This is a genomic window from Priestia sp. JV24, from assembly GCF_025910025.1.
Taxonomy (GTDB): domain Bacteria; phylum Bacillota; class Bacilli; order Bacillales; family Bacillaceae_H; genus Priestia; species Priestia megaterium.
This window is the reverse complement of the sequence record NZ_JAPCIN010000015.1, coordinates 344888-401822: the sequence shown is the minus strand read 5'-3', so window position 1 is coordinate 401822 and position 56935 is coordinate 344888. Positions and strand designations below refer to the sequence as shown.

Annotated in this window: 62 protein-coding genes, 1 pseudogene and 1 riboswitch (2 of these 64 cut by a window edge); of the genes and pseudogenes, 19 read left to right on the top strand and 44 right to left on the bottom strand. The window is 37.9% G+C overall.

What is annotated here, in order from left to right; all coding sequences use genetic code 11:
• The 6 genes from OK414_RS11400 to OK414_RS11375 all read right to left on the bottom strand — a co-directional run.
• A protein-coding gene (locus OK414_RS11400; RefSeq protein WP_263045601.1) for a DUF2339 domain-containing protein crosses the window boundary here: on the bottom strand, positions 1-219 show its 5' end (the start). Its footprint begins 1434 nt before the window's first position; 219 of the gene's 1653 nt are visible here — the first part of the coding sequence; its start codon is at positions 217-219; its stop codon lies beyond the left edge, outside the window.
• 173 nt (positions 220-392) lie between these two features.
• Complete coding sequence (locus tag OK414_RS11395; RefSeq protein ID WP_013056931.1) at positions 393-629, bottom strand: hypothetical protein; 237 nt, start codon at positions 627-629, stop codon at positions 393-395.
• Positions 630-728: 99 nt separating this feature from the next.
• Positions 729-1172 carry a hypothetical protein gene (locus OK414_RS11390; protein WP_016764009.1) on the bottom strand — a complete coding sequence of 148 codons (444 nt, stop codon included), beginning with the start codon at positions 1170-1172 and terminating at the stop codon, positions 729-731.
• Positions 1173-1323: 151 nt separating this feature from the next.
• Positions 1324-2352, bottom strand: a complete 1029-nt coding sequence (gene splB, locus OK414_RS11385) for a spore photoproduct lyase (protein WP_025752275.1) — start codon at positions 2350-2352, stop codon at positions 1324-1326.
• Between the two features lie 111 nt (positions 2353-2463).
• On the bottom strand, positions 2464-2712 hold the full coding sequence (locus tag OK414_RS11380) for a transcriptional regulator SplA domain-containing protein (RefSeq protein ID WP_016764006.1): 249 nt from the start codon (positions 2710-2712) through the stop codon (positions 2464-2466).
• 85 nt (positions 2713-2797) lie between these two features.
• Positions 2798-3757 carry a LacI family DNA-binding transcriptional regulator gene (locus tag OK414_RS11375; RefSeq protein WP_205662824.1) on the bottom strand — a complete coding sequence of 320 codons (960 nt, stop codon included), beginning with the start codon at positions 3755-3757 and terminating at the stop codon, positions 2798-2800.
• A gap of 124 nt (positions 3758-3881) precedes the next feature.
• On the opposite strand from OK414_RS11375, the gene OK414_RS11370 reads away from it, so the two are divergent.
• On the top strand, positions 3882-4010 hold the full coding sequence (locus OK414_RS11370) for a hypothetical protein (RefSeq protein WP_263045600.1): 129 nt from the start codon (positions 3882-3884) through the stop codon (positions 4008-4010).
• A 39-nt stretch (positions 4011-4049) separates the two neighbouring features.
• Here the strand turns inward: OK414_RS11370 and OK414_RS11365 are convergent, their stop codons facing one another.
• The 3 genes from OK414_RS11365 to OK414_RS11355 form a co-directional block, all read right to left on the bottom strand.
• Positions 4050-5360: a Na+/H+ antiporter NhaC family protein gene (locus tag OK414_RS11365; RefSeq protein ID WP_016764004.1), complete on the bottom strand. Its 1311-nt coding sequence runs from the start codon at positions 5358-5360 to the stop codon at positions 4050-4052.
• An 85-nt stretch (positions 5361-5445) separates the two neighbouring features.
• A riboswitch (SAM riboswitch) is annotated at positions 5446-5552 on the bottom strand.
• Between the two features lie 101 nt (positions 5553-5653).
• Positions 5654-6421, bottom strand: a complete 768-nt coding sequence (locus tag OK414_RS11360) for an ABC transporter permease (RefSeq protein ID WP_016764003.1) — start codon at positions 6419-6421, stop codon at positions 5654-5656.
• Positions 6414-7325, bottom strand: coding sequence for an ABC transporter ATP-binding protein (locus OK414_RS11355; RefSeq protein ID WP_034652306.1), 912 nt, complete (start codon positions 7323-7325; stop codon positions 6414-6416). Before OK414_RS11355 ends, OK414_RS11360 begins: the two co-directional genes overlap by 8 nt.
• A gap of 170 nt (positions 7326-7495) precedes the next feature.
• On the opposite strand from OK414_RS11355, the gene OK414_RS11350 reads away from it, so the two are divergent.
• Complete coding sequence (locus OK414_RS11350; RefSeq protein WP_025752263.1) at positions 7496-7936, top strand: YtoQ family protein; 441 nt, start codon at positions 7496-7498, stop codon at positions 7934-7936.
• Between the two features lie 161 nt (positions 7937-8097).
• On the opposite strand, the gene OK414_RS11345 is transcribed toward OK414_RS11350, so the two are convergent.
• Genes OK414_RS11345 through OK414_RS11335 form a run of 3 tightly spaced genes read right to left on the bottom strand, consistent with a single transcriptional unit; the run spans position 8098 to position 12004 of the window.
• Positions 8098-9309, bottom strand: coding sequence for a Ger(x)C family spore germination protein (locus tag OK414_RS11345; protein WP_034652312.1), 1212 nt, complete (start codon positions 9307-9309; stop codon positions 8098-8100).
• Positions 9293-10393, bottom strand: coding sequence for a spore germination protein (locus OK414_RS11340; RefSeq protein WP_034655170.1), 1101 nt, complete (start codon positions 10391-10393; stop codon positions 9293-9295). Before OK414_RS11340 ends, OK414_RS11345 begins: the two co-directional genes overlap by 17 nt.
• 33 nt (positions 10394-10426) lie before the next feature.
• Positions 10427-12004 (bottom strand): spore germination protein, encoded by a 1578-nt coding sequence (locus OK414_RS11335; protein ID WP_263045599.1) that lies wholly within the window; start codon positions 12002-12004, stop codon positions 10427-10429.
• A 506-nt stretch (positions 12005-12510) separates the two neighbouring features.
• On the opposite strand from OK414_RS11335, the gene OK414_RS11330 reads away from it, so the two are divergent.
• The gene (locus OK414_RS11330; protein WP_013083037.1) at positions 12511-14130 is read left to right on the top strand and encodes an ABC-F family ATP-binding cassette domain-containing protein; all 1620 of its coding nucleotides are present in this window, start codon (positions 12511-12513) and stop codon (positions 14128-14130) included.
• Between the two features lie 36 nt (positions 14131-14166).
• Here OK414_RS11330 and OK414_RS11325 read toward each other — a convergent pair whose 3' ends face one another.
• The 5 genes from OK414_RS11325 to OK414_RS11305 form a co-directional block, all read right to left on the bottom strand.
• Positions 14167-15051 (bottom strand): DMT family transporter, encoded by an 885-nt coding sequence (locus OK414_RS11325; RefSeq protein ID WP_263045598.1) that lies wholly within the window; start codon positions 15049-15051, stop codon positions 14167-14169.
• Positions 15052-15115: 64 nt separating this feature from the next.
• Positions 15116-15832, bottom strand: a complete 717-nt coding sequence (locus OK414_RS11320; protein ID WP_013083035.1) for a helix-turn-helix transcriptional regulator — start codon at positions 15830-15832, stop codon at positions 15116-15118.
• Between the two features lie 27 nt (positions 15833-15859).
• Positions 15860-16489 (bottom strand): alpha/beta family hydrolase, encoded by a 630-nt coding sequence (locus OK414_RS11315; protein WP_034652320.1) that lies wholly within the window; start codon positions 16487-16489, stop codon positions 15860-15862.
• Positions 16490-16549: 60 nt separating this feature from the next.
• Positions 16550-17560, bottom strand: a complete 1011-nt coding sequence (locus OK414_RS11310; RefSeq protein ID WP_205662822.1) for an LLM class flavin-dependent oxidoreductase — start codon at positions 17558-17560, stop codon at positions 16550-16552.
• Between the two features lie 130 nt (positions 17561-17690).
• On the bottom strand, positions 17691-18908 hold the full coding sequence (locus tag OK414_RS11305) for an MFS transporter (protein ID WP_013083032.1): 1218 nt from the start codon (positions 18906-18908) through the stop codon (positions 17691-17693).
• A gap of 141 nt (positions 18909-19049) precedes the next feature.
• Between OK414_RS11305 and OK414_RS11300 the strand changes: the two genes are divergently transcribed.
• Positions 19050-19331, top strand: coding sequence for an acylphosphatase (locus tag OK414_RS11300; protein WP_013083031.1), 282 nt, complete (start codon positions 19050-19052; stop codon positions 19329-19331).
• Positions 19332-19413: 82 nt separating this feature from the next.
• Complete coding sequence (locus OK414_RS11295; RefSeq protein WP_013056911.1) at positions 19414-20190, top strand: 3-hydroxybutyrate dehydrogenase; 777 nt, start codon at positions 19414-19416, stop codon at positions 20188-20190.
• 37 nt (positions 20191-20227) lie between these two features.
• Here OK414_RS11295 and OK414_RS11290 read toward each other — a convergent pair whose 3' ends face one another.
• The 8 genes from OK414_RS11290 to OK414_RS11250 all read right to left on the bottom strand — a co-directional run bounded on the left by OK414_RS11290 (position 20228) and on the right by OK414_RS11250 (position 29055).
• Complete coding sequence (locus OK414_RS11290; protein WP_317620595.1) at positions 20228-22639, bottom strand: S8 family serine peptidase; 2412 nt, start codon at positions 22637-22639, stop codon at positions 20228-20230.
• Positions 22640-23377: 738 nt separating this feature from the next.
• Entirely contained in the window at positions 23378-23815 is a 438-nt protein-coding gene (locus OK414_RS11280; protein WP_013056909.1) for a S1 domain-containing RNA-binding protein, read from the bottom strand.
• 181 nt (positions 23816-23996) lie between these two features.
• Complete coding sequence (gene nadE / locus OK414_RS11275) at positions 23997-24818, bottom strand: ammonia-dependent NAD(+) synthetase (RefSeq protein ID WP_047931577.1); 822 nt, start codon at positions 24816-24818, stop codon at positions 23997-23999.
• A gap of 34 nt (positions 24819-24852) precedes the next feature.
• On the bottom strand, positions 24853-25533 hold the full coding sequence (gene nadD, locus OK414_RS11270; RefSeq protein WP_025752246.1) for a nicotinate (nicotinamide) nucleotide adenylyltransferase: 681 nt from the start codon (positions 25531-25533) through the stop codon (positions 24853-24855).
• Between the two features lie 15 nt (positions 25534-25548).
• A complete protein-coding gene (locus tag OK414_RS11265; RefSeq protein WP_034652448.1) occupies positions 25549-27018 on the bottom strand; it encodes a nicotinate phosphoribosyltransferase in 1470 nt (489 codons plus the stop codon).
• A gap of 23 nt (positions 27019-27041) precedes the next feature.
• Positions 27042-27590, bottom strand: coding sequence for a cysteine hydrolase family protein (locus OK414_RS11260; protein ID WP_013083026.1), 549 nt, complete (start codon positions 27588-27590; stop codon positions 27042-27044).
• Positions 27591-27661: 71 nt separating this feature from the next.
• The gene (locus tag OK414_RS11255) at positions 27662-28438 is read right to left on the bottom strand and encodes an NUDIX domain-containing protein (RefSeq protein WP_034652452.1); all 777 of its coding nucleotides are present in this window, start codon (positions 28436-28438) and stop codon (positions 27662-27664) included.
• Positions 28439-28659: 221 nt separating this feature from the next.
• Positions 28660-29055 carry a hypothetical protein gene (locus OK414_RS11250; protein WP_034652455.1) on the bottom strand — a complete coding sequence of 132 codons (396 nt, stop codon included), beginning with the start codon at positions 29053-29055 and terminating at the stop codon, positions 28660-28662.
• A gap of 331 nt (positions 29056-29386) precedes the next feature.
• Between OK414_RS11250 and OK414_RS11245 the strand changes: the two genes are divergently transcribed.
• Positions 29387-30475, top strand: a complete 1089-nt coding sequence (locus OK414_RS11245; protein WP_034652458.1) for an FAD-dependent monooxygenase — start codon at positions 29387-29389, stop codon at positions 30473-30475.
• 104 nt (positions 30476-30579) lie between these two features.
• Here the strand turns inward: OK414_RS11245 and OK414_RS11240 are convergent, their stop codons facing one another.
• Together OK414_RS11240 and OK414_RS11235 are read right to left on the bottom strand one after the other, a co-directional pair.
• Positions 30580-30915: a helix-turn-helix domain-containing protein gene (locus OK414_RS11240; RefSeq protein WP_013056901.1), complete on the bottom strand. Its 336-nt coding sequence runs from the start codon at positions 30913-30915 to the stop codon at positions 30580-30582.
• A gap of 182 nt (positions 30916-31097) precedes the next feature.
• Positions 31098-31223, bottom strand: a complete 126-nt coding sequence (locus OK414_RS11235; RefSeq protein ID WP_075420012.1) for an anti-repressor SinI family protein — start codon at positions 31221-31223, stop codon at positions 31098-31100.
• A 214-nt stretch (positions 31224-31437) separates the two neighbouring features.
• Between OK414_RS11235 and OK414_RS11230 the strand changes: the two genes are divergently transcribed.
• From OK414_RS11230 to OK414_RS11220, 3 genes are all read left to right on the top strand, one after another.
• Entirely contained in the window at positions 31438-31755 is a 318-nt protein-coding gene (locus tag OK414_RS11230; RefSeq protein WP_234943513.1) for a hypothetical protein, read from the top strand.
• 15 nt (positions 31756-31770) lie between these two features.
• The gene (locus OK414_RS11225) at positions 31771-32241 is read left to right on the top strand and encodes a DinB family protein (protein ID WP_034652464.1); all 471 of its coding nucleotides are present in this window, start codon (positions 31771-31773) and stop codon (positions 32239-32241) included.
• A 152-nt stretch (positions 32242-32393) separates the two neighbouring features.
• The gene (locus tag OK414_RS11220; RefSeq protein ID WP_263045597.1) at positions 32394-33179 is read left to right on the top strand and encodes a nucleotidyltransferase domain-containing protein; all 786 of its coding nucleotides are present in this window, start codon (positions 32394-32396) and stop codon (positions 33177-33179) included.
• 67 nt (positions 33180-33246) lie between these two features.
• Here the strand turns inward: OK414_RS11220 and OK414_RS11215 are convergent, their stop codons facing one another.
• Positions 33247-33444: a hypothetical protein gene (locus OK414_RS11215; protein WP_013083020.1), complete on the bottom strand. Its 198-nt coding sequence runs from the start codon at positions 33442-33444 to the stop codon at positions 33247-33249.
• 234 nt (positions 33445-33678) lie between these two features.
• Between OK414_RS11215 and OK414_RS11210 the strand changes: the two are divergent.
• A pseudogene (locus OK414_RS11210) lies at positions 33679-34307 on the top strand (MFS transporter); the annotation flags it as partial.
• Positions 34308-34377: 70 nt separating this feature from the next.
• Here OK414_RS11210 and OK414_RS11205 read toward each other — a convergent pair.
• The 4 genes from OK414_RS11205 to OK414_RS11190 form a co-directional block, all read right to left on the bottom strand.
• The gene (locus OK414_RS11205) at positions 34378-35220 is read right to left on the bottom strand and encodes a hypothetical protein (RefSeq protein WP_034652470.1); all 843 of its coding nucleotides are present in this window, start codon (positions 35218-35220) and stop codon (positions 34378-34380) included.
• 469 nt (positions 35221-35689) lie between these two features.
• Complete coding sequence (locus OK414_RS11200; protein ID WP_013083017.1) at positions 35690-35887, bottom strand: hypothetical protein; 198 nt, start codon at positions 35885-35887, stop codon at positions 35690-35692.
• Positions 35888-36002: 115 nt separating this feature from the next.
• Complete coding sequence (gene fosB / locus OK414_RS11195; protein ID WP_034652472.1) at positions 36003-36431, bottom strand: metallothiol transferase FosB; 429 nt, start codon at positions 36429-36431, stop codon at positions 36003-36005.
• Between the two features lie 67 nt (positions 36432-36498).
• Positions 36499-37110 (bottom strand): LysE/ArgO family amino acid transporter, encoded by a 612-nt coding sequence (locus OK414_RS11190; protein WP_034652475.1) that lies wholly within the window; start codon positions 37108-37110, stop codon positions 36499-36501.
• A 103-nt stretch (positions 37111-37213) separates the two neighbouring features.
• Here OK414_RS11190 and OK414_RS11185 point away from each other — a divergent pair, with 103 nt between their 5' ends.
• Entirely contained in the window at positions 37214-38656 is a 1443-nt protein-coding gene (locus OK414_RS11185; RefSeq protein ID WP_034652478.1) for a PLP-dependent aminotransferase family protein, read from the top strand.
• Here the strand turns inward: OK414_RS11185 and OK414_RS11180 are convergent.
• The 4 genes from OK414_RS11180 to OK414_RS11165 all read right to left on the bottom strand — a co-directional run bounded on the left by OK414_RS11180 (position 38647) and on the right by OK414_RS11165 (position 42075).
• Positions 38647-39723 (bottom strand): sensor histidine kinase, encoded by a 1077-nt coding sequence (locus OK414_RS11180; RefSeq protein WP_034652481.1) that lies wholly within the window; start codon positions 39721-39723, stop codon positions 38647-38649. The genes OK414_RS11185 and OK414_RS11180 overlap by 10 nt on opposite strands.
• Entirely contained in the window at positions 39720-40400 is a 681-nt protein-coding gene (locus OK414_RS11175; protein WP_263045596.1) for a response regulator transcription factor, read from the bottom strand. Before OK414_RS11175 ends, OK414_RS11180 begins: the two co-directional genes overlap by 4 nt.
• An 11-nt stretch (positions 40401-40411) precedes the next feature.
• Positions 40412-40975: a class I SAM-dependent methyltransferase gene (locus OK414_RS11170; protein WP_171777293.1), complete on the bottom strand. Its 564-nt coding sequence runs from the start codon at positions 40973-40975 to the stop codon at positions 40412-40414.
• Positions 40976-41355: 380 nt separating this feature from the next.
• Entirely contained in the window at positions 41356-42075 is a 720-nt protein-coding gene (locus tag OK414_RS11165; RefSeq protein ID WP_034652487.1) for an SDR family NAD(P)-dependent oxidoreductase, read from the bottom strand.
• Positions 42076-42272: 197 nt separating this feature from the next.
• On the opposite strand from OK414_RS11165, the gene OK414_RS11160 reads away from it, so the two are divergent.
• Positions 42273-42899, top strand: a complete 627-nt coding sequence (locus tag OK414_RS11160) for an FMN-dependent NADH-azoreductase (RefSeq protein ID WP_013083009.1) — start codon at positions 42273-42275, stop codon at positions 42897-42899.
• 358 nt (positions 42900-43257) lie between these two features.
• Here OK414_RS11160 and OK414_RS11155 read toward each other — a convergent pair whose 3' ends face one another.
• Positions 43258-44025 (bottom strand): TrmB family transcriptional regulator, encoded by a 768-nt coding sequence (locus tag OK414_RS11155; protein ID WP_263045595.1) that lies wholly within the window; start codon positions 44023-44025, stop codon positions 43258-43260.
• A 122-nt stretch (positions 44026-44147) separates the two neighbouring features.
• On the opposite strand from OK414_RS11155, the gene OK414_RS11150 reads away from it, so the two are divergent.
• The 3 genes from OK414_RS11150 to OK414_RS11140 all read left to right on the top strand — a co-directional run bounded on the left by OK414_RS11150 (position 44148) and on the right by OK414_RS11140 (position 46788).
• Positions 44148-44921: a sulfite exporter TauE/SafE family protein gene (locus OK414_RS11150; protein WP_013083007.1), complete on the top strand. Its 774-nt coding sequence runs from the start codon at positions 44148-44150 to the stop codon at positions 44919-44921.
• A gap of 164 nt (positions 44922-45085) precedes the next feature.
• The gene (locus tag OK414_RS11145) at positions 45086-45751 is read left to right on the top strand and encodes a hypothetical protein (protein WP_234943512.1); all 666 of its coding nucleotides are present in this window, start codon (positions 45086-45088) and stop codon (positions 45749-45751) included.
• Positions 45752-45897: 146 nt separating this feature from the next.
• Entirely contained in the window at positions 45898-46788 is an 891-nt protein-coding gene (locus OK414_RS11140; protein WP_034652494.1) for a PhzF family phenazine biosynthesis isomerase, read from the top strand.
• Between the two features lie 39 nt (positions 46789-46827).
• Here OK414_RS11140 and OK414_RS11135 read toward each other — a convergent pair whose 3' ends face one another.
• From OK414_RS11135 to OK414_RS11125, 3 genes are all read right to left on the bottom strand, one after another.
• Positions 46828-47106: a hypothetical protein gene (locus OK414_RS11135; RefSeq protein WP_223260155.1), complete on the bottom strand. Its 279-nt coding sequence runs from the start codon at positions 47104-47106 to the stop codon at positions 46828-46830.
• 113 nt (positions 47107-47219) lie between these two features.
• Positions 47220-48722 carry an NAD(P)H-hydrate dehydratase gene (locus OK414_RS11130; RefSeq protein ID WP_263045594.1) on the bottom strand — a complete coding sequence of 501 codons (1503 nt, stop codon included), beginning with the start codon at positions 48720-48722 and terminating at the stop codon, positions 47220-47222.
• 11 nt (positions 48723-48733) lie between these two features.
• Positions 48734-49774, bottom strand: a complete 1041-nt coding sequence (locus OK414_RS11125) for a C45 family autoproteolytic acyltransferase/hydolase (RefSeq protein ID WP_034652498.1) — start codon at positions 49772-49774, stop codon at positions 48734-48736.
• Between the two features lie 142 nt (positions 49775-49916).
• Between OK414_RS11125 and OK414_RS11120 the strand changes: the two genes are divergently transcribed.
• The 3 genes from OK414_RS11120 to OK414_RS11110 all read left to right on the top strand — a co-directional run bounded on the left by OK414_RS11120 (position 49917) and on the right by OK414_RS11110 (position 52964).
• The gene (locus tag OK414_RS11120; RefSeq protein ID WP_016763969.1) at positions 49917-51794 is read left to right on the top strand and encodes a prenyltransferase/squalene oxidase repeat-containing protein; all 1878 of its coding nucleotides are present in this window, start codon (positions 49917-49919) and stop codon (positions 51792-51794) included.
• Between the two features lie 331 nt (positions 51795-52125).
• Positions 52126-52668 carry a GNAT family N-acetyltransferase gene (locus tag OK414_RS11115; protein WP_034652502.1) on the top strand — a complete coding sequence of 181 codons (543 nt, stop codon included), beginning with the start codon at positions 52126-52128 and terminating at the stop codon, positions 52666-52668.
• Between the two features lie 101 nt (positions 52669-52769).
• A complete protein-coding gene (locus OK414_RS11110) occupies positions 52770-52964 on the top strand; it encodes a hypothetical protein (RefSeq protein ID WP_034652505.1) in 195 nt (64 codons plus the stop codon).
• 1 nt (position 52965) lies between these two features.
• Here OK414_RS11110 and OK414_RS11105 read toward each other — a convergent pair whose 3' ends face one another.
• The 4 genes from OK414_RS11105 to OK414_RS11090 form a co-directional block, all read right to left on the bottom strand.
• Complete coding sequence (locus OK414_RS11105) at positions 52966-53757, bottom strand: ABC transporter ATP-binding protein (protein WP_016763966.1); 792 nt, start codon at positions 53755-53757, stop codon at positions 52966-52968.
• Positions 53758-53775: 18 nt separating this feature from the next.
• Positions 53776-54258, bottom strand: a complete 483-nt coding sequence (locus OK414_RS11100) for a GNAT family N-acetyltransferase (RefSeq protein WP_034652506.1) — start codon at positions 54256-54258, stop codon at positions 53776-53778.
• A gap of 158 nt (positions 54259-54416) precedes the next feature.
• The gene (locus OK414_RS11095) at positions 54417-54893 is read right to left on the bottom strand and encodes a site-2 protease family protein (RefSeq protein ID WP_013082995.1); all 477 of its coding nucleotides are present in this window, start codon (positions 54891-54893) and stop codon (positions 54417-54419) included.
• 146 nt (positions 54894-55039) lie between these two features.
• Positions 55040-55867, bottom strand: coding sequence for an AraC family transcriptional regulator (locus OK414_RS11090; RefSeq protein ID WP_034652508.1), 828 nt, complete (start codon positions 55865-55867; stop codon positions 55040-55042).
• Positions 55868-55996: 129 nt separating this feature from the next.
• Between OK414_RS11090 and OK414_RS11085 the strand changes: the two genes are divergently transcribed.
• Positions 55997-56935: the start of a glycoside hydrolase family 2 TIM barrel-domain containing protein gene (locus tag OK414_RS11085; RefSeq protein WP_263045593.1), read on the top strand. The gene runs 2166 nt beyond the window's last position; the window shows 939 of its 3105 coding nt (coding positions 1-939); the start codon lies at positions 55997-55999; the stop codon falls past the right edge of the window.

Genomic DNA, 56935 nt, shown 5'->3' with positions numbered 1-56935 from the left:
AAAAAGAACTTTTTCCCAATCAACAGGCTCTTCTATTGCCTGTGAGCTTTTAGCTGCTGTTGGAGCAGGACGTTTAGTCGTCTCCTGGCGCTGCTTGGGAGGAGCGTGAACTGCTGGTCTTGGAGAATTTGTTTTATATACGAGCGACTTTAGCTTGGCTACGTCTTCTTCTAAACTGCTTATTTTTCGTTCAAGTTCTTCTATTCTTTCTTTTTCCATTTTCTCTCACCCTTTCTCTTTAAAGTATTTGTGATGTTTATATGTATATCTAACAGAACTTAACTATTATACCATTAAAAGGGATATCACTTAGAAACATTCTATTTTTAGCAAAAAAAAATACAGCGCCCTTTTCAAAAGAAAAGTTCGTTGTATAGGAGGTGCTGCATTTTTTATGTCACTTTCTCGCTGTATGTACTATGAAATCCCGCTTCGATGTGGGCTACTTGAAAACTATGGTGACCAATTAAATATTTAACAATATCCACACGGTCAATTTTACCGGGCTTATTGTTCATTGCTTCTCGCACCATAGATTGAAATGTTTCTTTGCAAAACTTCTTTTCATGAAGCAGAATCGTTTCACAATACTCTTCATGGTCTCCCTCTGAAATACGATAATAATGCATTTCTTTCACCCCTTTTTAATGTTATATCTATTACATACCCCAAATATTGCTATTTTAACAAATTAATTTTATTATTCTTTATTTTCCCATGTATATGGTTTATAGGGCAACGTTTCGAAACTCGTCGTTATAAATGCTAATTTGAAGCCGCTGAGAAAAACGTTCTTGTTCGATATATGTTTCAGGCATTAATCCAACAGGATATACCTTAGGGTTTTCGCCACTTCCTAATATGTATACATACATCTTTCCTTCGCTTGTATATCGAACCTTCGTCGAAATGCCCCCTTGCCCTTGAAGAGGCGCATACACAGCTCTTACATTATCTCTTATTTCTTGTACAAATCCATGCAGTTCAATATCTGAATCATAATAATGGTTTGCTTCATACAAGCCGTAAATACGAGACTTATCGATATCACATAATATGTTCCAAAATTCAGATAAATCTTCTTGAAACAACACTTGAATAAAATTTCGTGCAGCTTCTTGCTGTTCGCTTGTTAATTCTTTTGTTAGCGCAAACTCTTCATTTTTTAACATCTCAGTCACCTCCCTTATGTATGTAATACGACAAGAGATACAAATAACCTCTTTTTTCAGCTTATTAGCAACCAATTTATTTTTTACGTTAAAAATTAAAAAGCTATCTCGACTAAGATGTCAAAATAACTTTTCAATTACTGTAGAATAATTACGTAAAGTACTCGATTTTTGCATTTGGAAAATACTGATCAATGTAATATTCCAACGTCTCTCTTAATTCTTGTTCTTCATCTTTTGCGTATACATACTTTCCAATTCCGTAACGCCCCCACTTGTAGCGGCGCTCTTCTTCATTCATCTCAAGCTTTGTTTTCGGATAGTTTTTCTCAATCACCCGTTTGGCTGGCTTGGTAAAGCGATGCTGAATCATTTCAAATGTAATATCATCTCTTGACTCTTCAGGTATAGAAGCATCAAGCTTTTCAAACAACTGACGATACCCTTCCTGCCAACCTTCATGAATGTAAATAGGCGCCACAATAAAGCCAAGTGGATATCCGGCTTTTGCAACTTTATTAGCAGCCTCAATCCGGTAATCAAGAGGGGATGTACCGGGTTCAAAGTTTTTTATAACATAATCCGCGTTTATGCTAAAGCGAAAGCGCGTGCGGCCATTATGCTTAGCATCCAATAAATGATCCACGTGATGAAACTTAGTCACAAAGCGCAGTTGACCTAGTTCACTTTCCCCAAAATATTCAATCGCGCGCTTTAATGAATGTGTTAAATGGTCAATTCCTACGATATCAGATGTACAAGCCGCTTCAAATCGCGTTATTTGAGGGGCTCTTTCCTGCATATATTGCTCTGCTTGACCTAATATTTCTTCAACATTCACGTACGTGCGAATATATGGTTTGCTTCCCATTGTTGTCTGTAAATAACAATAGTGACAGTGCCCCATACACCCTGTTGCAAATGGTATTGCATATTCAGCTGACGGTTTAGATGTATCAAATTTCAATGTTTTACGCACGCCAACTACTAAAGTCGACTTGGCATTGCGGTATTTTTGCAAATCATTTTTTCCCGGTATATTACGGACTTGATTATGAGAAGTTGTTTGACGAATCTCAATTCCCATCTTCTCAAATTTTTCTTTTAATTGAACACCAAGCGGGTACTCCATTGCCCCTGGCTCAATATATACTAATTGAGGTACAAAAGGTTTTATCATCATGTACACTTCCTTTTTTCTAATACTAATAGCGTTTGAAAAATAAAAAGACTCTATCCTTGGTAATTATTTTTCAAACAAAAAAGACTCTCTGTTTAAGAGAGCCTTGCGTCAGTCATATTGTTCATAATCAAATATCTTATTATACATTTTTTCAGCTTCTTCATACGTTGAATACACGGCATCATCTTCAGCTAACAAATGATAAGACTCATGTAAAAACAGCGCCTTTTCACCTTTATTTTCAGGATGTTCAACAATTTCAGCCTGATTAATATTCGCAACGTTTGCCGTATGAGGATTTCGGTAAATAACAAATACTTGATCTCCCACCTGATATTCTTTTTTCTCCACGATCATCATCCTTTTCTTCTTTCTTTACTCGTATGATGTCCGCTTTTGCTCATTTTATCCGGTAAAAACACCTCATGGCATCATCAAGAATTCATACGCTTTTACGCTCAATAAACCGAAAAGGGAGCTCAATTTTCTGAGGAACCTTGCTTCTCACTAATGTAAAAAGCGTTTCTCCCATTTCCTTAAGAGGAAGTTCGATCGTTGTTATTTGTAAATAAGAAGAAAGCGGATGATTATCAAAACCAATGATAGCTAATTCACCAGGAACTGAAATACCCGCTTGTTCGCACTGAGCTTTTATTCCGATAGCGACTTGATCGTTTGTTACTAAAAGCGCCTGAGGCCGATTTTTCATCTGCACTAGTTTTTCAACCACTTTTTCACCATCTGTCACGTTCAAACAGCCTTGAAAAACCCATTCCGGATGATAAGGCTGATTTATTCTTTCTACATATTCTTTGTATGCTTGTTGCCGCTGTTGACTATTCGTACCCGTCATTCTTCCAATACAGTAGCCAATATCCGTATATCCTTTTTCTTTTAAATACAGGAGCGCCTGCTTAAAAGCTGCATAATGATCAACGTATACGGAGCGAATAGAACGATTCTGTACGTTTTCGCACACGGCTATCGGACCGTACTGCTGATAATATTCAATCGTGCTCCAGCTGCTTGCTCTAGAACAAATAATCACTCCATCAACTTGCTTTGTTTTTAGCATATGAAGCGCTTCTTCTTCTTTTTTCACATCATAGTTCGTCTGACAAATAACAAGCTGATACTGCTTTTCTAACGCCTGAGATGCCACTCCTTCTAAAAGCAGACTAAAATACGGATGATTAATAAAAGGCAAGACGACGGCAATCATATTTGTTTTCCCTTTTGATAAGTGAACGGCATTAATGTTTTGTTCATAATTAAGTTCGTGAATAACCTGCTCTACCAGCCGGCGTTTTTCTTCTTTTACATACGGATGATGATTTAGCACCCGGGATACAGTCGAAACAGATACACCAGCTTTTTTTGCGATATCTCGGATATTTGTCATGTTTTCACCTTTTTCTCTTGCGCTGAAACGCGTTTCATACTTTATTCTCATTATAAAGTGAAACAGCAAGAAGCTAAACCCGTTACCATCGTGTTTTTACTCATTTACGTAAGGAGGTCATTTCATGGGTATTTTATTATTCATTTTATTATGCGGAATTGAAATTGGAGGAGCGGCTTATGCACTTAAGCAGAACGAGACGCTTTGGAAGGAGTTAGATGATGAAAAGCCGACTGATTTTTTAAAACAGTAAAAAACCCTTAAAAAGAACATTCTTTTTAAGGGTTTGATATTACGCAGCTTCTTTAGATGACTTTGACTTTTTATTTAAACGAGGAAATCCAATTACAATTGCAATGATCCCGCAAACCGCTGTTAACATTGGGTAGAATGTAAATGGAATAATCTCAATCGGTGAAACTTTAGCAAATCCTGCTGCGAGAAGCATTTGTGCGCCGTAAGGGATAAGCCCTTGAACGCTGCATGAAAACAAGTCAAGCAGACTGGCTGATTTACGATTATCAATTGAATACTTATCAGAGATTTCTTTTGCTAACGGACCTGCCGTAATAATTGAAATCGTGTTATTAGCCGTTGCTAAATTTGTTAAACTTACCAGTCCAGCGATGCTGAATTCTCCGCCTTTTTTCGTTTGGATACGTCGTGTTAATAAGTTCAATAAGAACTGAATACCGCCATTATAGCGAATAAGCTCAACCATTCCGCCGATTAGCAGAGATAAAATAATTAACTCTGACATTCCGCCAATACCTTCTGTCACAGTTTTAGCAAGAGAAGAAAGCGTGTAGCTTCCGTCAGCTAATCCGATCACGCCGGCCAATACAATTCCTCCGGTTAAAATACTTAATACGTTTGCACCAAATATCGCAGCGACTAAGACGCCCACATAAGGTAAGATTTTAAACCAGCTGAAGTCTTTAATTTCTACTGATGACGTGTTGCCTAGCGTCATTACAAGCAATAAAATTACCGTAACAATCGCTGCAGGAAGTACAATAAAAAAGTTCACTTTTAATTTATCTGACATATTTGTTTTTTGCGTACGAACTGCTGCAATAGTCGTATCAGAGATTACGGATAAATTATCTCCAAACATTGCACCACCAACAACGGCAGCAATTGCCAATGTAATGGATACATGCGCTTGCTCACTGATCCCTACAGCGATAGGCCCTAGCGCTGCGATTGTTCCCATTGACGTTCCCATCGAAATTGAAATGAATGCGCCAATAACAAAGATTCCGACTACCACTAAGCTTTGCGGAAGCACAGACAGAGCTAAGTTTACCGTTGAATCAACAGCTCCCATGCCTTTAGCCACTTGAGAAAAAGCACCTGCTAAAATAAAAATAAGCACCATAATAATGATATCAGGATGTCCTGCTCCTTTAGCAAAACGTTCCACTTTTACATTAAGTGAATCTTTGCGGTTCATAGCCAGCGCCACAATGGCTGCAATGATAATGGCTACTAATACAGGCAGCTTATAAAAATCTCCCGTTATAATTCCTGATCCGACAAACAGGACTAAAAAGACGCCCAGCGGTAACAGCGCCCAACCGTTTCCTTTTTGTTGTTCCATTCTTAACACCTCTTGTTTACGTAATAAAAAAAGACCTCTTCTTATTGATAAGAAGAGGTCTCTTATTTGTATCATAAGATTACCCTTCTCATCTTCCAAACGAAACATCGTCTGCTGGATTTGGCACCGCACTGCGTACAGCCAGTTGCCGAGACATCATAGGGCCAGTCCCTCCGTCTCTCTTGATAAGAAGTTTATAGTTGTTTTAAAAATAGTCTTTTACTACTGTAAGCTCTTTTTATTTAATTGTCAAATGCTATTTTAGAAAAATATATAGTGCGAAAATTCTCACATCAATTAGCTACGTCTCGTTTCAAAAACGCTGCCCATGCCACGCCCATAAAGAAGACAAAATGCGCCACCAAGATGAAAATGGAAAATGGAATTGTCATGCCGTCAAACATCGTCTTCATCCCGTCCATATACTGCACAAAGTTCGTGTTGGCGAACAGTAAAAATTTCCCCCACCATAAACCAAACTCTGATACTAGTCCTGTCACAGCTTTCGCCCCGATACTTACAACTATAGCCAGACTTGAAGCAAGCGCGCTGTTTCTGAATAAAGACGACAGCATAAATGCGAACGTCATCATCATAAACGTTTCCATATACGCACTGTCATACGTAAGCGTAATATTTTTAAGCAGCTGCGCATCTCCTTCTAGACTGGTAAATCCAAAGAACAAGGCTCCCCATACAAACGAAAACAGCAAATAGCTCAGTAAATAATACAAGCTAATTAAAATGAGGGTTAGGTACTTGGATGCTAAAATCGTTGAACGTCTAGCAGGGCGAATTAAAAGAAGCTTAATGGTACCTGCCTCAAACTCTTTTGCAACCATTGACCCTCCAACAGCAAGAGCGAAAAATTGAACGAGAATCAGCATACCTGAACTAAATGACAGGAAGTTCAAAATGTTGTCTTCTGTTCCTGCACTGTTTGCTACTTTTTTCATTAATAGAGCCATACAAAGAGTTAAAATACCGATGGTAATAAACGTGACTTTTGTGCTTCTTTTGTGAAACCATTTCATATGTTCATTTTGAATTAGCTTAAGCATGGTGCTCTCCTTCCGTAACGGACATAAACGAATCTTCAAGCGTCTCATACACAGGAGTGATTCGGTAGACTAAAATATCGCTGTCCACTAATTTTCTATTTACAGCTGGAATTTGTTCTTTTACAATCGCCACGTCGATAATATGTGATCTCATCGTTACTTCAAATTCTTGTGATAAAAGATCCGCTGCTTTTTGCGCGTCAGACAACTCAAATTCTACGTACATTCCTTGGTCTTGACGATTTGGAGATAGATCTTGAATGGCTTTTAACTCACCGTCTTGAATAATGCCAACGCGGTCACATAATGCTTCTACCTCTTTTAATAAGTGGCTCGCGATTAAGATTGAAATTCCTTCTTCCCTGCAAAGCGTTTGTAAATATGTACGAAATTCTCTCATTCCCGCTGGGTCTAGACCATTTGTTGGTTCGTCTAGTAAAAGCAATGCAGGCTTATGTAAAATGGCTTGAGCTACTCCTAAACGTTGTCTCATCCCAAGAGAATACGTCTTCACTTTTGCATGAATGCTGTTTTCAAGCTTTACTAAAGCAATCACTTCATCCAAGCGTTCTGATGTGATCCCTTCATGCATATTCGCAAAGTGTTTTAAATTTTGATAGCCCGTCAGATAATCATAAAACTCAGGGTTTTCAATAATCGCTCCAATTGATTTCATAGCTGATGTAAACTGTTCTTTTAAAGGAAATCCATTGACGATAATTGTTCCCTCTGTTTCTTTGATGAGTCCTACGACGGTACGAATTAACGTTGTTTTTCCAGAGCCGTTTGGACCAAGCAATCCGAAAATCTCACCGCGCTCAACCGATAAGGATACATCATGCAAAATGGTTTTCTTCCCAATTACTTTACTGACATGATCTACTTGTAGCACTGTTTCTGTCATCATGTACATCCTTTCTTTAATTAGCAATACGCCTTCTATTGTTTCTCTTTTTTAACTATTTGTCTACTATAACCTTATTTTTGGAAAAGTAGCCCATTCAAATCATTCGTATTATCCGCTTACATTTGATAAAATAAAACAAACTTTAGTTAGAGGAGGACTTCTACATAATGAACTTAACCGTATACCTTGCTGGGCAAATTCACGATAACTGGCGAGACGAAATTAAAAACCAAGCAGAACAATTAAACCTTCCCCTTACCTTTGTCGGTCCCATGACAGACCATGACCGCTCCGACAACATTGGAGAAGAAATTTTAGGAAAACAGCCTAACGCTGTCTTAAAAGATGAAGCTGCTTCTCAAATTAATAATTTACGCACGCAGGTGCTCCTTAAAAAATCTGATGTGGTTATTGCTTTATTTGGCGAAAAATACAAGCAGTGGAACAGCGCAATGGATGCGGCGACAGCCATTGCATTAGATAAACCGCTAATTTTGGTTCGCCCTGAAAAACTGCATCACCCGCTTAAAGAACTGTCAAACAAAGCCCAAGTTGTAGTCGAAACGCCAGAACAGGCTCTTCAAGCATTAGCTTATATTTTTGAATAACAACGAATAAGAGCTGTCGAAAATCGGCAGCTCTTATTTGTTGTTTATTGAAGGCTCCGTACGAAGCATGCGATGAGTATTTCGTGGGAAGTCTGAGATTATTATTTTTTTGGGTTTTTTTCATTTTTGACATAACGATAAGCAAAGTTACAGTCGGGTGCTTACTTTTTTGACCCGGATGCTCCATAATCTTTAATCGTTAACTTCACATCATAGTTAATTGGCACTTCACTAAATGTTTGATCCCAATTTTCTTTGACCCTCATCCATGTTCTAGGCTGCTTAATTCTCAATTGATTTCCGAAACCTGCAACATCAACTTTATATTTTGTTTGCATTTTTTCTAGTACGTTTGTTACCAGGTACTTTACTTTTTTTTCTGAAGTTTTTTGCGCATTCTGTAAAAATTGATTATTAAAAGCGCTCCCTGAGGTCATCCAACTTTCAGATAGCCTTCCCACTGATTCAATGTGTACATCAAAAGAGATATTATCTCCTTTAACATGGGGTTGAATGTGACTTTTCATAGACTCTATTTCATATACAATCAGCTGACCAGTCTTTTTATCAAAGCTTTTCACTAGGCCACCTTTTCCTTTTCCTGTGATCCAAGCCAAACCATCTAGTTCTTCTTCATTCAAAAACCCAATCATTTTGCTTGTTTTCCCTTTAATTATACCAGCACCCGCAAATTTGATTTCTCCATTTGCTGATAATACATTTTGCATCAGAAAACTAGACCCAGTTTGAATCTTGCTTGCTAATTTAATAAGCGGCATGGGCGGTAAAATTCGCGTTGTTCGATACGTATTGTCTATCATTCCATACAGGTGAAAAGCCGGGATCTCTCCTGCTGTTTTTGATTCTAACGTGTCGCTAGCCCTTCCTTTACTAATAAACACAAGGCAACTAGGTCTAAAATCATTGTCCCGAAGAGTTTGGTCCACTAATTGCTCTAAACTATACGCTCGTGCAAGAGCCTCACTGATAACCATTACTTTCATATGGGGACTAGTTAAAGGAGTATCACTTCTTAAAGATAATTCACGAAGCATTTGAAAAGGAGAATCTCCTGTTTCCGAGATATTTACGTATGATTTTTGCTGCGATCCTCCTTGTTTAGTCGTTGAACTTGCGACTTGAGGAGTGATAAGTTGATACGTTGACGTAATCAGGTTCTTTTTAGTATACCCTCCTCCTTGTTCATCAAATTCTTTTTCAGCTATGGACTCCTTACCTTTATCATAAGCCACACCCACTCCAAAACTTTGCTCTTCAATTTCATGACTGCTCCAGCAGCCTGCCAGAGGTAAGAGCAAAAAAACAGAAAACAAAACCAATAGGAACTGGAAATGGTTAAAGGTTTGTTTCATACTTTACTCCCTTTACTTTTGAAATAATGAGAAGAAGCAGCGGCAAAAAGCCAAATAAAACTAAGGCGATATTGCCAATCACATCTCCCAATTTAAATACATCATTAATATTTTTAGGAATCATGGAAATAAGATATATAACCGGAAGCAAACCATACATAAATGGATGAATGTTTTTTTGGAAAAGCTGAGACAGTCCTAATGAAGCGGCGTAATGGTTAATAGTAAAAGAAGCAAACATCTGCATGATCCATACAACTAGCAGCAAGGAATCAAATCGTTCAAAAATCAAGCCTGTCAGCTCAAAACTCCTTATTAAATCAAGCGTTGGCCATGTTCTTATTACTACTCCATCAATCGATAACGCTCCAATAACCATTACAACAGTAATCACATAAATAAATATAGGAATAGTAATTCCCACTAGCACAGCTTTTCCTGCTTTGTGTGGTTCTTTCATAAAAGCTAAAATGATTAACATAATTTCAGGACCCGTAAATGCAAGAGCAGTTGTTTTTACCCCTTTTAGTACAGGAAGGACTCCTGATCCAAGTACTGGGCGCAGATTATCTATTTCAAATATTTTCATACTCATAAAAGCTACCAGTAAAAAAAGAATAACGGTAATAGGGAATATAATTTCAAACAGTCGAGCGATCGAATTAATGCCTCCTCTAATTAAATAGAGGCTTATCCACATAAATGGCATAATAATAGCCCACGTCGGCGTTCCTTCCAGCAAGAGATATCCGGTTACTTCTGCCAATGAACGGGCGTGAAAACCACCAAGCAGTAAAAAATAACCTATCATAAGTAAGCTAATTAACTTACTCAACCATTTCCCTGTAATTTCTTTACTGTATTGATAAAACGTCTTTCCAGGGAATTTCCGGCTTAACTTCACCATGATTATCCCTGCTATCATAGTGACTATTCCTCCTAGAATAACAGTTAACCACACATCTGGTGTTTTCACTTGTTCCGCAGCTGTTCGCGGCAACGTCAGAATACCAGTTCCAAGTATAAAATTGATGACAATAATAGCTGTTTGGGGCGTCGTAATACGATCGTTTGAATTTATCATTACCACTGATTCACTTCCTTTTATTATAAGCTGCTATCCTTTTCGTAGAGAATCTTTGGTGTGCATCATCTTTGGACGTCTTTTCATCATCATAAGAGGCATACGGACCATCAAGTCTTTCCATTCACTTAAACGATAGGGTACTGCTGGACTCATGTAAGATACGCCAAAACTTTTTAGTTTCACTAAATGACTGGTCATAAAAAGGAAAAATAAAACAACGCCGTATAATCCAAGTATGGCAGCACATAGCATAGCTATGAAGCGAAGAATACGCAATGAAATCCCGACGCTATATTGCGGAATAGCAAACGATGAAATGGCAGTTAACGCTACAATAATCACTAAAATAGGGCTAACAATCCCTGCCTGCACAGCAGCTTCTCCAATAATTAATCCACCGACAATTCCCATTGCTGGACCAATTGGTTTTGGTAACCTGAGTCCAGCTTCTCTCAAGATTTCGATAGCTATTTCCATGAATAAGGCTTCTATAAGGGCTGGAAATGGCACTCCAGACTTTGTTCCTATAATGGAAATAGCCAATTTAGTCGGAATCATCCCTGGATGAAATGAAATAAACGCAATATACAAAGCCGGTGTAAAAAGGGAAAGAACCACTGCAATATAACGAAGAAAACGAATGAATGTACCGGGAATCCACCTTTCATAATAATCTTCCGGCGACTGTAGCATCATGCTAAACGTAACGGGAGCAATCAAAGCAAAAGGCGTCCCGTCTAATAAAATGGCTACTCTCCCTTCCATCAAAGCAGCAATTACACGATCGGGACGCTCCGTATTCTGTACTTGAGGAAAGGGACTAAGGTAATTATCTTCAATGAGTTGTTCAACATATCCAGACTCCGGTACATTATCAAGATCAATTTTTTTAATTCGTTTTTCTACTTCTTCAACTAGTTCTGGATCAACAATCTCCTTTATGTAAGCAACAACTAAGTCTTTTTTGGAACGCTTTCCTACTTGAAATTTCACCAGCGACAAATTTTCAATATCTCCGCTTCCTCTTAATAAAGAAGTATTATCACTTAAAGATTCAGTGAAGCCTACTCTTGGCCCTCTCACTAATGCTTCTGATACGGGCTCTTCAATCGTCCTTGTTTTTACTTTGCTTGTACCAAGAATTAAGGCAAGTGATAACCCGTCAATTAAAAGAGCCGTAGATCCTGTTAAGACTTTTGATATTACGTCTTTAATAGAATGGACCTCTTCTACATCACTAATTGATAATACTTGGCTTTTAATACACTTTTTTGAAAGGCTTCCCTTTACGTAAAGCTGATCCTGTTGATATTCTTTTGAAAAATCAGCCATCAATGATGACAAAATATGTTTTTCAATAAGATCTTTATCTGAGAGCCCCTCTACAAAAATAATAGCTGCCTGAATGTCGGTGCGTCCTATAATAAACTCACGAAAATGAACATCGGAATTATGACCAATTTCATTTTTAATTACTTCTAGAGTTAAAGCTAAATGATCCGTAACATGATTAGATGAATCTTGGTGTATAGATTCCTGTTTGTTTTCCTTCTCGTTCGCATGGTTGCCTATTTTTTTCACTGCCGATTTCCATTTTTTCACTTCCATCACTCTTCCTCTGAATTACGAATCCCGCTTAATAATTTGTAGATTATATATGGGATGAAAAAAACCAGAACTGCTTGTATAAAAACTGGCCCTTCTGGAAGATAGGAAACAACTAATTTCCACATGATAATCACCCTATTTATGTCTATGTCAAACCAATTTTAGAAATAAGCACCCGTAAAATATCAGTGTTTACTTCATAAAAATTCTTTTATTTACCAGGTAGTATTATTCTTCTTTTTGTTTCTTATACAAAGGAATACAACATCCATCTTAAAAATGAAAAAGAGCTGATTACTGAAGGATTATACATGCTGGTTTGCCGCTCAATGTTTTGGTGAATGCTAGAATAATTAAAGTTTTACCGCTCAAAAATTCCCTTAAATGGTTGACGAGTGCTTAAAGTGTCGGTTACACTTTATGTTTGAAATATTGTATTCATATCGCTCTTATCTCAAAAGAATGGTATAATTTTATAGATATTGAATTTGGAGGACTGCTCATACATGATTACAGTTAGTAATGTAAGTTTACGATTTGGCGACCGAAAGTTATTTGAAGATGTGAATATTAAATTCACGCCTGGTAACTGTTATGGATTAATCGGCGCAAACGGTGCTGGAAAATCAACGTTTTTAAAAATTTTATCTGGTGAAATTGAATCTCAAACTGGTGATGTACATATGGGCCCTGGCGAACGCCTTGCTGTCTTAAAACAAAACCACTTCGAATATGAAGATCAAGAAGTTATGAAAACCGTTATTATGGGGCACGCTCGCCTTTATGAAGTAATGCAAGAAAAAGATGCTATTTATATGAAAGCAGACTTCACAGATGAAGACGGAATGAAAGCAGCTGAGCTTGAAGGTGAATTTGCTGAATTAAACGGTTGGGAAGCAGAATCAGAAGCAGCTATTCTTTTAAAAGGATTAGGTATTTCTGAAGATCTTCACGCCAAAAAAATGGCTGAACTAACGGGTAGTGAAAAAGTAAAAGTGCTTCTTGCACAAGCTTTATTCGGAAAGCCTGATGTATTACTTTTAGATGAGCCTACGAATAACTTGGATATTCAAGCAATTCAATGGTTAGAAGAGTTCTTAATTAACTTTGAAAACACAGTCATTGTTGTATCTCATGACCGTCACTTCTTAAACAAAGTATGTACGCACATTGCTGACCTTGACTTCAGTAAAATCCAAGTCTACGTTGGTAACTATGATTTCTGGTATGAATCAAGTCAATTAGCACAAAAAATGGCGTCAGATGCGAACAAGAAAAAAGAAGAAAAAATTAAAGAGCTTCAAGCCTTTATCGCTCGCTTTAGCGCAAATGCATCGAAATCAAAACAAGCAACGTCTCGTAAAAAATTGCTTGATAAAATTTCATTAGATGACATCCGCCCTTCTTCTCGTCGCTATCCGTACGTGAACTTCACTCCGGAACGTGAGATTGGAAATGACGTTCTTCGTGTTGAAGGTCTAACAAAAACAATTGACGGCGTAAAAGTGCTTGATAACGTAAGCTTTATTATGAATAAAGATGACAAAATCGCTCTTGTAGGCCGCAACGAACTTGCAAATTCAACATTAATGAAGATTTTAATGGGTGAAATGGAAGCGGACAGCGGTACGTACAAATGGGGTGTGACAACGTCTCAAGCCTTTTTCCCAAAAGACAACTCCGAGTACTTTGAAAACGGAGATTTAAATTTAGTAGACTGGCTGCGTCAGTATTCACCTAATGACCAAAGCGAAAGCTTCTTACGCGGTTTCTTAGGCAGAATGCTATTCTCTGGTGAAGAAGTGTTGAAAAAAGCCAACGTTCTTTCCGGAGGAGAAAAAGTTCGCTGTATGCTTTCTAAAATGATGCTAAGCGGTTCAAACGTTCTTTTACTAGACGATCCTACGAATCACCTTGATTTAGAATCAATCACAGCACTAAACAATGGACTTATCAGCTACAAAGGTTCAATGATTTTCACATCTCATGACCATCAGTTCGTTGAAACGATTGCAAATCGTGTAATTGAAATTACGCCAAACGGAGTAATTGACAAGCAAATGACGTATGATGAGTATTTAGAAGACAGCAACCTGCAAAAACAAGTAGCTAGCATGTACGCTTAATAAGAAATCCCCTTTCTCTAGAGAAAGGGGATTTTTTTATATACGCACCTCTTGATTTAGCGATGATTTCGGAGAATACGTTAAAAACGCTAAGCTAGCAAATACTAGTGCTGCTCCACATATGTTCACCAAGGTTAGAGATTCTCCTAAGAAAAACACGCCAAGTAAAAAAGCGGTAACGGGCTCTGCTAACGATAACGTCACGGCGGTAGACGCATGCACCGACTTAAGCGCTGTAGAAAATAATACATAAGCAAGAGCCGTCGTAAGTATTCCTAAGTGAAGAGCAATGCCCATTCCATTTAAAGAAATTAGCCAGCTCATATCATACATAAACCAGCATGGGATTAGTAGAACAGCAGCGGCTGTGAACACAAGAGAAGCGCCTACTTGCGGATCAACATGCTGAACAATTTTTTTATTAACAGTCGTATAGCAAGCAAAAGACGCCCCTGCTCCTATCGCCATACCTAAACCTATCACGTCGATTTGACTATCTTTTTTTAACAACAAGCTGCAGCACCCTATAATACCCGTAAATGTAGCAAGCAACCACTTTTTTGTAGGTTTCTTGCGGTACACTATGTAATCTAACACTCCTGACAAAAGCGGCGCACTCCCAATTGCCACCATTGTTCCTACTGCAACACCCGTTTTGATAACGGCTGAAAAAAACAGCGGCTGATAAGCGGCCATACTTGTTGCAGCAACCGTAAGGGGCAGAATAGGAAGGTTTCTTACGTCCACTTTCTTTTTTTGAATAAGACAAGCTGCAAGAAGCGATAGTCCCCCTACAGCTAAACGCACCGCTCCAATTGCCACGGAATGTGCTTCAGCAGATGCTAAAGCTTGGGCAGTCCCTGTTGTTCCCCATAGTACAGCTGCACATAAAATAAGTATTTTTGATAATGAAGTATTCATATTTCCATCTCCTTTCTTTTATCATAGCTAAAAGAAAGAAAAAAGTTTTTCCGCTTTTATGATATTATTTGTCTGTTTTTAAGATACTTCGATATTGCGTGGGTGAGACTCCTTCTTGTTTTGCAAACCATTTAGTGAATGAAGACAAGCTGTGATAGCCGACTTCGTGCGCAATATACGTTATCGAATAGCTGCTCTCTTTTAACAATTCTTTTGCTTTATTTAAACGTATACGCGCTACATAGCTTTGAGGCGAATAGCTCGTTTTTTGTTTAAACCAAGCAGAAAAATAGGCAGGATGGTAATTTTCCATCTTGGCAAGACTTTCTATGTTTAGCTCTTGATTAAAGTTAGCATGAAGATAATCAATGGATTTAAACGTTTGTTTCTTTGGCAAATAATGCTGAACGTAACGGACTAAATCTTCAAGCGCCCCTCTGTCAGTGCTTTTTTGAAGCCCATCAAGTAAAAGGTAGCGAATTGCTTTCCATGTTGAATCCCATTGAATAAAAGCGGCTTGTTGAGCAAGATGCGCACTTTCTGTAAATTTCAAGGGAATATCAACGACCAGACATTCATTTGTATTTTTAGCTTGATACGTATGAAGCTGACGAGGTGGAATGTAAAAGCATCCTTCTTGCAGCGTTAAGTGCTGCTCACTTGCTTGAATATCAAGAGCACCTGCTAGCGGAAACAAAAGCTGACTGTAGTTATGATCATGAGTATGAGGTGAATAGCTGTAGGCTCTTTTTTCGCAAATAATTTCACGTAGCGTATCCATTTTGTACTCCTTTCCTTATTTCCTATCTCACAGAAGCTGTTCTATGCCATTCAAAACGGTTTCCAGCGCCTTTAACGATTCCGTAGGATTATACAAAACGTCCAATGAATGATCGGCATTTTTAATCACTTGAACATTCATTGTGTTTGTTTTTAATTGATAAACTTCTTTAGTATAATAGTGATCGCGAGTTCCTATTACAAGAAGACCTTTATAAGTGCTTTCTAGTAAACTTTTAAACAGTTCCGATCTGGTTAAAAGCGGCGTCAGTAAAAGCATCACTGCATCTTTGTAGACTTCACCTTTCATAACCCGCTGAATCAGCGGAATGGTGCCCAGCGATTTTCCTGCAAATATGATATTTTTATAGTCATTATGAGATAAAGCGTCTTGCAGCACGAGATCAATGTCTTTCATCATAACATCTGCAATCTCATCTGTAGACTTTGTCATGAGCTCTTTTGGATATGTATAGTGAATATGAACAACGTCAATTCCGTGTTTTAGCATCAGCATCGTTACATAATACAATAGCGGCTTTTCGTACGTATAGCCTAGCCCTGAAAACATAAAGCAAATGCGAGGCCCTCCTGTTTTAATATGTGTATAGGTAATCTTATTAGTTTGGTTGCTTACACTTTTTTGATCTACGTGCATGTCACTCCTCCTTTTTAAATATTCTAACATTTAATTCCGTAAAAAAACCCCATCTTTTTCTTAAAAAAATGAGGGTTGAGGAAATAGCTCTGCAAGCAGTTCATAAGACTTCTTTTTTGCTTCATAATCATGGATATTTGTAATAATTAAAAATTCGTCGTTATCGTATTTTTGCTGCAGCCCGATTAATCCTTGTTTTACTTCAGCTGGATTTCCTACGATCATACGAGGACGATTGGTGCTTATTTTTTTGAGCTCTTCTTCTGAATAAGAACGATTATGCACTTCTTCTATCGATGAAACCATTGTATCTCCGCCTTTAGCTACTTTCAACAGCCAATCATCTAACGTTTTAGCGTGTTCCTCAGCTTCTTCTGTTGTTTCTGCACACACTACAAATACGCATACGTTGGTTTTAGGCTTTGATTGATACGAAGAAGGGATAAATTCTTGTTTATAATGACGAATGGCTTCTTGTCCTCCAACTGAATAAATAAAGTGTCCAAACGTAAAAGAGATGCCCAGTTCAGCAGCTGATCTCGCTCCTCTTTTATTAATACCAAGATGCCACAGTTCTGGCTTTGTTTCGCTCAGCGGATAAGCCGTCACGCCGTAATACGGATGATCCGACGGCAAATTATGCTCAAGATGTCCTTTTAACGCTTGAATTTGCCGCGGAAATTCATTGAGGCTTTTACGAACTCCATCTGTCAGCGCTAGCCGGGTAAGCGCATCTCCTCCCGGTGACCGTCCAAGACCTAAGTCAATTCGATTCGGAAACAGATTTTCAAGCAGCTGAGCATCTTCTGCTACTTTATACGGACTGTATTGAGGAAGAAGGACTCCTCCAGATCCAATTCGGATCCGACTCGTTTGAGAAGCTAAGTGCGTCATTAATAGTGTCGGAGATGAACCCGCAAGACCATTCGTATTATGATGTTCCGCTACCCAAAAGCGATGGTAGCCCAACTCTTCCGTTAATTCAGCCAGCTCTATCGTGCGTTTCAACGCTTCCTTTGGTGTTGATCCGCTTGAAACAGGAGACTGATCCAATACGCTTAGCTTAATCATAGGTGATTCTTCCTTTCGGTTTTCAATTTCTATTGTCTCTATTGTAGAAGAAAAATATGAATTCGTCTTGAAATTTGCTTCACGCTCATAGAAAAAGCAAACGCGAATTAGCGTTTGCTTTTTCTTTTTCTTATTTTGCTTCGTGCATTTCTTTCACACGCTTATCGCTCGGTAACAGCCATGTTAACAGCCCTAGAATTGGAAGATAGCTGCAAAACAGCATAATAAACTGAAGGCTGAAGACATCGGCTAATTTACCGAATACAACAGCTCCTAAAGCTCCCATTCCAAAAGCAAGACCTACAATTAAGCCGGAAACCAAGCCGATTTTTCCCGGCATCAGCTCCTGAGCATAGACGACCGTGACGCTGAAACTTGACTGAAGAATAAAGCCGATTAGTACTAAAAGAGGTGCTGCCACTCCTAGAGAAACATGAGGCAGTAATAAAGTAAACGGTACTGACCCTAACATAGAAAACAATAAAATATTTCGTTTTCCGAAACGATCGGCAAGCGGACCTCCAAAGAATGTTCCAAATACCCCTGCAATCATAAATAAAAAAACGTAAAGCTGAGCGCTTTTGATAGGCAAATTAAATTTTTCAATGATATAAAACTGAAAGAAATTAAGGATGCCTGCTCCGTACCATGAACGTGCAAAAACAAGAAAAATTAAAAGTCCAACCGCGAAAATAATTTGCTTGTTCATCGTAAATGAAGCATCTGACTGCTTTTTCTTTAAGCGTTGACGAGTAGCTAACTCCGATTTATACCATTTAGAGACGCTATACAAAACCACTACGCCGATACCTGCAATTAACGTAAACCAAATCGTTCCAAACTGACCAAGTCCGATAAAGATAAATGCCGTAAATAGCGGAGCCATCGACTGTCCTGTATTTCCGCCAACTTGATAAATAGACTGCGCCAGCCCCCGTTTTCCTCCTGCTGCCATATACGCCACGCGAGAACCTTCCGGGTGAAAAATAGCGGATCCGAATCCTACAAATAAAACAGATATAATCACAAAATAAAAATTTGGCGCTAAAGCGAGCCCAACCATACCGATCATGCTTAAACACATTGCAATTGGCAATAAAAATGGCGAGGGACGCTTATCGGCAAATACGCCGAATACCGGCTGCATAATCGATGACGTCATGTTTAAAGCAAAGGCAATCCAGCCGATTTGCGTGTAGTTTAAATTCATCGATTTTTCAAGGACAGGAAAAAGTGCCGGTATAACGGATTGCATACAATCATTTAGGAAATGTCCTAAACTAATAGCAAATAAAATACGATAAATCGTTGCCGGCTGCGCTTGCTGCGTTCGTGCTGCTGCTTGCATTCATAACCCTTCTTTCTTAATTTAATCTACATTATAATTGTTAAAGTCTTACAATGTCTTTTTCTATTATACAGTGAAAATGAAGATTGTAGTTGTTTTCTTTTTTATAAAAAAGGGAAAATTACCTGTGAGGTGAGAACAGTGAAAAAACATGTGCATATGATTGTAGACGGACGCGTTCAAGGGGTTGGGTTTCGTCACTATACGCAGCTAAAAGCAATGGAATGCTCTATTAACGGATGGGTGCGAAATCGAGACGATCAAAAAGTGGAAATTGATGCTGAAGGTGAAGAAAGCAACATCCAAAAATTTATTGAAGAAATTAAAAAAGGTCCCTCGCCGTTCGCTTCTGTTAGCAACGTGGAAGTAAAGGTAGTAAACACCCCTTCCCACACCCATTCTTTTCGCGTAAAGTACAGTTAAAAAACTGGCTAAATCAAGATAATTTTTGATAAAATGGAAAAGTAAGCGATTTTATATCATCTACATATAAGGGGGAAAAACGATGGTTGAAAACAAAATTGTGTTAATTACAGGTGCAGCTCAAGGTATTGGTTATCAAATTGGTGAGCGCTTTGCTGAAGACGGCGCAACTGTTGTCTTAACTGACTTGAATGAAGATGGAGTTAAGAAAGCAGCAGACAAATTGAAGACGAAAGGCTACGAAGCATTAGGCATTAAAGCAGACGTGACAAATGAAAGTGACATTGAACAAATGATTGCTCAAACGGTTGAAACATATGGCCGCCTTGATGTATTAATTAACAATGCTGGCATGCAATTTGTTTCCCCGCTCGAAGAATTTCCTACTGAAAAATTTGAACTTTTAACGAAAATTATGCTTGTTGCACCTTTTGTTGCGACTAAGCATGCGTTTCCTATTATGAAAAAGCAAAAATTCGGCCGCATTTTGAACATGTCTTCCATTAACGGATTGATTGGTTTCTCAGGAAAAGCGGCATACAACAGCGCTAAGCACGGCGTGATTGGCTTAACGAAAGTGGCTGCTCTTGAAGGTGCAGAGCACGGCATTACGGTAAATGCGATTTGCCCTGGTTATGTTGATACACCGCTTGTTCAAAATCAATTAAAAGATTTGGCACGTACGCGAAATGTAGCGCTTGAAAAAGTACTAGAAGAAGTCATTTATCCTCTTGTTCCTCAAAAGCGCTTGCTTGCAGTTGATGAAATTGCAGATTATGCAATGTTTTTAGCAAGTGATTTAGCAAAAGGCGTAACCGGCCAAGCTGCTGTGATCGATGGTGGATATACGGCTCAATAAAAAAAGAGTGTCAGTTAGACTGGCACTCTTTTTTTATTTATTTAATTTCGAATTCTCCTAAAGAACCTGTCGTCTGACCTGCTTTTACTGCTTCTGCGTATAAATAATACGTTCCCGCTGGAAGAGCTTCACCATTAATCTTTCCGTCCCACGTTGCGCTAGAGAATCCTTTTTCTACATTCGTATACGAACTTAACAATTCCCCTTTTTCTAACGTTGCATCGTAAATGTAATAGCTAAGCTTCTCTGCTCCTCCTGGTAAATAACTGCCGTATTCAAATGAGCCATTTCCTAGTACATCTACATACGCAGAAGTGACGCGAGGATAATCCGGCTCTTTTACAAATAAGATGGTTGGAACATCGTACGTTTCTTTATTGTTACTTACGGTAATTGTCCCTTCGTAATAGCCAGGAGATAATTTCCCTGCATCTACTTTTACATTGAGATTTACTTTTTGCGTTTTTCCTGCATTAACAACTAAATCATTTGTTGATTTAACGTCAATTGCCTGATGGCTTTTCTTAAATTTTACTTTGACCGAGTATTTTTGACTGTGATTTGATAGATTTTTAATCTTAAAGCTTTGTTTTTCTACTTGTTTCCCTTTATCTTTATAAAAGACGCCGTACGAGTGACTTCCTGGTGTAATAAGCGTTTTTGCTTTAATTGCATCTACTACGCGCATGCTTCCTGCACCTTGCGTATTATGAGGGTAAACCAGCCCGTTGCGGTCACGAAGCAGTTCGGTTGTGTTCATTAAAGATGCTTTTACGTCTTCTACTTTATAATTTGGATGCGCCTGTAAAATTAACGCTGCTGCTCCTGCTACGTGGGGTGCTGCCATACTTGTTCCTTGCTTTGATCCATATCCATGAGGGTTGCTTGGATCATTGGTTGGCACTGTGCTGATAATATCGACTCCCGGTGCCGAAATGTCCGGCTTAATCATCCATGTATCAACAACCGGTCCGCGAGATGAAAAGTCAGCCATTGTTTCATCAACTGTCTGATCAAATGTTGCAGTAAAAGAGCCCGTAACGGATCCTTTTGCTAAAGAAGCTGCCAAAGCTTGTCCATCGGCTTTTGATAGGCGAATACTTGGCAAAGATGTGCCTGGAATATCAGGGATTGTTCCTTCTACGTTGTTGTAAATCACCGTTGCCACAGCACCGGCTTTTTTCGCATTATCAACTTTATCTACAAACGCAATGTCGCCGCGAGAAATAACCGCTACTTTTCCTTTTACATCCTTTCCTTCAAAGTCTTCTGCTTTACCGAGTCCGACAGGTACAAATTCATACTTTTTACCGCTTGCATCCAGTAGCGCCTTGTCATTTGGAAAGCCCATTACTTCAGCTGAAGCATAGCTTGCGTTATCTACAGTTAATGTCGTTTTATACAAATTGTAAGGAAGCTGAGTTGCACCCACTGAAATAGCTTCACGAGACGTTCCCGGAGAGCCTACTGTCCAATTAGCTGGTCCACTGTTTCCATTTGACGTAACGGCAACTACTCCTTCTTCCATTGCCCAATCTAATGCAATACTCGTTGCCAAGTCCGGATTATTAATCGTATCTCCAAGCGACAGGTTCATTACATCAGCTCCGTCTTCTACCGCACGTTCAATACCGGCGATCACATCTTCTGTGGTACCCGTTCCTCCTGGACCTAGTACACGATAAGCAAGTAAATGAGCATCAGGAGCTACTCCTTTAATTTTCCCGTCCGCTGCAATTGTTCCTGCTACGTGCGTTCCGTGCGTTGTTGCTTCGCCTTTTGGATCTCCAGCAGGCGTTTCTTGAGGATCTTTGTCATCATCTACAAAATCCCATCCTTTATATTTCTCAAACGCTGACTTTAAATCCGGGTGGTCGTAATCAACGCCTGTATCGATAACGGCTACGGTCATATTTTTGCCTGTATATCCTGATTTCCACGCTTGATCTGCTCCTACATAGTAAATGCTTTTATCCATTTCAGAACCGTATTCTTCGGCGCTCACTTCTTTCGATTTCACTTCTGTTGTATGATATTCAACGCTTGGGTAAATAGCTTTTACTCCCGGTAAACTTGCTACTTTTTCAAGGTCATTAGCCGGAAGTTCCGCTGAGAACCCCGAAAACACTTGGTCATATTCACGCTTTACTTTTGAAGTTTTAGAAGCTTTTGAAAGCTCTTTTTTCACTTCGTCACGCGCTTTTTTAATCTTTCCTTTACTTTGCGCTACTCCTTTTTTCTTTGCTTCCGCTACAGACTCTTCATTTAACTCCACAATAACTTTTACTTTTTTGGCTGATTTTAAGTTATAGTCTCCTTGAATTTTAACTAAAGACGGTTCAAGCGCCGGTTTTGAATTTCCGTTGGCGGATGCTCCCATTGCAAAAGAAGATAAAGCAACCGAAAATGCTACTGTACTTAATACAGACCGAATTGACACTTTTTTCATTGTTTTTTCCCTCTCCATTTCTCTCTATACTTCGTGCTACTATGTATGCCTTCATCCCCGGAACATACGAATCTTTTGCTTAGCTTGTGAGCTAAAAACTAGAATAGTATGGAAGTTCTATATATTACTATAAAATCCTTGAGTCTATGGAATTATTTTATATATTGGTGAAAATTAAGCACTAATACTCAAAAAATGAAGGATTTTGTCTGTTTCTCGTCTTTTCGTAACTTTTTTATTCCTAAAATTATGAAGAGATTAGATGAATATACAAGAATACTGCCGAATTTCTGTTAATTTAGCTATTTTTATCAGGGACTCATCTCTACTTCCTCTTCGGTTACTTATAAGGTTTTTTTATTATTTTAAGAAAATTGTTCTTATAAGCGCTTTTTATTTTATAAATTATTATTTAGAACATAGTTTAATTTAATATAAAATACGCACTAATTAAATGAAATTTTAAAAAATTAAGAATAATAAAGGGAGATCTTGCAGATACTAACGTCAACGCTCGCACAAAGGGAGGCATGATTATGATAGATTTAAATTTCATCCTACTCATCCTTGATCTTCTCTCATCTCTTGTCACTATTGGCATCTACTTTACAACTAAGTAAGTACCTAACCTTCTCTTTACTCTTCTAGCGCATGCACTTAAGCTATTAAAAAAAGAAGCAAGCCAATTTTTATTGGCTTGCTTCAGCTATATAATAAAGTAGTTAAACTGGAAGGGATTTATCCGCGTCTTCCGCCTCTGCCACCTCGTTTTGATTCAGTGCTGCGTTTTAGTGTAGATAAATTATCTTCACTATCTTTTAAGAAACGCGCCATTTTTTGTTCGAAGTTTTCCTTTGGTTGGAAGTTGCTTTTAGAACGATTATCATTATTTCTTGCCTGACGTGGCGGGCGTTGTGAATAAGAAGATGAGGGTCTTTCAGGTTTATCTATTGCTTTTTTAATCGATAATCCAATTTTTCCGTCTTTCTCATTAACGACTTTCACTTCAATCTCTTGACCAACTTTAAGATGGTCATTAATGTCTTTTACATAGCTGTCAGCTACCTCACTAATATGTACAAGCCCAGTTTGACCTCCAGGTAATTCTACAAATGCTCCAAAATTAGTAATACCTGTTACTTTACCTTGTACCTTGCTACCTACTTCAACTGCCATAAAAAATGTTCCTCCTCAATAATATTAAAAGCACTTCATTATACCAAAGTGCGTAAGAATAACAAAGTGTGTATGAGAAAACAATTTGTTAAATTGCACTTTTTCCGCCTCTTTTTTGTTTTATGAAAGAAATCAGTCAAAATAATGCCCATATTAGGTATATCTAATATGGGCATTTCTCTCATTTCCACCATTCATCAAACATGCTAGCCGGTAACTGACGTTTATGTTCAGTAATACGATAGCGCTGTTCAATTTTTTCAGCGGCTTCTTGTGATACTTCTTTTCCTTCCAAATAATCGTCTAGTTCATCATAAGAAATTCCTAGTTCCGTTTCATCAGCTTGACCAGGACTATTATCTAACAAGTCAGCTGTTGGTATTTTTTCATACAATCGTTTATCTGCACCTAATTCTTTTAGCAATGCTTTTCCTTGACGTTTTGTTAGTCCTGTTAGAGGCAGCACGTCTGCTCCGCCATCTCCGTATTTCGTAAAAAAGCCTGTTACTGCTTCTGCTGCATGATCGGTTCCGATAACTAAAAGGCCGTTTTCTCCTCCGATTGCATACTGTACAATCATACGCGTACGTGCTTTGACATTTCCTTTATGAAAATCAGACAGGGCTATATCTGTCGCACCTGTAAACGAACTTTCAAATGCTTCCACCGTGTTTTTAATATTAAACGTATATGTTTCATTAGGTTTAATAAATTCTAGTGAAGCCTTCGCATCCGCTTCATCATGCTGCGTGCCATGAGGCAAGCGAACGGCTACAAATTTTGCTTCATATTCTTCTTTTCGCAATTCGTCTACAGCAATTTGTGCTAATCGTCCAGCTAAGCTAGAGTCCTGCCCCCCGCTTATACCTAATACAAAGCCTTTTGCATTTGCTGACTTTAGGTAGCTTTTCAGAAAATCAACGCGGGCACGAATTTCTTGTGCTGGATCAATTTCAGATTTCACATGTAGCTCTTTTCTTATTTTTTCTTGCATGTCTGACATGATACATGCTCTCCTTCCATTATATGTAGATTTCTTACTGATACAGTCCATGTTTTTTACTATAAAAATAACAGAGATCAGGCATTAAATATCTTGGTTCTCCGCCCCGGGCAAATTCTTGACGAATATAAGTAGAGCTGATTTCCATCGCCAGCCCTTTATCAAGAAGCTGAAACCGGCCGTCGTCATAATTTCGAAGCAAAGGAGAATGACTAATAGCTTTCAACATGTCTATTCCCTCTCTTGCCATGATGATAAACTGGTTTTTACTAATAAGTTCATCTGCTTTCTTCCACTTGCCTTCACCAATATCTTGCAGTAAGTCGGCTCCCATAATAAAAAATAAATCAGCGTGTGGAAGCAATTTTTTAAAGTGCTCCATAGTGTAGTATGTGTAATGATAGCCGGGCAATACGTCTAGCTCATACGTATCGAGCAAAAATTTGGGGTTATCTTTAATCGCTAAGCTAACCATATTTACACGGTGCTCATCCAACGTCTGGAGCTTTTTATCTGTTCGTTTGTGCGATGAAGGCAAAAAGATAATAGCATCTAGCTTCTTTCGATGTGCAACCGTTGATGCCGTCCAAAGGTGAACATTGGTAACCGGATCAAAAGAAGAACCATAAATACCAATTTTCGCTCCTTTTTCTAAAAGCTTATCTATTTTTTTATCAGGGTTTAGCTGTTGAAAATAAGCAAGCGTATCTGACATGTCTCCAGCTCCCTACTATTTTTTATTTAGGGCTTCTGCAACTTTTTGTTTTACGTACGCAATTTGACGCGTTTTATTTTCCCAACATTTTTCGCTTAAATCTACTGGATATTCTTCAGGATTGCGCGTGCGCTTATATTCATCCCAAAGCAGCTCTAAATTATCTTTTACGTACTGCTGAATTTCCTGAAGTTCTTCTGTTTCATACACAAGCTCTCCGTTCACAAAGATATCATGATGGAGTTCTTTTGCTTCAAAATTTGTGACGAATTTACTGATAAACGTATGAACAGGATGGAACATTTTTAAACGTTCTTCGCTTTGAGGATCTTCGTCTTCCATCGTGATATAATCCCCTTCAGATTTCCCATTCAAATTATTAATAATACGATATACGCGCTTTAATCCTGGTGTACTCACTTTTTCAGGATTTGCGCTAATTTTAATCGTATCCATCATCTCGCCATTTTCTCCTTCAATAGAAACGAGTTTATACACTGCACCAAGCGCGGGCTGATCATATGCAGTAATGAGCTTAGTACCAATCCCCCACATGTCTATTTGTGCCCCTTGCGACTTTAAATGCATAATCGTATCTTCATCTAAATCGTTGGAAGCAACAATTTTTGTCTCTGTAAACCCTGCTTCATCTAACATTTGACGAGCTTTTTTAGACAAATATGTTAAATCGCCGCTGTCTAAGCGAATCGCTGTAAAATTAATTTTATCGCCTAATTCTTTTGCTACTTTAATGGCGTTAGGAACTCCTGATTTTAACGTATCGTACGTATCAACTAGAAACACGCAGTTTTTATGGCGACGAGCATATTTATGAAATGCAATGTATTCGTCTTTATAAGCTTGCACCATCGCATGAGCATGCGTTCCTGCCACTGGAATTCCAAATTTCTTTCCTGCTCGCACGTTAGAAGTAGCACTAAATCCGCCAATATAGGCTGCTCTTGTTCCCCAAATGGCAGCGTCCATTTCTTGAGCGCGTCGTGTTCCAAATTCCATTGCCACTTGATCTCCTACTACATGTTTGATTCGAGCTGCTTTTGTTGCAATCAGCGTTTGGTAATTCACAATATTTAAAATCGCTGTTTCTACAAGCTGAGCTTCAATTAATGGTGCTTCTACACGTAAAATTGGTTCATTATGAAATACAAGCTCACCTTCACGCATACATCGAATTGTTCCAGTAAACGTAAGGTCTTTTAAGTAAGCTAAATAATCTTCTTTAAAACCTAATTCTTCGTGCAAGTAGGTTAAATCTGATTCGCTAAATTTAAATGCTTTAATATATTCAATAATTCTTTCTAATCCAGCGAAAACAGCATAACCATTTCCAAAAGGAAGTTTGCGGAAGAAAACTTCAAAAACAGCCTTCTTTTGATGAATATTATCTTCCCAGTACGTTTCTCCCATATTAATTTGATATAAATCGGTGTGTAGCATTACGCTGTCATCTGTAAACATATTCATTGATTTCCTCCACTTTTATGTCCTTAAATAATTTCTGCTCCGAGGCAAGATTTAAAGTGTTCGAGCGCCCACTCATGGCCTTTTTGATTAAAGCTTGCTACGGCTTTTTCATAAATATAAATAGCAAATCCTTTATTATAGGCATCTACTGCTGTATGAAGTACACAAATATCCGTACATACACCTGCTAAGTAGACATCGGTAATTTGTCTTTCTCTCAGTTTAATCTCCAGATCCGTTCCAGCAAATGCGCTGTATCTCGTTTTATTCATCCATTCTACATTTGCCTGTGATTGATACACATTATATAAATCATTTAACTTTCCGTATAGCTCTCTTCCTGCAGAGCCTTCAACATTATGAGGCGGAAACAGCGCTGATTCTGGATGCAAGGAATCATTTTCTTTATGAAAATCAATGGCGAACACCACATACTCGTTTTGCTCAATAAATTGACGCGTAATATCGCTTATGAATGTTTCAATTTGTTGCCCTGGTTCTCCGCATGTCAAAGCTCCGTTTTCAGCTACAAAATCATTTGTATAATCGATGTTAATCAGTGCTTTTTTCATTATGTTTCCCCCTCATATGTAAAAATTAACAGTTAACATATTGTTAATTATTTGAATTGAAAGTTTTTCTTTTAATAGCGTGCTGTATAGATTGGCTTCATCACATTCATTTCAACAAACCGGTAGAGCTTTGTTGGTTTTTTAGACGTTCTCGTCGTTGTTTTTCCGTCTACTTCTTCAATAAATGGCAGCATTCTTATTTTTCGTGCAAAGGCCTGATCACTTTTAATCGCTGCATCATCCGTTACGGTAAGCAGCACAGCCTGCAGCTCAGAGTATGTAAACTGAGAAGGCAGAAATTTCTGGGCAATGGTCGTTTGCAATAAATCTTTCTTAATTTCCTTGATTGCATCTCGAATGATGATTTCATGATCAAAAGCTAAAGGCAATGAAAAGATTTCATCTATTTTAAACAATTCAACTCGAGCAGCATCATCATTCGCTTTTCGCTTTATTAGACTATCTTCTGGAACGATTGCATAATGTGCGTTTGTAATGACCCATCCTCTATCGTCCCTGCCAGGCTCATCATAGACACCATAGTGTTTTAAATGAATATCCTTTACGCCCGTTTCTTCTTCGAGCTCTCTTTTAGCCGCTTCAAAAGCTGATTCATTAGGATGGACAAATCCGCCGGGAAGCGCCCACTTTCCTGCTTCGCTGTTCTTTTCTCCCTCTGCATTCACCATTGCTCGTTGGATAAGCATTAATTTCAAACTCATTTTAGGTGGTTTGTATGGTTCTTTTTCTTCCGTCACAATCGTAAATACAGCAATATCTGACGTATAGCCATAGGGTTTAGGGTATTCTTTTTTCGTTTGATTCGTCATTGCTTTATTGTTCGACATTCATCATTTCTCCTGATCGCTCTTTTTACAATTAACAATATGATTAATGTTAATTATATTTGTTTTATGGAAAATGTCAATACTTTTCCCACTAATTATAAAGAGAAGGTAATTTATGTTGTAAATAACGTTATGTTTCGTATTTTTTAGATTTTATATGCATAAAAAGCTGAGTGAAGAAGTTCTAATTTGCCTCCTCCCTCAGCTTTTTTTCCTTTTAATTAACGTGCTGCTAAACCAATCATCATTTTACCGTCTTTAAAATACTCAATTACATAGTCAACAGACGGACAGTAAATAAATGCTTCTTCGGTCAGATCAGCTGTTTGTTGAAAAAACAGTAAAGCCTGAGCTAAATCGACGCTTACAGCTTTAGTTGCTCGTTTCCAGAATAAAACAACCTGATGTTCATTTATATTCATCTCTTGAAGCCATTTTTTGATTTCTTCAATATGCCGGGTGGACTTTTTAATTAATACTTTTCTCCAATTAATTTGCATGATTGTTAAAAAAGGAAAGGTGTTTGAAAGTTTTTCGAAGTAAATGCTTGTCTGCCTTTTTGTTAGCAAATCTGCACTGTTACCCAATGTTTGAATATAATGTTCTACTTTTGTCATAATCATCCTCCAGTCGAAATTGGAGTTTGCTAGAATTTTCAGGAACAATCTCTACTCTTCTTGCTAAAAATCCTGCAGCTTTCCAACCGTGCTTTTTCTCAACAATTTTGAAATTTCACCTTTTTATACAAATTATTCAAAATAATTTGTGTATTTTAGTTTACCATAAAACTTAACCTTTGACTTTGATTATGTAGAACCTTATTTGTGTTTTGTCCAAAGAGCGAATTTCATAGAAGAAAAGCTATAAAAAAGTTGACATTAACATTTATAAAAGTTAATATACTTACCAAAAGTAACTTAATTGCATATAACAAACAAGGTGAAGAAAATGAACTATCAAACAGATGTGTGTATAATAGGAGCCGGACCAGGCGGTGCTCTACTGGCCTATCTACTGGCTAAACAAAATATATCAACTATACTGATAGAGAGATCTGATGAGCTTGGAAAAGAATTTCGGGGCGAACATTTAAATGAAGATGGAGAAATGATTCTTAAGAAACATCATATATTTGAAGAAATTGAAAGCTTAGGCCTCCTTCGAATGTCTAGGGTCGAATACTGGAAGGATGGACATGTATTCAAAACGATAGAATCTGAACTTGGACATGCAGGAATTCATGTTCCACAGCAGCATCTCCTTCAGTCTATAAATAGCCAAGCAAGCATCCACCCCTCCTACAAGCTTATGCTGGGCACAAAAGTAACAGAGCTAATGCAGAATGAAAAAGGCCAATATACTGGAATAAAAGCTCAGCAAAAAGGCCGGGGCGAAATAATAGTTGAAAGTAAAATCATTATTGGAGCAGATGGTCGATATTCAACTGTTCGCAAACTCGCGCACATAAAAAACAATATCCACAATCATGGATACGATTTGCTTTGGGCGAAAATTCCTGCACCTGCCAATTGGGAGCCTTCTATTAAATTTGCACTTGTGAAGCAGCAGCAGGTGGCGCTTTTTTCTCAAGCAAAAGGCTTTGTTCAAATCGGATGGAATATTGAAAAAGGCAGCTATCCTGCTCTTCGAAAACAATCGTTTAGACCGTTTATTCAGCGTTTAATAGACGCTTTCCCTAGCTTAAACCTTTCAATAGAAAGGTTTATTACGTCGTGGTCAGACTTTACGCTTCTTTCTGTGCAAAGCAGCATAAGCGAAGTATGGTCAAAGCATCACCTGTTATTATTAGGGGATGCTGCTCATACGATGACTCCTACTGGTGCTTTTGGATTAAACGAGTCATTAAAAGATGCTGACTTACTGTCTGACTTACTGCATCAAGTTTTTTATCAAAACAAAGAGATTTCAGAAACATTGAGACAGTTTGAACAGAAAAGAAAGCCTAAATTAATAACTCTTGAACGTATTCAGTTTCAGCGAGAAAAAGAATTCTCGTCCCATTTTATTTCTTCTTAAGCCTAAAAAAAGAGATTCCATAGATAAATGGAATCTCTTTTTTGCAATCATGATTTTTTAGCAGTTATTCTATGTAAGTTCTCTTTTATGTATACTCCGCGAAGTTAATCTTGCTTTGCCCGCTGCCATTTTTGAAATTCAAGAAATTGTTTAAACTGCTCTTTGCTTATTCCTGACTCCGCTGCTTCTTTTGCTAACTCAAGCCACTCATCATCAATATCCAACGATTCAGATTTATCCATAGGCTCATGAATCAATCTATCAATACTCACGTTCAATGAGGTAGAAATTTTGTTTAGAAATTGAATAGATGGGTTGAGCTGAATTCCTCTTTCTACTGAAGATATGTACGATTTAGCAACACCCGCTCGGTTTGCAAGTTCTGTTAGCGATATTCCCTGTTTCGTTCTGAGATCTCGAATACGTTGGCCAATTGTCATTTTAATCACCCTTACTAATGCTTACTTACCGATAATAATACCATAATTTCACTTTACCGTGCATTATAAATAAACGTTCTTACTGTAAAGGGATGATTATACATCTAGTGGACATAGCTTGAGACTCGCTATAAAGGTTATCTATGCTCAGAGAATTCTTTATTTCCTTACCAGTGTATCGGCTAAGAATTTGAGCTAATACTTTGTAAAAATTGTCTAACTTCCTCGATGCTTATACCTGTTTGTTTTGCTTCCATTATGAGCATAACCCATTCTAAGTCTAACGTATTTTCGTCTTTAAAATTCATAATTCTCCTCCTTTCTTCTTTTTTCGAAATTGATAACGTTTTCTTTTTTCTGTTTTTGGGCATTCTCCCTTATTTCTCACTATGGTTTTACAGTATAATGGATATTACTAGAACATTAGACATTTTTAAATTACTAAAAAGCACCCATTTTTTGTCTATTCTTATCATAATAATTTTACCTTTACACAAACGCTACAGTTAGACACTAGGAGGATTGTTTTTATGCCTTTTCTGCATACGGCGACTGCACCAATTAGTTCCTCATTATTTAACAACGATTTATGACGATTGGTTCCTTGATATCCGAGTAAAAATAGAGATTATTCTTCTTGACTTATTAATCTGGATGAAAGAATGGCTTTGTGAGAATGGAAAAGTTTCAAAAGCCGTATTTTTACTCATTAAATTTATTGATTTAGTAGAAGAAAAGGAATTCATTTATGATGAAATTGTCGATTGCTATATCAAGCTCGATAACAATGAAAAATCAGAGTACTGGCTGAATCAAAAAATGCGGTATTTATTTGAATAAAAAGGATGTGAATGCATGAATTCGTACTGTGAGATGGTGTTTAATCAAATAAACGTTAACATCCATTCTCTAACCGCAATCATTAATGACGTTACAGAAGAAGAGCTTGCTTATCGTCCCCTCCCTCACAAGCGGTCTATTCAAGAGCTGCTGCAGCATTTATGTCTCATTTGCAGTGCAGACTATTATATTTCCTTAGGCTACTCTGCAGCTAAAATGAATGACTTTTATCTGCAACATCCAGCTTATACAAAGCTTGAACTCAAAGCAGCTTTAGTAGAGGGCTTCAATCAGCTAAAAGCGGTTTACTCTTCTTTTGACGAACAAAAGCTATTTTCACTGCAGACATCCTATTGGGGATGCACGTATACATGTTTTGAGTGGCTGCTTGAAATTCAGTCTCATTTATACCATCACCGTGCAGAACTGTATACGCTTCTAACCTGTTACCGCAGAAACGGATTGGATGTAGTGCTTTTTGAGTGATATAATTTTTTACTCTCTATATTTTCGTAGATTTTTAGAGGCCTAAGGGAAGCTTCTTTTATTTACCATTTTCCATCCATTATGAAATATAATAGGAGAAATAGTAATAGCTTTTGTATATAGAAAGCATTAAAAGAAAATGAGGTTGGGTTATGAGAGAAACAATCGTTGCAGCTTTAAAGAAAATTGAAGAAGATTACGACGTAAAAGTATTATACGCTTGTGAATCTGGAAGTAGAGCGTGGGACTTTCCATCTAAAGATAGCGATTATGATGTTAGATTTATTTATATTCATAAGAGGAATAAATATTTAAGCATTGATCCAATGGGTGTAGGTAAAAAGCGAGATGTAATAGAGCTACCTATTAATGGCCTATTAGATGTTAGCGGCTGGGACTTAACCAAGACATTAAAACTTTTTAGAAAATCAAACCCGCCCTTACTAGAATGGATGCAATCAAACATTGTATATTACAAGGCGTATTCAACATTTGATAAAATGAAAGAACTACATTCTAACATCTTTACTCCTACTTCTTGTATATACCACTATTTAAATATGGCTAGAAATAACTTTCGAGAGTATTTACAAGGTGACGAAGTAAAAATCAAAAAATATTTTTATGTTTTAAGACCTGTGCTAGCTGCTAAGTGGATTGAGCAATATAACGAATTTCCTCCATTAGAATTCTCTATTCTCTTAGAGAAACTGTTACCAGAAGGAGAATTAAAAGAAGAGGTTAGCAAGCTGTTAAAGCGTAAAATTAGTGGTGATGAGTTAGATTTAGAACCATGCATCAATGTTATTAATGAATTTTTAAACTTAGAAATTGACCGTTTAGACAAATACGTCAGAACTTTATCCGTAGAATTAGATGACCCTACATATGAATTAGATCAATTGTTTAGAGATACTTTAGACGAAGTTTGGAACTAAGTATAAAACAAAAAGGCTTATCCCTAATGCAAGTAGCGGCGGATAAGCCTTTTATTTATAATTTCTATTAAAGCGGTATATTATTATTCGTATTTTTTGTTTCATTTAAATAGCTCTCCACATATATTTGTTCTGCATCTGTAGCATTTTTAATTCCATCCTCGGGACTAAATTCAATGCTTCTCCTTATTGCTACACGATCTGCAATGTAACCCATTGCTAACAAAAAAACTATACATCCGCCTGCCCACAGCCACATTGTCATTTTAATACCCCCTTTTTCTTCTTTAGTTCACCTAGCGTCGCGTAATACAGCATATATCCTCCGACTGTATATTAAACGTTTTTCCGCAAAAAGGAATTTAAATTAAAATCCCCTATACTTACTATACGTTATAGCACGAAGAAAAGTTTCAGAAAATTACATTAATAATTTTCGAGTTGATTTTCAACAAATCTGATTATAATTTTTTATGTTTCATCCTAAATAATTTCAAAACTGTTGCCAATCTATCTACAAAGCATTTGAGGCTTTACGCCACTTCAAACAGATCTACTATTATTGCCAGGTCAGGTGCATTAATTATGGGCTTAATGGGACCTATCCCCGGTAAACTGTATGATAAATACGGTATTCGTGTATTAGCAATAGTTGGTCTTGTAATTACTTCTTATGCTACATATGAATTCACTAAACTTACTGGTGGAACTCCATAAAGCCACATCTTAGGCATTTATATCTTACGTTTGTTCGGTATGTCATTAATTATGACTGCAGGTATGAACCAATTACCTCAACATTTAATTTCTCACGGTACAGCTTTAAGTAATACAATTCGTCAAGTTGCAGGTTCAATTGGTACGGCTATACTCGTTACAATTACGACACAGCAAACTACTGAACATCTTTCAAACTACACTAATACACTAACAACTAACAATGATTTCTTTAGTAGTCAACTTAGTCAGTTAGGTAATAGCGGTATTGTGTCGCTATATGCTAAAGCAATAAAAACTTCGACTATAGATGGCATTAACGATGCATTCTTATTTGCTACATTATTAGGTCTGGTTGCACTTTTACTCTCTTTCTTCTTGCGTACACCAAAGATCAATAGAGAGAAATAATAAAAAGCCGTTTCTTTGGTTAAGAAACGGCTTTTTATTTTAATAAACAATCGTATTTAAAGCATATATTTTACATTTGGATATCATATTTAGATTCAAATGCAGACACTTTTTCTTTAGCATCTAAAAATTGTGTTTCAGCAGCTTTTGTGTTTTCTTCTAAAGTTGATTTATCCTTACCACTTTCTTTTTGTAGAACTTCTAGCATTTCAACTTGTTTATTTAATGACGAAGTTACGCTAGTGACTGCGGAATTCAATTGATTATATTCTTCAGTACTAAAGCTAGCTTTATATTTCTCCAACTCTTCCTTAATAAGCTTTATTCTTTTCATAGGCATTCCTTGTATAGACTTAATAGCCTCAGTTGCGTCTGCATCAATTTTTTCATAATCGTAGCTATCTGCATTAAAATCTTTGTCTAACTCAATAGTGTTTACTGCATTAAAGTGCTGAGTAATATCGGCTTTAGTTAATACAATATGCATATGAGTACCTATAGCAGCTTCGTACACATCTACTGCCGAACCGTAACGCTTTTGAGCTTTTATTGCTTGATTATTACTTAAATGGTCTATCTCAGTTTTTAAGTCTTTTAAGTGTTTGTCTAGTTCGCCATCATCGCCTTGAAGAATATTCTTGCTTTCAATTGACTTTGCAAGTATGTTAAAGGCTGCTTCAAAAACAAGATAATCATCAGATTCCATATATCCTTTTTCTTTTGTATATTCTTCATACTCACTCTCTAATTTAAAGAGTTTTTGTTCGAGTTTCTTCTGCTCTTTCCCCATTTGTTTCTGCTCTTGCTTAGCAGATCCTTGTTTTTGTTCTTCTTTTGTTGACCCACAAGCTACTAAACTAATAGATAGCAAAGATGCTACAAGTCCTAGGCCGATTCTTCTTAATTTTTTCATTTGTTTCTCCTTTTTTTGGTATGTAGTTTTTTCATCCAACAATGATAGCATATATTATGTACTCCAAAAGAACGATTTTAGTAAAATTATCAAGTTTTCTATAGATGAACCATTAAAAGCAACAGTATTTTATCTGTTAGTAGCAGCTTTAAAAACCTCTTATCTGCAGTTTTACTAACAATTACTTAATTAATAGACCTTTTATCTGACGCGCAATGAAACTAACTAGAAAAAAAGTAAAAACCGTTTCACTGTTTAGAAAACGGTTATTTACTTTAACATATAATTCTATACTTAGAGTTAATTTGATATTTCAACCCCCTATTTCTGATTCAAAATAATAAATTTACAATTTTTTTAGCGCACTGACTTGTTTTTCTAAAGTGGAAAATTAACCATTTTATTCATAAAAATAGTACTATTTTCAAGAGGAATCTTTTATTTCTCCTGAAGATAGTACTACACTATATTAGATAACCTTTATTTTTGTTTTAATTGTATAATATGTATCTGCTAAGAGTCCTACTGCAAGTCCGCTAATCATCCCGTATGGTAATACACCTGGTACATTTTGATAAAAAGTGCCGATTAACATCGCAGCTAGGATGCCGAAAAGTACGCCTATCACAATATGCGAACCAAACTTCACCTGTTTTGCGGTATACATTCTTCCTCCTCCTCACTTTTTTTCCATTATATCACAACAGCATCGTTTATTTAATGATAACTGAGCGAGGAATGCGAATGTAATAAAACTGTAACCTTATATAACTATTTTAATACTACTCTTCTGGCGAATAAAATGTCATATGAGGCTTGTCTTCTTGATAATACGCTAAACGGTCTTGGAGCGTACCGGTGTGAAATTCAAATTTATGACCGTCCAGATCCGTAAAATAAATAGATTTTCTGTCTCTTTCGTCGCGGTTTCTTCCCGGTAAGATGGTTACATTATGCTGTTTTAACAGTTCTCTTGCTTCGTCAAAGTTTTTAATAGAAATAGAAAACGCTAAATGAGTATACGAATACTGAATGTCTGATCTAGGAATATTTTTTTCTTCGTTTAACGCCAGCCACAGTCCATTCAGACTAAAGTAAGCGGTGGATTTTCCTTTCACTAAAAGTTCCGCTCCTAGCACTTTCTGATAAAATATGATGGATTGTTCTAAATTTGACACAGAAAAGCACATATGATTAATTCCTTGAATCATCTTTACCCCTCGCTTTCTAGAAAAAAGTACTTCTTTCTATTACATAACTTTCCTTTTAGCATCTATTTTACTGAAAAAACATACTTTTTGCCATGTAAAGAGCTACTCCCCAAATCATACATGCAGAAGCCTTATTCACCCAAATCATTATTTTCCCATTTGAATCCATTTTTCCTACTGCTTTTCCTGTAAAAGCTAAGGACAAAAACCATATCCATGAAACGGATATTGTCACCAGCGTAAAAACCCACTTTTCCTTTCCGCTGTACAGTAGAGAATTTGTTCCAATCACGCCCATAATATCCATCAGCGCGTGAGGATTTAGCAGAGATACAGAAGCAGCAAATAAAATTTGTGCTTTCACCGTCATTCCTTCCTTTACTGACGTTTTTGACGGTTTGCTCTTCCACGTCACAAAGCCCATATACGCTAAAAAAAGAAGACCTATTCCAAAAATAAGCGTTTGAAAAAATGAAAAAGCAGCGGCTGCTGCTGAAACTCCCAGCACTGCTACTAGAATTAAAATCGTATCACAAACAGAAGCCGTGAAAACTACGGGAAGCGCCTGTTTGAACGTTCGTTGATTGGCTCCTTGATTAAAAACAAACACATTTTGTACCCCTAAAGGTAAAATCAAACCGAATGCTAACAATAAAGCATGTATAACCACTGTAAACATGTTGTTCTCTCCTTTCTCTTTTATACTACAATTGACATCCCCTGTTGTCTCCATCCAAGTTTTGATTTATAATACCAACCAAATTATAAAAAGGTGGTCTCACATGAACTGGACTCCAGATCCGGCTGATAAAAAGCCAATGCACAAACAAATTCAAGAGTATATGAAAGAGAAAATCATAAATGGAGAGTGGCCTATTGGAACTAAAATTCCTTCGCAGCGCCATTTAGCTGCTAGCTTTTCTGTAAATAGAAGCACGGTGGTGACAGCAACCGAAAACTTAATTGCTGAAGGACTGCTCAGCGGAAACAAAGGCGGTGGCACCAAAGTTATTAACAATACGTGGAGCTTACTAGCATCAGGTTCTCACATGAACTGGAATTCGTATGTAGAAGCAGGAATATACCGACCAAATTCTCCGACTATCCGCCATATTAACGAAGCTGAATTTCAACCGGGCATTATTCGTTTAGGAACTGGAGAGTTAGCACCTGACCTGCTTCCTTCCCATCAGCTTTCGGAACTATTTAGCGGAATTAATCATAGAAGCGTACACTTGGGCTACGAGCACCCAAGAGGAAATGATGAACTCCGACAAGAGTTAGTCAAGCATGTAAAAAAACGAGGCATTGAAACTTCTCCTTCATCTATTTTAATTGTATCCGGTTCACTTCAAGCCCTTCAGTTAATTTCAATCGGCCTGCTGCCTCCAGGTGCCAATATATTAGCTGAAAAACCTTCTTATCTTTATTCTCTACCGTTATTTCAGTCCGCACAAATGAAAATAACGGGTGTTTCGTTAGACGAAGAAGGAATTCATTTAGCTTCATTAAAAGACCAACATGAAAAAGAAAAAGGTACAGCTTTATATACAATACCGAACTTTCATAACCCCACCAATGTAACGATGAGTGAAAAAAGGCGCCAAGAGCTGCTTCGCCAGTGTGAAAGAATGCATTTGCCTATTATTGAAGATAATGCTTACGGAGAGCTTTGGTTCCATTCACCGCCTCCACTTTCCTTAAAAGCTCAAGATAAAAATGGAATGGTTCTTTATTTAGGAACGTTCTCTAAAACATTCAGTCCAGGATTTCGAATTGGATGGATTATAGGGCCTGAACATGTAATTGAGCGATTAGCTGACCTTAAAATGCAAGTTGACTACGGAGCCAGTTCCTTATCTCAATGGGCTGCTGCTGAAGCTCTCAAAACCGGACTCTATGACAAGCATGTGGCCAGCGTACGCTATAAATTAAAAGAAAAATGTCAGCAAACACTGGCTATTCTAGAGAAGTATTTGAAGAATCTCGCTGTGTGGAATGCTCCGAGCGGTGGTTTTTATTTTTGGCTTACGCTGCATAAGCCTGTTTCGATGCGGAAGTTATTTAAGCACTGTCTCGACGAAGGAGTTCTTTTAAATCCAGGCGCATTGTATGACCATGAGACTTCACAGCATATCAGAATATCCTTTTCTTATGCGACGCTTGCAGAATTTGAATACGGCATCAAAATAGTCGCAAAAAGCCTTAAGAATCTTTACAAGTGATTCTTAAGGCTTTCTTGTGTTAACGGCAGCTTTATAAAAAAAGTGAGCTTATTATGCTGACGATCCGCTCGTATCTCTCCTTGATGCAGCTGAATAATTTGTTTTGCAATAGCCAGTCCTAAACCTGAACCATTCGCGTCCGTTCTTGATTCATCACCTCGATAAAATCGATCAAACAACTTTTCTACCTCAATTTTTTCACTGATGTTAATGCTGTTCCTAAAGGAAATAACTATGTAACCCTCGTCAATCTCCTGATTCACCTCTAATAAGGAAGGCTTTTTGCTGTATTTCTTGACATTTTCAAGCAAGTTTTGAAATACTCTTACCATTTTTTCCACATCAATAAATGCATTCCATTCACAAGCAAAGTTAGTCTGAACATCAATGCCTTCTCTTGTTAAAATTGGCTCGTACTCTCCTATTACCTGTTGAAGCAAACGTTTCATATCGACCTCATTTCGTTGAAGCTGAAGATCAGGACTCGTTAATTTTGTATAGTCGAACAATTCTTCTATTAAATCAGTTAAGTATTTTGCTTTTGAATCAACAATATATAAGTAGCTATATAATGTTTCATCATCCATACTTTCTCTTTTTTTGATTAAATCTAGGTACCCAACGATGGATGTTAACGGCGTACGCAAATCGTGAGACACACTGGATATTAGCTGATTTTTCACTTGCTCCAGCTCTCGTTCACGATCAAATTTTGTACGGAGCTGCGCAGACATTTTGTTAATGTTTTGACTTAATTCAGCCAGTTCGTCTTTTCCTCGTACATGGATGGTTGCGCCTAAATCTCCATTTGAAATTTTTTGAACTTGTTTAGAGATTTCTTTCAGATAACGAATATGGGAACGAATAAGTGCTAAAAAAACAAAAACAAAGACCACAACGGCGATAAAGAAAAGTCCAAACGCCAATACGTTATATGCAGGGACATTCATTTTCTCTTCTTGTATATACCTGCTCAAAACAAACCTAGCAATTAAAATAAAAATTAAATTGGTAGCCAAAAAACTTATAATGATAGCAAAAAGAAGCTTTACACTTATTCTTCTCATATTCTGTATCCTACGCCCCATATGGTTTTAATATAAATTGGCTTTTTCGGATTATCCTCAATTTTTTCGCGAATCTTTGTAATATGAACCATTACGGTATTATCCGATTTAAACGCATCTTCTTGCCATACGGCTTCATATATTTTCCCCATACTCATCACCGTTCCTTTGTAGCGTACCAGCAGCTCTAAAATATCAAACTCTTTTGGTGTTAAACGAATCTCTTGGCCGCGCACAAAGACAAGCCGGGTGCTGCGGTTAATTTCCAAATCGCCAATTTGAATAATATCGCGCTCAGCACGTTCATTGTATTTTTTATAGCGTCTAATTTGTGATTTTACTCGTGCGATGAGCTCGAGAGGATTAAATGGTTTTGTTAAGTAATCATCTGCGCCTGCTGTTAACCCAGAAATCTTGTCCATATCTTCTGACTTAGCCGACAGCATAATAATGGGCATGTTTTTTTCTTCACGTATTTTAAAAGCAGCATCGATTCCATTCATCTGCGGCATCATAATATCTAATATAATTAAATCTACTTCTTGTTCCTCTAAAAGCGCTAATCCACATACAGCATTAGAAACTTTCAGCGCTTCAAATCCTTCATTTTCTAAGTAAATAGCAATTAAATTACGAATTTGCTCATCGTCATCTATAATTAAAATTCTGTCTTTCATTTACAAACTCCTTATATCTGATTCTTTTCGCATGTAAAAATATATGCAGGAGGAACATTTCTCCACTCTTTTTCCACTTTAATCTGAGGGAAAAACGAGCGGATCAGCTGTTTTTTAAAATTTGTATACTGAAACGTAATAAATTTCCCTTCCTCCGCTAATACGCTGCGCGTGTTTTGCAAAATACAGTCCGACACTTCAGACGTTAAAGAAGCAAAAGGAAGACCTGATAGTACGTAATCCACTTTTGGAATATCATACTGTATCAAGTACTTTTGAACATTTTCAGCGGATCCATGTATCACATACACATTTTTTTCATCTCTTACTTGTTCCTTTACTTTTTCGTAAAAATGCCGATTGTATTCGATAAGAAGCAAAGTTGTACAAGCGCTTCGTCTTCTTATTAATTCACGGGTAAAAACTCCGGTTCCTGGCCCGTACTCTACTATACAGCCTGCATGTTCAAAATCAATCCCTTTTACCATTTTTTTCGCTAAGTGCGTAGAGCTCGGCAAAAGTGCGCCTACCGTTCGCGGCTGGTGAAAATATTGATACATAAAAGCTAAATTCATTTTCTATTCCTTCTTTCTATTCTTTCTTTCTAGAATAGAAAAAAAATCTAAAGAAACGTTAAGTAAATTTCTTAAGAATTCTTAAGAAAACAAAAAGGAGGATGGGACATAACGGAATTAACCCAATCTAAAGACGAGCAAATTGGATTAATAAACTCATATGGATTGCTCTTGACACCGCTGTTGATTTCCATGCAAGACTTCGCTTTCCGCGGGAGTCTTCACCTTGCCCTCCAATCAACAGCTAGAAGCGGTGAAACCCACGTTCATAATAACAGTAAAAAATCCGAATGGTCAGTCAATAATATCGATTGATCATTCGAATTTATCCTTAACTAAAATATTTTTGTCCAGCCTCGATTACTCGTTTAAAAGATAATTTATCGTAAATAACATCCGCTATTTAAATCGAAGGTGGCTCCTGTATAATGTTTTGCTTGAGGGCTCAGTAAAAAAAGAACCGTATCTGCCACGTCTTGAGGCGTAACAAAGCTTGGAATCAGCTGATGAGCGATGTATTCATTTTTGCGCCACTCTGGAATATTTTTCATCATATCGGTATTTACCATTGTAGGTGCTACGGCGTTCACCCGGATATAAGGAGAAAAATTCATTGCACAGCTCTTAGTTAATCCTAGTATTGCTGCTTTAGACATTCCATATATAGCATCGGAGCTTCCTTCCATTCCTGACACGGACGATATATTAATAATCGCTCCTTCTACTTCCTTTTTCATTAATACTTCGCCAAAGTACTTGGAGAAATAAACATATCCTTTAATATTAATATCCATTACAAAATCTATTTCATTTTCTTCATAGTCCAATAAATTTTTCCCTAAATACACGCCTGCATTATTAACTAACCCATACAAGCTTTTATCTTTTATTTGATAAAAAAGATCTTTTACATCGTTGCCTTTTTTTACATCTACTACGTGTGTTTCAATATGGCCCTTTGTATCTTCAGCTAGCTGTTTCAAAGCTCCATCGTTAATATCACAAGCAATAACTGAATAGCCCTTCGACACACACTCTTTTACAATTTCTTTGCCAATTCCAGAACCTGCACCCGTAACGATTATCCATTTTTCTTTCATCTCGACACCTCTTATTCACTTCTGTTAAACATACTTGTTATGTAAATATTCAAACATTTATTATACCATTATTTTCTATATAGACATCCCTTTCTTGCGTTCTTTTTTAGCTTTCCTGACAAAGCGCGTATAGTTTTTTATAGGAGTGATAACGATAAGACAGTACATTATTCCAAACAAGAAAGAGATGATAAGACGTGGCAAAAGTACTTTATATTACAGCTCATCCTCACGATGAGTCTCAATCATTCAGTATGGCAACTGGAAAAGCATTTATCGATGCTTACAAAGAGCACAATTCAAGTGACGAAGTTGTACATATTGACCTTTATAAAGAAAATATTCCTCATATTGATGCGGATGTATTTAGCGGCTGGGGCAAACTTCAGTCTGGCTCTGAACTTTCTTCTCATGAACAGGAGAAGGTCAATCGCCTTGCAGAATTGAGCGAACAGTTTGTATCAGCGGACAAATATGTTTTTGTAACGCCTATGTGGAACTTTTCGTTTCCACCGGTTATGAAAGCCTATTTAGACTCTGTAGCCGTAGCGGGTAAGTCATTTAAATACACGGCAGAGGGTCCGGTTGGGCTATTAACGGATAAAAAAGCGCTTCATATTCAAGCGCGCGGAGGCATTTATTCTGAAGGGCCTGCAGCTGATATGGAAATGGGGCATCGTTATATTGGGATTATGATGAATTTCTTCGGAGTACCTTCGTTAGACGGCATTTTTGTGGAAGGGCATAACGCAATGCCAGATAAAGCCCAAGAAATTAAAGAAAAAGGAATAGCAGAAGCAAAAAAACTTGCCCAAACTTTTTAATATAAAGAGGCTGTAACAAAAATATTTTAATTGAAGGAAGATCCGAACGAGGACTCGAGACTCTTAATGGAGCATCAACTTTGTTCGGATTTTTCTGTTGGTAGGACGAACGTAGCTTTCATGCATGGTGGCTGCTTCCAGTAGTTAATTGGAGGGCAAGGCGAAGACTCCTGCGGGAAAAGCGGAACAGATGAGACCCCACAGGCGCGTAAGCGACGAGGAGGCTCATCGGCCGGCCGCGGAAAGCGAAGCCTTGCACGGAAATTAACTGCGATGTAACAACCCATTCATACTAGATCATTTATCCCGTTTGTTCGTCTTTCGATGGAAGTGATTTCGTTATGTCTAAGTCTCTTTTCTACGCAAAAAAACTTTCTCTTTCCTTTTCGATCCACCTGTCCATTTCTCTATCACTTTTTTCTACAAGTCTGTTAACGAGAATATCATGCCAAATATAATTTTCAAGTAAATTAATGTTGACTGCGTTATTTGTATAGTACGCCATTTCTTTATGACCATAAATCATTTCACTGCTGTCAACAGATATAATAAACCAGTTTTGATTCCCAATGTTTTCGGTATAGCTTGTATGGCGGTGCCGGTCAAATTCCTCCATCGCTTCATCTTGTTCAAACACAATTCCTTTTAGTGTGACGCTCTCCCTTAGCTGTAATAAAAGAGGCTTCAACTCATTATAAATATCGGGCCAAAGCGAGATGACAATTTTATTTTTTGCTTTTAACAATAGCGACTCACAAAAAGCAAGAATGGCTCTTTCTCCTTTCATCGTCATAACCCGGCTTTCTTCTATAGAGTCTGCAGCTTCAAGACGTTTAAGCGTTTCGCTAACGCCTTCATACGTTTCGTTCCATTTTTTTTGCAGCGAATGCAAAAAAGCATCGACGGGCAACGACGTGTACTGGGTGCCATCATTACTCTCTTCTTTTAACACCATGCCTTTTTCCTCTAGTGTTTGTAAAATATCGTATACACGCGCTCTTGGCACACCTGAATGTTTACTAATGCTATAAGCAGTGGAAGATCCTTTTTTGACAAGCGTCACGTATACTTTTGATTCATACTGATTAAATCCAAGCGACTGCAGCTGCTGAATAATATTTTCCATAAAGGAAACCTCCCTGTTTTTTAAGTTATTTGAAATTTTTATCATTTACATATTTACAACTGCTTTTTATATAGTTACTATTTAAGTAGTCACTATATATTATGACATGAGGAAGGTGCTTTATGGAAGAATTAAGTTTACAGATTGTTCTTTTGCTTTTACTATTTGGTTTTTTAGCCGCATTCATTGACTCTGTAGTTGGCGGAGGCGGTTTAATTTCAACGCCTGCTCTTTTATTTTTAGGCCTGCCTCCCGCTGCTGCCTTAGCTACAAATAAATTAGCCGGAACGATGGGCGTATTAACGAGTACCATTCGATTTGTAAAATCCGGAAAAGTCGACTTTCGCGTCGTAGGTAAATGGTTTCCTTTTGTATTTATTGGTTCTTTAGGAGGTTCAATCACCGTTCATTTTCTATCCTCTGCTTTTTTGAAACCTGTTATTTTGATTCTCCTTGTTTTAGTTGCTATTTATACAATCTTCAAAAAAAACTGGGGCACCACGTCTACGTATAAGCCGCTGTCTATTAAGAAACTTATTTTCTTTACCGCACTTATTTTTATTATTGGCTTTTACGATGGATTTTTAGGAGCAGGCACAGGTTCATTTATTTTATTTGCTTTTTTATTTATGGGATTTGATTTCCTGCAGTCAGCAGGCAGCGCAAAATTTTTAAATTTCGGCAGTAACTTAGGTGCTTTGCTTGTGTTTTTATATTTCGATTCTGTTGTATTTTCTTACGGATTAATTATGGGGGTTGCGATGATCGCGGGTTCTTTTGTCGGATCAAATGTCGCTCTATCAAAAGGCGTGACGTACGTCCGAACGCTTTTTATCCTTGTCACTTTAAGCCTTATTAGCAAAAACATATTTGATTATGTAAATCAGTACAAATAGATCAATGGTTTCTTTAGAACCATAACAATGAACCTATATATCTATTAGATTAATAAAACCACCTCTTACTATTTTCTTATTTTTGGGTAAATGTGTAAAAAAACACTAAAATTGTTGTATACTGGTCCATGTTGTTTTACATAATTTAGAAGTATTATACAGAGGTGAACATTTTGTTTAAGAAATTCAGATTTTTATGGTTTATCTTGTTGATCTTTGCACTTATTTTTGTTAAAAATACGTTCTTTTCTTCTTCAGAGAACGCCGCTGAGACGCTAGCAACGTCAGATGTTCCACAAGCCGCAGCTACTTTCAAAGAGGGGAACAATCAGCAGGACGGGGCCATTATTCAAAAATATCGCAAACAGCTAGATGCAGCACAGAAAAAAACCGACGAAAAAGCTACTAAAGAAATACAAGAAAAAATTTATGAAGATGGAAGACAGGCGGCACTAAACTTTCTACCGCGCAATAAATTTCAAAGAGCTTTTTCTCAGCCTTCTAAAAAATCGGCCGATGACATTTATAACTTTCTAATTGCCCAAGTAGGGTTTGGAGGATATGATTCTCTTTATCAAGAAGCAATAGCTGCAAAAAAAGAAGCAGCTTCTTCTACTGACGAATTAAATATGAGTGGCATTCAAGCTAAAACCGCTGCACTTACATACGGCACACTAGCACAAAGAGAGCAGCTGCTTGTTACAAGTCTTGCCTATGACTTAAGCAGCGTAGGCGTCATTTCTTCCGATACAGCTAAAGATATTGATAAAAAAGCTACTCATATGCTAGAAATTAGAAAAGAAGGAATAAATGCCGCGATGCAAGAATAGTTTTGCGAAGTGAAAAGCAGCAGGTAAAAACTACTGTTTTTTTATTCTAAATAACGTTCACGTACTTCCCTATTTTAATAGGCGATCATTTAATAACACACTGGGTAAAGCTTTCATACAATGATATAAAAATGGAGGTAATCTCTATGAAAGAAGCGACTGTATATCAATACGACGCGTTTAGCACGCTCCCTAATAAAGGAAATCCTGCAGGAATTGTGTTTAACGGAGATGATTTTTCAGCTGAAGAAATGCAGAAGATTGCTTATCAAGCACAGTTTAACGAGACGGCTTTTATCATGAAGTCTTTCCGCGCTGATTTACGAATTCGTTACTTTACGCCCGGACAAGAAGCAGATTTGTGCGGCCATGCGACCGTCGCTTCTCTTTATGCTTTACATAGTAAAAATAAACTTCCAAAAACTACATTTACAGTGGAAACAAATGCTGGAATTTTGCCGATGACGGTACAGAGCAGAAACGGACAGCCTGTTATCACCATGAGTCAAGCTTCTCCGCAGTTTCATCCGTTTTCAGGTTCAAAAGAAAAACTGGCAAAAGCTCTTAATCTTCATATTGATGACCTTGATCAAACACTTCCTATTGTATATGGAAGCACAGGAAACTGGACGCTTCTTGTACCTTTAAAAAATTTAGATGCCTGTAAAAAGATGAAGCCTAATCAAGAAGATTTCCCTCATATTTTAACTGATATGCCAAAAGCATCTATTCATCCCTTTTGTTTTGACACGATCCATCCAGAAGCTCATATGCACGGAAGACATTTCTCTTCACCATTTTCGGGTACGGTAGAAGATGCTGTAACGGGAACAGCTTCTGGCGTAATGGGCGCCTATTATGCGAGATATGTGGATCAACAAAAAACCGACCGCTGGCAATTTGTGATTGAACAAGGGCAGGAAATAGATAGAGATGGCTTCGTTCATGTAGAAATCACAAAAAAAGAGAATACGTATGGTGTGGTAATCGCAGGAGAAGCTGCCTATGTAACCAAGCAAATCGTTTCTCTTTCCTAATAAAAACGTGTCCGCCTATTTGGCGAACACGTTTTTTGTTTAGTAAATAATAGCCTGTACGCTCATTATTGTAACGGTTAAAATAAGAATCACATTCCCTATAATTAACCACGGCTTTGCGCTTCCTCTTCTACCTTTAATAGCCGTGATTAGTCCAGCAATGGGCAATAAAGCCATAATGATGACCCAAATTTTACGAAGAATGCTGGAATCCAAATAAAAACCAAACTGCATCATCGCAAATAACACGACTGTAATAAGGAAGAAAAGTGTAGGCACAGCTAAATGAATGCCTCTTGGTCTCATTGAGTAGTACACAACATCACTTTCTTTCTATGTAAAATCTTACGTAAAATAACGTTATCATTTACACAGAGTTTTGACAACTTTTTGAAGGATTTTGTCAACAAATTTTAATAATCCAGAAGAAATTACTTCTCATTCAGCTGGCCGAAGACTGACGGAAGTGCAGAAATAACGTCGCTTGCTAATATATCTATCATTGTATGCCCCTGATCGAGCAGCACATCCGCTGCTTTTCCATGAACATATACCGCATTGCTTATTGCTTCTTGCAGAGAATCATGCTGCATGATAAAAGCGAGGATGATCCCTGTTAACGTATCACCCGTTCCGCCTTTTGCAAGTCCTGCGTTTCCAGTGGTATTTACGTATTGTTTTCCGTCAGGTGTTGTAACAATCGTATTTGGACCTTTTAATACAAGGTACACACCATTTTCCACTGCGTATTGTCTAGCTATTAAAAATCGATTCTCTTCTACTTCTGAGATTGATGTATCCACGAGTCTAGCCATTTCTCCCGGATGAGGTGTTAAAATCGTTGCGTGTTCTCTTTCTTTTACTTCTTTCATCAAATCTGGCAGATGAAAAAGAGCATCTGCGTCGATTACAACAGAAACCGGCTGTTGAAGCACTTGCTCGACAACTTTCTTCGTTTCTTTCGTTCTCCCAAGCCCCGGTCCCACTGCAATTGCATCATACTTTTCTTCTTCTAAAGGAATCTCGCCTGCAAAAAAGCCATCTTTGCTTGGGCATGGCTTGTACATCACTTCCAACATGTGAGCAGCTGCAATCGCATGAATATCACTCGGAAGCGCAAGAGTTAAAAGCCCTGCTCCGCTTGTGAGTGCTGCTTTGGACGTTAGCATTGGCGCTCCGGGTGTTTGGAGTGAACCTCCTATTACGATTCCTTTTCCATGCGTACCTTTATTGGACGAAGCGTTTCGAATGGGAAAAGATTGTTTAATATGCTGAGTTGACCATACTTCCTTAAGAGATGAACTTTTTTCAATTGCTAGCGGCGGAATACCGATATCTACTACAATCAATTCACCGTAACTTTCTTTGCTCGGGTATGTAAATGCCGTGACTTTCGGCTGCTGAAGCGTAATCGTAGCATCTGCACGTACCGTAAGCTCTTGCTTCTGTTCCATTACTCCACTTGGGACATCGATGCTGTATATGTAAGCATTAGAATCGTTTATTTTTTTTATAATGTCATCGTAAGGAGATTTGATGCTGCCTTTTACGCCTATACCTAATAAACAATCAATAAGAACCGTATACTTTTTCACAGAGAAGTTGTCTCCAGCCGATTGCCACGTGAACCCAGCATTTTCATAGATGATCATGGCTTTTTTAGCCGCGCCTTTTATTTTTTCCCGTGCAGGAACTACCCAGACGTCAACTTCATAGCCTTTTGACTTCAAAGCACGGGCAATAACAAAGCCGTCTCCTCCATTGTTTCCCGTTCCTATAAGCAGCCCTATGTTTTCATGTTTTTTGATTCGCTCACTCAGCGCGTTGGCAGCAGCCTGCCCGGCATTTTCCATAAGGGACTCTTCACTCATCCCAATTGTATTCATCACATAATCATCCACTTGATACATCTCTTGATTCGTTACAATTCTCATTATGCTGCTCCTTACTGAAACGGAAATGGTTCATCTGTATTTACCGTTCCTTTTATTTTCGTTATAGTTAATTGTTCTCCTTTCACCCAATCTTCAAACGAGAAAATGAGAGGCTTTGCTTTTCGTCCAATCCCCACAATGACTTGCAGCGTCTCCGGTACATATGCTACTGTATGAAGCGTTCCAGCAGAATTCCGGTAATCTTCTTTAAAAATACCGTATTCATCTTCATTAAATAAAGAAAAAGCTTCAAGAGGCGATAGCTTTTTTTCAATATGATCTCGAATATGATCGAGCCTTTCCTTTGACTCTACCAAATGATGACGATTTTCTTCGACCAGCTGATTAAAATGGTTCGTACACCCCATCATCGTCCCTCTTTGTACATGAACGCCTCGTCCAGATGCTTCGACTACTGCTCCCTGTCCACTGCGGTCATAAATGGAATAATTAAACGCATGACGATGCGGTGCTCTTTCTAAAATAGCAACAGCCTCTTCTGTCGTTTCACATGTTTCTAAAATAAACCGAGCGAGCGTACAGCAAATAAATCCGTTTGTTTGACGGCGGCGATTAACAAAATGATAGCCAATTGCCAGTCCTTTTTCATTCATTCCATCCATTCGCCCAATCATTCTTGTTCCAAATCCGACGCTTGCATATCCTTCATTTGGCTGAAAAAGCAAAAATCGACCTTCGTACGTTTTAGGATGATAATCATAGTTTCGTACATACACGCCGTGCTGCATAAGAGCCGAACATCCCGTTTTTTTCCACTCTTGCTGATACCCGCTGTACTCATGAATAACGTCTTCAAGAGGCCAATCTAAGCCTTCTGCTAAGCCCACTAGCTCATCCCACAGTCCCCGAGCAAATAAGTCGTAATAATGACGAGCTTCTTTTACTATCGTTTGATAGCTTCGTAATGAACGTTTTCTTCTTTTTTGATGATTTTCAAACAGCTTTGTCCCTTTATGTAATTTCCCTTGCATTTCACCAAGCTCTCGGTAAGAGCCCCGCCCTTGAATAACTTCTACCTGTATTTCTTTCACTTCTATCACTCCAATTTTCCAGTACCTTTATTGTGCAGCAAGCGCTCTATTCTTTGCAACTTTCTCCTCTCATAGAACTCTCTTCCTTTGAATACAGTTATAAAGAAACAGGTCGAAAGATTGAAAAGCATTATCATAAGAGGTGATCATATTGCTAAAGGAAGTTCAGCTAGAGATTCAGCGAAGAATCGCCTATCTGCGCCCAACACAAAAAAATGACGGGTCATTTCGCTACTGTTTTGAAACAGGCGTTATGCCTGATGCGTTTTTAATTATGCTTCTTCGCACCTTTGATTTAGATAAAGAAGTGTTGATTAAACAATTAACCGAACGGATCGTTTCCCTTCAAAATGAAGATGGTCTTTGGACGTTGTTTGATGATGAAGAACATAACTTATCTGCCACTATTCAAGCTTATACAGCTCTTTTATATTCAGGATATTACCAAAAAAATGACCGGATTTTGCGAAAAGCAGAAAGATATATTATAGATTCAGGAGGCATTTCGCGCGCTCATTTTCTCACAAGATGGATGCTTTCTGTTAACGGTCTATACGAGTGGCCAAAGCTATTTTACCTCCCGCTTTCTCTTTTGCTCGTGCCTACCTATGTACCGCTTAACTTTTATGAATTAAGCACTTATGCCAGAATTCACTTCGTTCCGATGATGGTAGCAGGAAACAAAAAATTTTCACTTACTTCTAGGCATACACCTTCTCTTTCTCATTTAGATGTAAGAGAACAGAAACAGGAATCGGAGGAAACTACTCAAGAATCACGCGCTTCAATTTTTTTAGTCGACCATTTAAAACAGCTGGCTTCTTTACCTTCTTACATCCACAAACTTGGTTATCAAGCAGCCGAGCGTTACATGCTAGAAAGAATTGAAAAAGATGGAACACTCTACAGCTACGCCACCTCTACTTTTTTTATGATTTACGGTCTTTTGGCTCTTGGCTATAAAAAAGATTCATTTGTGATCCAAAAAGCAATTGACGGGATTTGTTCACTACTTAGTACATGCAGCGGCCACGTGCACGTAGAAAACTCCACGTCAACCGTTTGGGATACCGCGCTGCTCTCTTACGCTCTACAGGAAGCAGGTGTACCGCAGCAAGATCCCATGATTAAAGGCACAACTCGCTACTTAAAGAAAAGACAGCATACAAAGCTTGGAGATTGGCAGTTTCATAACCCAAATACAGCACCTGGAGGCTGGGGGTTTTCCGATATTAATACAAATAACCCTGACTTAGACGATACGTCTGCTGCTATCAGAGCTCTTTCTAGAAGAGCGCAAACCGATACAGATTATTTGGAGTCTTGGCAAAGAGGGATTAACTGGCTGCTGTCCATGCAAAACAAAGATGGGGGTTTTGCTGCATTTGAAAAAAATACCGACTCTATTTTATTTACTTATCTGCCGCTTGAAAATGCAAAAGATGCAGCGACGGATCCGGCTACTGCCGATTTAACCGGTCGAGTGCTTGAGTGTCTCGGAAACTTTGCTGGTATGAATAAATCCCACCCTTCGATTAAAGCTGCAGTAAAATGGCTGTTTGATCATCAATTGGATAACGGGAGCTGGTACGGCCGGTGGGGAGTTTGCTATATTTACGGAACGTGGGCCGCTATTACAGGACTCCGTGCTGTAGGGGTTTCTGCTTCTGATCCGCGTATCATCAAAGCTATCAACTGGCTCAAAAGCATTCAACAAGAAGACGGTGGATTCGGAGAATCATGCTATAGCGCTTCTTTAAAAAAATATGTGCCACTATCGTTTAGCACCCCCTCTCAAACGGCTTGGGCTCTCGATGCTTTAATGACAATATGTCCGTTAAAAGATCAATCCGTTGAAAAAGGAATTAAATTTTTACTAAATCCAAATCTTACAGAGCAGCAAACTCATTACCCCACGGGAATTGGTCTTCCTGGACAATTTTATATTCAGTACCACAGCTACAATGATATTTTTCCTCTTCTTGCACTTGCCCACTACGCAAAAAAACATTCTTCGTAAAAAGGCTGGGACAAAAGGAGTTTAGCTGAAGGAAGATTCGAACGATGAATTGAGATTCTTGCTTGAGAATCCAACTCGTTCGGATTTTTTTATTTGTAGGATGAACGTAGGCTTGCTCCATATATGTAGAGCAGTTAATGGGAAGCCAAGTCTTGCACGGAAATCAACCGCGGTGTAACAAGCACTCCACACTAGCACATTGATCCCATTTGTTTGTCTTGAGATTCGATGGACGTAGTTGTGTCTCAATTTCTTTTTATACGTAAAAGCAGGTTTTTTAAGAAACAAGTGGAATACCTTTTTAAATGTTAGAAAAGAAAGGATGCATCAAATGAATAATGTTTCACCACTTTTAAAAGGAAAAAACGTGATACTAAGAAAACCAAAGGACAGCGATGTAAATGACTATCTAGCATGCAAACAAACAAAAGAACTTATTCGCATGTACGGAGGCGATACCCGAAACTTAAAACCTCTTACATTACAAGATGCCAAGCGGCACGTCGAGTACATAAAGTCTCAAAAGCTGAATTGGTGCATTGAATATCAGCAGCGTTTTGTTGGAGAGGCCCGGCTGACCGTTAACGAGTACGACCGGCGCGCACGGTATGCAATTGGTTTATTTGATTCTTCCGTTTGGAGTCAAGGGCTAGGCACTGAAGTTACAAAATTGGTACTTGCGTACGCATTTGAACACCTTCACTTGCACAGAGTCGATTTACGAGTGCTCGAATACAACCATAGAGCCATTGCTTGTTATGAAAAATGCGGTTTTGTAAAAGAAGGAATAGAGCGTGAAGGTGCTTTTATTGAAGAAGCATTTCAGACAGATCTTATCATGAGTATACTCGAACAAGAGTATTATCAGCTTTAGAGGAGAGAACCAGCTGTCATCATCGTACTTCTTTAAAAGTTCGTATAGCCCAAGCCTTTTGTGAATAAAGTAACATAACGATATGACCAAAGGAGCCAACGATGACAGCTTATGATTCCTCTTCTTTTGTATTTGTAACCATTGATAAACATGACATTGCTGCTTTTTTACTAATTGATATTATTTGCGGCACCACTATTTATGTAGCATGTAAACATTATCTTCACAATGAGCTTGTTTCCATTGCAAGCAGCGCCCTTTTTCCCATGGTATGCAAGAAGGTTTCTCGACGTTAGATCAGCTTTTTACCGGTACCGGTTCTTTTAATGACAGCCAAGTGCGTTCCTTCTGCTGCTGAATCTCTACGGAGTGATTAAAAAATTTAGAAAGATGCGGCTCAGTGAGCTGGTCTTTCGTTTTCCCAGAAGAAAACACTTCTCCTTGGCGCATACAAAGCGTATGGGTAAAGCAAGGCAAAATTTCTTCTACATGGTGAGTAACATAAATAAGCGTAGGCGCTTTTGGCTGCTCTGCCATTTTTGCAATTAGCTGAAGAAGCTGTTCGCGGGCCATTATATCTAGACCTGTACATGGCTCATCAAGTATTAAAAGCTTTGGTGAAGCCATAAGAGCTCGGGCAATTAGCACTCGCTGGCGCTCTCCTTGAGAAAGTGTTCCGTACGCCTGATTTTGTAAATCTGCGCAATTTAGCAGCTGCATTAATTCTATGGCTTGGTTCATATCTTTTTGCTCCACTTGTTCATATAAACCAATAGATGCAAATTTTCCGCTTAAAATCATTTCTACAACCGTATCGTCATCTCGAAACCGCTGTTGAAGCGAAGAGCTTACCCATCCAATTTCTTTTCTGAGCTCAGACAGATTTGTTTCTCCAAATTTCCTTGAAAGAACTTCTACTTGACCTTTTGTAGGCCAGATATATCCGTTGATTATATTTAAAAGCGTCGTTTTTCCGGAACCATTTAACCCAAGCAAACACCAATGTTCCCCTTTTTCCACTAACCACGACACGTTTTTTAAAATTTCTTTTTCTGCTCGTTTTACCGAAACGTTCTTAATTTTGATCATGCTAACACTCCTATACTCTCATTTTTCATTATATATACTATAAAAGAATAACGATTTATCCCATTTGTTAACTTGCTTTTCTTTTTTCATGCCAATTCTTTCAGCCAGTTTAATCGATGGGAAATTGTCAGGATCTATTAATGATATAATCTTCTGAAATTTCAGCGTATGAAGTCCATAATCTAAGCAAGCTTTTGCTGCTTCACTCGCATAGCCTTTGCCCCAGCGGCTGCGTAAAAATAAATAACCAAGTTCTGGATCTACCTTTCCGTCTACTTTTTGAAGAACCATGCCACACTGCCCAAGAAACTCTCCTTTCTGCTTATCCTCAGCGATCCACATGCTAATGCCGTACGTTTGATAATGCTGCTTCATCCATTGAATCCAGCGACGTGTGTCTTGTTCGCTTTTAGTAGAAGAATAATACTTCATTGCTTCAGCATCCTCAAAGATTTTCAGTAAATTTCCTGCATCGCTTTCGGCCATGGCTCGCAGCGTCATTCGTTCTGTCTCAATAATCGTATGAATCCTCTCCTTTCTTACATTCCAACATCTACTATCTTTATTATCCGCTACTATTTTCTTTTCGTAAAGTTTTCCTTTTTTTATTTAAATGACCGGGAAAAAACGCACCAAAAAAGGCTGCTACACACAGCCCTTTAATCTGGATCACACGTTTTCCCGTACCGTAATACGTTATATATAGCACGTCCATCACTTGCAGTTGTCTCTGTATATTGAATTGGCAGCAGTGAGAAAATAACATAATAGACTGAAAAATAAACAAATTGATAGCAAAATATATCTTCAGGCAGAATATTAGCCATAATTAATCCATTTATTATAAAAATAGTAAGCAAATTAAACAGTACACCACCAGCATACACCACTGCATGAGAAATGCGACTGTCATTCTTAAGATTTTCATATTTACAAAACGAGTCTAAAAAATAGACTGACTTAATTTTAAACTTCCCCATTTTAAGAATCGTTTTCCCCCGCCCAATAGTAAAATCGACCTTCCCTCCGAAAATAATTGCCATGACGGAATGCCCCAGCTGATGAACAAATGATACAAGTGGCAATACAAGACAGAATGACCACACAAATTTTGGAAGATCATTTAACCCAAACACCTTTATCCCTCCTTTTTGTTTCTTCTCTCTACTTTTCCTCCCCGTTTTCACTTAAAACTACATTTAATTTCTTTTTTAAAACTCATACGAAATAACTAGCATATACATCGTGTCTTATGACCTAGATAAAACCCGATATATGTAGCTTATGAAAAATACATTTTTCGAAAAATAGTTGGCGTAACGTTTTCCTGTTCTTTGAAACGCTTGATAAAGTAGCTTGGATGTTCATACCCTACTTGTCTTGCTACATCTTGTACAGAGATTTGGTTGTTTTTAAGCAGCAGTTTCTTTGCTTTTTGAATCCGCACGCGCGTTACGTATTCAAATGGCCGGATGCCAAGAGATTGTTGAAAAAGCAAACACGTATACTGCTCCGTTACGCTGAGCTGCTGCGCCAGTACTTCTAGCGTTAACGGCTGATGATAATATTCCTCGATATAACGAAGGACTGGGTTTAGCTGAGTAATTTGCTGCAGGCGACTTTTGCTTTCTATATATACGCTGTCTTGGCGAAGTTTTAAAATGACGCTGTATAGTAGTTCAGAGCACTGCATGGTGCTAAAGGTATGATTTTCTTCTAACCGATTCATTAGTTCTTGAAGCATCCTGTAAAGACTTTCAGCATTTGTAAGGACGATTTTTCCCGAATTAATAAATTGAAGAGAAAGCATAATATCATCCATCACACTTCCGTTAAAAGAAACCCAGCATACTTGCCATTCGCTCGTAACGGGATAGTATTCGTGCGGAACGTGCGGCGTCAGAAACATCCCTTCATTTTCTTTTATAATATAAACCTCGTCATTTACATGAAGCTCGCCTCTTCCTTTTATACATTGAATCCATTGATAATCAGGAAACTCTCCCTGACGGTTAATATGCGTTTGATGTCTCCAGCTTCCAGCGCTTGTAACATAAAATGGCAGTTTCATATCTTCATCTGAAAGAGCCGGAAAGTACATACGGTCCATATTACTTCCCCCTTTCTATGTGAATATAGTTATATTATCATGAAAATAATTAGATTGATAAGGTTTTCAGAAAACGTTATCATTTTCATATAAACTAATAACCTAGTAATTTAGAAATGAGGGATCAACATGTTAAAAACCGGCAAGAAATTTCATTATACAGCACCTGCAAACGGATATCCTGAATGGAATAACAACCCTGAAATTTTTCAATTGAACCGTTCGAAAGCACACGCTTTACTAATGCCTTATCAAACGGTCGAAGAGGCCTTAAAAAATGATAGAAAATCTTCTGTTTACTACCAAAGCTTAAATGGAAGCTGGTACTTTCATTTTGCTGAAAATGCAGATGGCCGCGTCAAAAACTTTTTCGCTCCTGAATTTTCATATAAGAAATGGGACTCTATTTCAGTTCCTTCACACTGGCAGCTGCAAGGATATGATTATCCTCAATATACAAACGTGACATACCCTTGGGTTGAAAACGAAAACCTCGAACCTCCTTTTGCACCGACTAAATATAACCCTGTCGGTCAGTACGTCCGTACTTTTACACCTAAATCAGAATGGAAAGATCAGCCCGTGTACATCAGCTTCCAAGGCGTCGAATCTGCTTTTTACGTATGGATTAACGGTGAGTTTGTTGGATACAGCGAAGACAGCTTTACTCCAGCTGAATTTGATATAACTTCTTACCTTCAAGAAGGTGAAAATACGATAGCAGTAGAAGTATATCGCTGGAGTGATGCAAGCTGGCTTGAAGACCAAGATTTTTGGCGAATGAGCGGCATCTTCCGAGATGTGTATCTTTACTCTACTCCACAGGTTCACATCTATGACTTTAGCGTTCGTTCGTCGCTTGATAACAACTACGAAGATGGTGAACTTAGCGTTTCAGCTGATATTTTAAATTACTTTGAGCACGATACTCAAGATCTAACATTTGAAGTCATGCTGTATGACGCGAATGGCCAAGAAGTACTACAAGCTCCGCTGCAAACAAATTTAAGTGTGAGCAATCAACGTACAGTCTCCTTGCGTACACACATTAAAAGCCCTGCAAAATGG

Bases quoted from the DNA above. Each gene is read 5' to 3' on its own strand.
- OK414_RS11165 (WP_034652487.1), bottom strand. From the start codon at position 42,075: ATGAAAGAAAAATGGATAATCGTTACGGGTGCAGGTTCTGGAATTGGC.
- OK414_RS11295 (WP_013056911.1), top strand. From the start codon at position 19,414: ATGGTTGAAAACAAAATTGTGTTAATTACAGGTGCAGCTCAAGGTATT.
- OK414_RS11390 (WP_016764009.1), bottom strand. From the start codon at position 1,172: ATGTTAAAAAATGAAGAGTTTGCGCTAACAAAAGAATTAACAAGCGAA.
- OK414_RS11205 (WP_034652470.1), bottom strand. From the start codon at position 35,220: ATGAAAAAATTAAGAAGAATCGGCCTAGGACTTGTAGCATCTTTGCTA.
- OK414_RS11220 (WP_263045597.1), top strand. From the start codon at position 32,394: ATGAGAGAAACAATCGTTGCAGCTTTAAAGAAAATTGAAGAAGATTAC.
- fosB (WP_034652472.1), bottom strand. From the start codon at position 36,431: ATGATTCAAGGAATTAATCATATGTGCTTTTCTGTGTCAAATTTAGAA.
- OK414_RS11280 (WP_013056909.1), bottom strand. From the start codon at position 23,815: ATGGCAGTTGAAGTAGGTAGCAAGGTACAAGGTAAAGTAACAGGTATT.
- OK414_RS11370 (WP_263045600.1), top strand. From the start codon at position 3,882: ATGGGTATTTTATTATTCATTTTATTATGCGGAATTGAAATTGGAGGA.
- OK414_RS11305 (WP_013083032.1), bottom strand. From the start codon at position 18,908: ATGCAAGCAGCAGCACGAACGCAGCAAGCGCAGCCGGCAACGATTTAT.
- OK414_RS11180 (WP_034652481.1), bottom strand. From the start codon at position 39,723: ATGAGAAGAATAAGTGTAAAGCTTCTTTTTGCTATCATTATAAGTTTT.
- OK414_RS11380 (WP_016764006.1), bottom strand. From the start codon at position 2,712: ATGATCGTGGAGAAAAAAGAATATCAGGTGGGAGATCAAGTATTTGTT.
- nadE (WP_047931577.1), bottom strand. From the start codon at position 24,818: ATGTCAGACATGCAAGAAAAAATAAGAAAAGAGCTACATGTGAAATCT.
- OK414_RS11235 (WP_075420012.1), bottom strand. From the start codon at position 31,223: ATGAATTTTAAAGACGAAAATACGTTAGACTTAGAATGGGTTATGCTC.
- OK414_RS11375 (WP_205662824.1), bottom strand. From the start codon at position 3,757: ATGACAAATATCCGAGATATCGCAAAAAAAGCTGGTGTATCTGTTTCG.
- OK414_RS11175 (WP_263045596.1), bottom strand. From the start codon at position 40,400: ATGAAAGACAGAATTTTAATTATAGATGACGATGAGCAAATTCGTAAT.
- OK414_RS11330 (WP_013083037.1), top strand. From the start codon at position 12,511: ATGATTACAGTTAGTAATGTAAGTTTACGATTTGGCGACCGAAAGTTA.
- OK414_RS11240 (WP_013056901.1), bottom strand. From the start codon at position 30,915: ATGACAATTGGCCAACGTATTCGAGATCTCAGAACGAAACAGGGAATA.
- OK414_RS11185 (WP_034652478.1), top strand. From the start codon at position 37,214: ATGAACTGGACTCCAGATCCGGCTGATAAAAAGCCAATGCACAAACAA.
- OK414_RS11250 (WP_034652455.1), bottom strand. From the start codon at position 29,055: ATGACAAAAGTAGAACATTATATTCAAACATTGGGTAACAGTGCAGAT.
- OK414_RS11200 (WP_013083017.1), bottom strand. From the start codon at position 35,887: ATGTATACCGCAAAACAGGTGAAGTTTGGTTCGCATATTGTGATAGGC.
- OK414_RS11150 (WP_013083007.1), top strand. From the start codon at position 44,148: ATGGAAGAATTAAGTTTACAGATTGTTCTTTTGCTTTTACTATTTGGT.
- OK414_RS11115 (WP_034652502.1), top strand. From the start codon at position 52,126: ATGAATAATGTTTCACCACTTTTAAAAGGAAAAAACGTGATACTAAGA.
- OK414_RS11245 (WP_034652458.1), top strand. From the start codon at position 29,387: ATGAACTATCAAACAGATGTGTGTATAATAGGAGCCGGACCAGGCGGT.
- OK414_RS11325 (WP_263045598.1), bottom strand. From the start codon at position 15,051: ATGAATACTTCATTATCAAAAATACTTATTTTATGTGCAGCTGTACTA.
- OK414_RS11315 (WP_034652320.1), bottom strand. From the start codon at position 16,489: ATGCACGTAGATCAAAAAAGTGTAAGCAACCAAACTAATAAGATTACC.
- OK414_RS11105 (WP_016763966.1), bottom strand. From the start codon at position 53,757: ATGATCAAAATTAAGAACGTTTCGGTAAAACGAGCAGAAAAAGAAATT.
- OK414_RS11110 (WP_034652505.1), top strand. From the start codon at position 52,770: ATGACAGCTTATGATTCCTCTTCTTTTGTATTTGTAACCATTGATAAA.
- OK414_RS11255 (WP_034652452.1), bottom strand. From the start codon at position 28,438: ATGTCGAACAATAAAGCAATGACGAATCAAACGAAAAAAGAATACCCT.
- OK414_RS11350 (WP_025752263.1), top strand. From the start codon at position 7,496: ATGAACTTAACCGTATACCTTGCTGGGCAAATTCACGATAACTGGCGA.
- OK414_RS11100 (WP_034652506.1), bottom strand. From the start codon at position 54,258: ATGACGCTGCGAGCCATGGCCGAAAGCGATGCAGGAAATTTACTGAAA.
- OK414_RS11090 (WP_034652508.1), bottom strand. From the start codon at position 55,867: ATGGACCGTATGTACTTTCCGGCTCTTTCAGATGAAGATATGAAACTG.
- OK414_RS11310 (WP_205662822.1), bottom strand. From the start codon at position 17,560: ATGATTAAGCTAAGCGTATTGGATCAGTCTCCTGTTTCAAGCGGATCA.
- OK414_RS11215 (WP_013083020.1), bottom strand. From the start codon at position 33,444: ATGACAATGTGGCTGTGGGCAGGCGGATGTATAGTTTTTTTGTTAGCA.
- OK414_RS11365 (WP_016764004.1), bottom strand. From the start codon at position 5,360: ATGGAACAACAAAAAGGAAACGGTTGGGCGCTGTTACCGCTGGGCGTC.
- OK414_RS11360 (WP_016764003.1), bottom strand. From the start codon at position 6,421: ATGCTTAAGCTAATTCAAAATGAACATATGAAATGGTTTCACAAAAGA.
- nadD (WP_025752246.1), bottom strand. From the start codon at position 25,533: ATGTCAGATACGCTTGCTTATTTTCAACAGCTAAACCCTGATAAAAAA.
- OK414_RS11290 (WP_317620595.1), bottom strand. From the start codon at position 22,639: ATGAAAAAAGTGTCAATTCGGTCTGTATTAAGTACAGTAGCATTTTCG.
- OK414_RS11395 (WP_013056931.1), bottom strand. From the start codon at position 629: ATGCATTATTATCGTATTTCAGAGGGAGACCATGAAGAGTATTGTGAA.
- OK414_RS11320 (WP_013083035.1), bottom strand. From the start codon at position 15,832: ATGGATACGCTACGTGAAATTATTTGCGAAAAAAGAGCCTACAGCTAT.
- OK414_RS11340 (WP_034655170.1), bottom strand. From the start codon at position 10,393: ATGATAAATTCAAACGATCGTATTACGACGCCCCAAACAGCTATTATT.
- OK414_RS11155 (WP_263045595.1), bottom strand. From the start codon at position 44,025: ATGGAAAATATTATTCAGCAGCTGCAGTCGCTTGGATTTAATCAGTAT.
- OK414_RS11355 (WP_034652306.1), bottom strand. From the start codon at position 7,325: ATGACAGAAACAGTGCTACAAGTAGATCATGTCAGTAAAGTAATTGGG.
- OK414_RS11335 (WP_263045599.1), bottom strand. From the start codon at position 12,004: ATGGAAGTGAAAAAATGGAAATCGGCAGTGAAAAAAATAGGCAACCAT.
- OK414_RS11225 (WP_034652464.1), top strand. From the start codon at position 31,771: ATGAATTCGTACTGTGAGATGGTGTTTAATCAAATAAACGTTAACATC.
- splB (WP_025752275.1), bottom strand. From the start codon at position 2,352: ATGATAAAACCTTTTGTACCTCAATTAGTATATATTGAGCCAGGGGCA.
- OK414_RS11130 (WP_263045594.1), bottom strand. From the start codon at position 48,722: ATGAGAATTGTAACGAATCAAGAGATGTATCAAGTGGATGATTATGTG.
- OK414_RS11265 (WP_034652448.1), bottom strand. From the start codon at position 27,018: ATGAATATGTTTACAGATGACAGCGTAATGCTACACACCGATTTATAT.
- OK414_RS11140 (WP_034652494.1), top strand. From the start codon at position 45,898: ATGAAAGAAGCGACTGTATATCAATACGACGCGTTTAGCACGCTCCCT.
- OK414_RS11260 (WP_013083026.1), bottom strand. From the start codon at position 27,590: ATGAAAAAAGCACTGATTAACATCGATTATACAAATGATTTTGTAGCT.
- OK414_RS11345 (WP_034652312.1), bottom strand. From the start codon at position 9,309: ATGAAACAAACCTTTAACCATTTCCAGTTCCTATTGGTTTTGTTTTCT.
- OK414_RS11170 (WP_171777293.1), bottom strand. From the start codon at position 40,975: ATGAATTTAGCTTTTATGTATCAATATTTTCACCAGCCGCGAACGGTA.
- OK414_RS11190 (WP_034652475.1), bottom strand. From the start codon at position 37,110: ATGTTTACAGTGGTTATACATGCTTTATTGTTAGCATTCGGTTTGATT.